This window comes from Pseudomonas sp. LBUM1648 (assembly GCF_059716145.1).
Genome location: NZ_CP166808.1, coordinates 5,708,067 through 5,764,965, shown reverse-complemented (window position 1 = coordinate 5,764,965; position 56,899 = coordinate 5,708,067). Strand labels below are relative to the sequence as shown.

Annotated in this window: 51 protein-coding genes (2 of these 51 only partly in view); 26 read left to right on the top strand and 25 right to left on the bottom strand. The window is 60.1% G+C overall.

Translation table 11 applies throughout. The features are described 5' to 3' along the window. A protein-coding gene (locus ACA043_RS26135) for a hypothetical protein (RefSeq protein WP_497615441.1) crosses the window boundary here: on the bottom strand, nt 1-152 show its beginning. 313 nt of this gene lie to the left of the window's left edge; the window shows 152 of its 465 coding nt (coding positions 1-152); the start codon lies at nt 150-152; its stop codon lies off the left edge, out of view. Between the two features lie 128 nt (nt 153-280). Between ACA043_RS26135 and nrdR the strand changes: the two genes are divergently transcribed. From nrdR to ACA043_RS26075, 12 genes are all read left to right on the top strand, one after another. Then, nucleotides 281-745 carry a transcriptional regulator NrdR gene (gene nrdR, locus ACA043_RS26130; RefSeq protein ID WP_007910946.1) on the top strand — a complete coding sequence of 155 codons (465 nt, stop codon included), beginning with the start codon at nt 281-283 and terminating at the stop codon, nt 743-745. Then, nucleotides 742-1,875, top strand: a complete 1,134-nt coding sequence (ribD, locus tag ACA043_RS26125; protein ID WP_497615440.1) for a bifunctional diaminohydroxyphosphoribosylaminopyrimidine deaminase/5-amino-6-(5-phosphoribosylamino)uracil reductase RibD — start codon at nt 742-744, stop codon at nt 1,873-1,875. Before nrdR ends, ribD begins: the two co-directional genes overlap by 4 nt. Nucleotides 1,876-1,922: 47 nt before the next feature. After that, nucleotides 1,923-2,585, top strand: coding sequence for a riboflavin synthase (locus ACA043_RS26120; protein WP_187678778.1), 663 nt, complete (start codon nt 1,923-1,925; stop codon nt 2,583-2,585). Between the two features lie 16 nt (nt 2,586-2,601). Continuing rightward, on the top strand, nt 2,602-3,693 hold the full coding sequence (ribBA, locus tag ACA043_RS26115) for a bifunctional 3,4-dihydroxy-2-butanone-4-phosphate synthase/GTP cyclohydrolase II (RefSeq protein ID WP_187678779.1): 1,092 nt from the start codon (nt 2,602-2,604) through the stop codon (nt 3,691-3,693). Between the two features lie 91 nt (nt 3,694-3,784). Continuing rightward, entirely contained in the window at nt 3,785-4,261 is a 477-nt protein-coding gene (ribH, locus tag ACA043_RS26110) for a 6,7-dimethyl-8-ribityllumazine synthase (RefSeq protein WP_003228649.1), read from the top strand. Further along, nucleotides 4,258-4,758 (top strand): transcription antitermination factor NusB, encoded by a 501-nt coding sequence (nusB, locus tag ACA043_RS26105; protein WP_039761889.1) that lies wholly within the window; start codon nt 4,258-4,260, stop codon nt 4,756-4,758. The genes ribH and nusB overlap by 4 nt, the downstream gene beginning before the upstream one ends. Before the next feature lie 27 nt (nt 4,759-4,785). After that, nucleotides 4,786-5,751, top strand: a complete 966-nt coding sequence (gene thiL / locus ACA043_RS26100; protein WP_497658178.1) for a thiamine-phosphate kinase — start codon at nt 4,786-4,788, stop codon at nt 5,749-5,751. Continuing rightward, nucleotides 5,748-6,251 carry a phosphatidylglycerophosphatase A family protein gene (locus ACA043_RS26095; RefSeq protein ID WP_007910933.1) on the top strand — a complete coding sequence of 168 codons (504 nt, stop codon included), beginning with the start codon at nt 5,748-5,750 and terminating at the stop codon, nt 6,249-6,251. The genes thiL and ACA043_RS26095 overlap by 4 nt, the downstream gene beginning before the upstream one ends. A gap of 37 nt (nt 6,252-6,288) precedes the next feature. Then, nucleotides 6,289-7,026 (top strand): substrate-binding periplasmic protein, encoded by a 738-nt coding sequence (locus ACA043_RS26090; protein ID WP_489879901.1) that lies wholly within the window; start codon nt 6,289-6,291, stop codon nt 7,024-7,026. A 239-nt stretch (nt 7,027-7,265) separates the two neighbouring features. Beyond that, nucleotides 7,266-7,883: a GTP cyclohydrolase II gene (ribA, locus tag ACA043_RS26085; protein WP_095188498.1), complete on the top strand. Its 618-nt coding sequence runs from the start codon at nt 7,266-7,268 to the stop codon at nt 7,881-7,883. Next, nucleotides 7,880-8,299 (top strand): MFS transporter, encoded by a 420-nt coding sequence (locus ACA043_RS26080; protein ID WP_401270285.1) that lies wholly within the window; start codon nt 7,880-7,882, stop codon nt 8,297-8,299. Before ribA ends, ACA043_RS26080 begins: the two co-directional genes overlap by 4 nt. After that, the gene (locus ACA043_RS26075) at nt 8,299-9,099 is read left to right on the top strand and encodes a cobalamin-binding protein (protein WP_401270288.1); all 801 of its coding nucleotides are present in this window, start codon (nt 8,299-8,301) and stop codon (nt 9,097-9,099) included. The genes ACA043_RS26080 and ACA043_RS26075 overlap by 1 nt, the downstream gene beginning before the upstream one ends. A 15-nt stretch (nt 9,100-9,114) precedes the next feature. Here the strand turns inward: ACA043_RS26075 and ACA043_RS26070 are convergent, their stop codons facing one another. The 5 genes from ACA043_RS26070 to ACA043_RS26050 all read right to left on the bottom strand — a co-directional run bounded on the left by ACA043_RS26070 (nt 9,115) and on the right by ACA043_RS26050 (nt 15,492). Next, entirely contained in the window at nt 9,115-11,001 is a 1,887-nt protein-coding gene (locus ACA043_RS26070; protein WP_497658177.1) for a TonB-dependent receptor domain-containing protein, read from the bottom strand. A gap of 139 nt (nt 11,002-11,140) precedes the next feature. Next, nucleotides 11,141-13,039: a 1-deoxy-D-xylulose-5-phosphate synthase gene (dxs, locus tag ACA043_RS26065; RefSeq protein ID WP_497658176.1), complete on the bottom strand. Its 1,899-nt coding sequence runs from the start codon at nt 13,037-13,039 to the stop codon at nt 11,141-11,143. 91 nt (nt 13,040-13,130) lie between these two features. Next, nucleotides 13,131-14,018 (bottom strand): (2E,6E)-farnesyl diphosphate synthase, encoded by an 888-nt coding sequence (gene ispA / locus ACA043_RS26060; RefSeq protein ID WP_187678788.1) that lies wholly within the window; start codon nt 14,016-14,018, stop codon nt 13,131-13,133. Further along, on the bottom strand, nt 14,015-14,257 hold the full coding sequence (locus ACA043_RS26055; RefSeq protein ID WP_003228627.1) for an exodeoxyribonuclease VII small subunit: 243 nt from the start codon (nt 14,255-14,257) through the stop codon (nt 14,015-14,017). The genes ispA and ACA043_RS26055 overlap by 4 nt, the downstream gene beginning before the upstream one ends. A gap of 89 nt (nt 14,258-14,346) precedes the next feature. Then, a complete protein-coding gene (locus tag ACA043_RS26050; protein ID WP_497658175.1) occupies nt 14,347-15,492 on the bottom strand; it encodes a Fic family protein in 1,146 nt (381 codons plus the stop codon). A gap of 277 nt (nt 15,493-15,769) precedes the next feature. Here ACA043_RS26050 and ACA043_RS26045 point away from each other — a divergent pair, with 277 nt between their 5' ends. Genes ACA043_RS26045 through ACA043_RS26020 form a run of 6 tightly spaced genes read left to right on the top strand, consistent with a single transcriptional unit; the run spans nt 15,770 to nt 25,955 of the window. Beyond that, a complete protein-coding gene (locus ACA043_RS26045; protein WP_497658174.1) occupies nt 15,770-16,561 on the top strand; it encodes a YfaP family protein in 792 nt (263 codons plus the stop codon). A 38-nt stretch (nt 16,562-16,599) separates the two neighbouring features. Then, nucleotides 16,600-18,312: a DUF2138 domain-containing protein gene (locus ACA043_RS26040; RefSeq protein ID WP_497658173.1), complete on the top strand. Its 1,713-nt coding sequence runs from the start codon at nt 16,600-16,602 to the stop codon at nt 18,310-18,312. Then, nucleotides 18,297-18,947 carry a DUF1175 domain-containing protein gene (locus tag ACA043_RS26035; RefSeq protein ID WP_489879978.1) on the top strand — a complete coding sequence of 217 codons (651 nt, stop codon included), beginning with the start codon at nt 18,297-18,299 and terminating at the stop codon, nt 18,945-18,947. The genes ACA043_RS26040 and ACA043_RS26035 overlap by 16 nt, the downstream gene beginning before the upstream one ends. Then, entirely contained in the window at nt 18,944-23,518 is a 4,575-nt protein-coding gene (locus ACA043_RS26030) for an alpha-2-macroglobulin family protein (protein WP_497658172.1), read from the top strand. Before ACA043_RS26035 ends, ACA043_RS26030 begins: the two co-directional genes overlap by 4 nt. 1 nt (nt 23,519) lies before the next feature. Beyond that, entirely contained in the window at nt 23,520-25,139 is a 1,620-nt protein-coding gene (locus ACA043_RS26025) for a DUF2300 domain-containing protein (protein WP_497658171.1), read from the top strand. A gap of 3 nt (nt 25,140-25,142) precedes the next feature. Next, nucleotides 25,143-25,955, top strand: a complete 813-nt coding sequence (locus ACA043_RS26020) for a YfaP family protein (RefSeq protein WP_497658170.1) — start codon at nt 25,143-25,145, stop codon at nt 25,953-25,955. 79 nt (nt 25,956-26,034) lie between these two features. Here ACA043_RS26020 and ACA043_RS26015 read toward each other — a convergent pair whose 3' ends face one another. From ACA043_RS26015 to exaC, 11 genes are all read right to left on the bottom strand, one after another. After that, a complete protein-coding gene (locus ACA043_RS26015; protein ID WP_489879914.1) occupies nt 26,035-26,331 on the bottom strand; it encodes a type II toxin-antitoxin system RelE family toxin in 297 nt (98 codons plus the stop codon). Continuing rightward, nucleotides 26,321-26,560: a type II toxin-antitoxin system RelB/DinJ family antitoxin gene (locus ACA043_RS26010; RefSeq protein WP_122608099.1), complete on the bottom strand. Its 240-nt coding sequence runs from the start codon at nt 26,558-26,560 to the stop codon at nt 26,321-26,323. The genes ACA043_RS26015 and ACA043_RS26010 overlap by 11 nt, the downstream gene beginning before the upstream one ends. Before the next feature lie 429 nt (nt 26,561-26,989). Continuing rightward, nucleotides 26,990-27,736, bottom strand: coding sequence for a S24 family peptidase (locus ACA043_RS26005; protein WP_489879915.1), 747 nt, complete (start codon nt 27,734-27,736; stop codon nt 26,990-26,992). Nucleotides 27,737-27,958: 222 nt separating this feature from the next. Then, on the bottom strand, nt 27,959-28,486 hold the full coding sequence (ppa, locus tag ACA043_RS26000; protein WP_003205933.1) for an inorganic diphosphatase: 528 nt from the start codon (nt 28,484-28,486) through the stop codon (nt 27,959-27,961). Between the two features lie 112 nt (nt 28,487-28,598). Continuing rightward, nucleotides 28,599-29,411 carry a M90 family metallopeptidase gene (locus ACA043_RS25995; RefSeq protein ID WP_497658169.1) on the bottom strand — a complete coding sequence of 271 codons (813 nt, stop codon included), beginning with the start codon at nt 29,409-29,411 and terminating at the stop codon, nt 28,599-28,601. 4 nt (nt 29,412-29,415) lie between these two features. Further along, entirely contained in the window at nt 29,416-30,066 is a 651-nt protein-coding gene (locus ACA043_RS25990) for a DedA family protein (RefSeq protein ID WP_489879916.1), read from the bottom strand. A gap of 230 nt (nt 30,067-30,296) precedes the next feature. Then, on the bottom strand, nt 30,297-30,758 hold the full coding sequence (locus tag ACA043_RS25985) for a GNAT family N-acetyltransferase (protein ID WP_007910890.1): 462 nt from the start codon (nt 30,756-30,758) through the stop codon (nt 30,297-30,299). A 115-nt stretch (nt 30,759-30,873) separates the two neighbouring features. Then, on the bottom strand, nt 30,874-31,707 hold the full coding sequence (gene eutC, locus ACA043_RS25980) for an ethanolamine ammonia-lyase subunit EutC (RefSeq protein ID WP_401269057.1): 834 nt from the start codon (nt 31,705-31,707) through the stop codon (nt 30,874-30,876). Beyond that, the gene (locus ACA043_RS25975; RefSeq protein WP_497658168.1) at nt 31,704-33,098 is read right to left on the bottom strand and encodes an ethanolamine ammonia-lyase subunit EutB; all 1,395 of its coding nucleotides are present in this window, start codon (nt 33,096-33,098) and stop codon (nt 31,704-31,706) included. The genes eutC and ACA043_RS25975 overlap by 4 nt, the downstream gene beginning before the upstream one ends. A gap of 52 nt (nt 33,099-33,150) precedes the next feature. After that, complete coding sequence (eat, locus tag ACA043_RS25970; RefSeq protein ID WP_497658167.1) at nt 33,151-34,602, bottom strand: ethanolamine permease; 1,452 nt, start codon at nt 34,600-34,602, stop codon at nt 33,151-33,153. 211 nt (nt 34,603-34,813) lie between these two features. After that, on the bottom strand, nt 34,814-36,334 hold the full coding sequence (exaC, locus tag ACA043_RS25965; protein WP_497658166.1) for an acetaldehyde dehydrogenase ExaC: 1,521 nt from the start codon (nt 36,332-36,334) through the stop codon (nt 34,814-34,816). Between the two features lie 299 nt (nt 36,335-36,633). On the opposite strand from exaC, the gene ACA043_RS25960 reads away from it, so the two are divergent. The 4 genes from ACA043_RS25960 to ACA043_RS25945 all read left to right on the top strand — a co-directional run bounded on the left by ACA043_RS25960 (nt 36,634) and on the right by ACA043_RS25945 (nt 41,073). Next, nucleotides 36,634-38,547, top strand: a complete 1,914-nt coding sequence (locus ACA043_RS25960; RefSeq protein WP_497658165.1) for a sigma-54-dependent Fis family transcriptional regulator — start codon at nt 36,634-36,636, stop codon at nt 38,545-38,547. Between the two features lie 255 nt (nt 38,548-38,802). Continuing rightward, entirely contained in the window at nt 38,803-40,152 is a 1,350-nt protein-coding gene (gene mpl / locus ACA043_RS25955) for a UDP-N-acetylmuramate:L-alanyl-gamma-D-glutamyl-meso-diaminopimelate ligase (protein WP_187678806.1), read from the top strand. Then, nucleotides 40,149-40,796, top strand: a complete 648-nt coding sequence (ubiX, locus tag ACA043_RS25950) for a flavin prenyltransferase UbiX (RefSeq protein WP_187678807.1) — start codon at nt 40,149-40,151, stop codon at nt 40,794-40,796. Before mpl ends, ubiX begins: the two co-directional genes overlap by 4 nt. Next, entirely contained in the window at nt 40,789-41,073 is a 285-nt protein-coding gene (locus ACA043_RS25945) for a YceK/YidQ family lipoprotein (RefSeq protein WP_187678808.1), read from the top strand. Before ubiX ends, ACA043_RS25945 begins: the two co-directional genes overlap by 8 nt. Before the next feature lie 61 nt (nt 41,074-41,134). On the opposite strand, the gene ACA043_RS25940 is transcribed toward ACA043_RS25945, so the two are convergent. From ACA043_RS25940 to ACA043_RS25930, 3 genes are all read right to left on the bottom strand, one after another. Continuing rightward, entirely contained in the window at nt 41,135-41,776 is a 642-nt protein-coding gene (locus ACA043_RS25940; RefSeq protein ID WP_187678809.1) for an oxidoreductase, read from the bottom strand. 27 nt (nt 41,777-41,803) lie between these two features. Further along, a complete protein-coding gene (locus ACA043_RS25935; RefSeq protein ID WP_497658164.1) occupies nt 41,804-43,531 on the bottom strand; it encodes a C13 family peptidase in 1,728 nt (575 codons plus the stop codon). A 111-nt stretch (nt 43,532-43,642) separates the two neighbouring features. Next, nucleotides 43,643-44,098: a MaoC family dehydratase gene (locus ACA043_RS25930; RefSeq protein ID WP_007909575.1), complete on the bottom strand. Its 456-nt coding sequence runs from the start codon at nt 44,096-44,098 to the stop codon at nt 43,643-43,645. A gap of 193 nt (nt 44,099-44,291) precedes the next feature. Between ACA043_RS25930 and ACA043_RS25925 the strand changes: the two genes are divergently transcribed. The 3 genes from ACA043_RS25925 to ACA043_RS25915 are packed head-to-tail and all read left to right on the top strand — an operon-like array spanning nt 44,292 to nt 45,971. Next, a complete protein-coding gene (locus tag ACA043_RS25925) occupies nt 44,292-44,654 on the top strand; it encodes a CidA/LrgA family protein (protein ID WP_401269043.1) in 363 nt (120 codons plus the stop codon). Next, nucleotides 44,654-45,370 (top strand): LrgB family protein, encoded by a 717-nt coding sequence (locus tag ACA043_RS25920; RefSeq protein ID WP_187678812.1) that lies wholly within the window; start codon nt 44,654-44,656, stop codon nt 45,368-45,370. The genes ACA043_RS25925 and ACA043_RS25920 overlap by 1 nt, the downstream gene beginning before the upstream one ends. Before the next feature lie 10 nt (nt 45,371-45,380). Then, a complete protein-coding gene (locus tag ACA043_RS25915) occupies nt 45,381-45,971 on the top strand; it encodes an LON peptidase substrate-binding domain-containing protein (protein ID WP_401269039.1) in 591 nt (196 codons plus the stop codon). A gap of 250 nt (nt 45,972-46,221) precedes the next feature. Here the strand turns inward: ACA043_RS25915 and ACA043_RS25910 are convergent, their stop codons facing one another. The 5 genes from ACA043_RS25910 to ACA043_RS25890 form a co-directional block, all read right to left on the bottom strand. Then, a complete protein-coding gene (locus tag ACA043_RS25910) occupies nt 46,222-48,198 on the bottom strand; it encodes a hypothetical protein (protein WP_497658163.1) in 1,977 nt (658 codons plus the stop codon). A gap of 113 nt (nt 48,199-48,311) precedes the next feature. After that, nucleotides 48,312-51,812 (bottom strand): calcium-binding protein, encoded by a 3,501-nt coding sequence (locus tag ACA043_RS25905; protein WP_497658162.1) that lies wholly within the window; start codon nt 51,810-51,812, stop codon nt 48,312-48,314. Nucleotides 51,813-51,930: 118 nt separating this feature from the next. After that, on the bottom strand, nt 51,931-53,985 hold the full coding sequence (locus ACA043_RS25900) for a hypothetical protein (RefSeq protein WP_497658161.1): 2,055 nt from the start codon (nt 53,983-53,985) through the stop codon (nt 51,931-51,933). A 352-nt stretch (nt 53,986-54,337) separates the two neighbouring features. Further along, complete coding sequence (locus ACA043_RS25895) at nt 54,338-55,654, bottom strand: bifunctional DedA family/phosphatase PAP2 family protein (protein WP_401269029.1); 1,317 nt, start codon at nt 55,652-55,654, stop codon at nt 54,338-54,340. A gap of 41 nt (nt 55,655-55,695) precedes the next feature. Further along, nucleotides 55,696-56,391: a DNA-3-methyladenine glycosylase gene (locus tag ACA043_RS25890; RefSeq protein WP_497658160.1), complete on the bottom strand. Its 696-nt coding sequence runs from the start codon at nt 56,389-56,391 to the stop codon at nt 55,696-55,698. Between the two features lie 178 nt (nt 56,392-56,569). Here ACA043_RS25890 and ACA043_RS25885 point away from each other — a divergent pair, with 178 nt between their 5' ends. Then, on the top strand, nt 56,570-56,899 hold the beginning of the coding sequence (locus ACA043_RS25885; RefSeq protein ID WP_401269028.1) for a glutamate-5-semialdehyde dehydrogenase. 942 nt of this gene lie beyond the right edge of the window; the window shows 330 of its 1,272 coding nt (coding positions 1-330); the start codon lies at nt 56,570-56,572; its stop codon lies beyond the right edge, outside the window.

Below are 56,899 nucleotides of genomic sequence, written 5' to 3'. Positions count from 1 at the left end.
GGCAACGGGCCGAGGTTGGCGGCTTCCTTGGCTTTTTTCTGCGCCTGCTGTGGCGCCGGGCCTGGAGTGGGCGGCTGAGGCTTGGGCGCATCGCTGCTGCAGGCCACCAGCAGGCTTAAAAAACTGAGCAAAACGAGCGGACGTAACGACATTGGCAGCTCCGGCAAAATGAAACCCATGGATCAAACGATCATGCCAGTCTGTATACCGCAAACCCTATGGCTTGTCTTGCCACCGGGATGCGCTACCATGGCCCTCCCTTTTTTTGTTGCCAGCCACCATGCACTGTCCCTTCTGCGGTGCCAACGACACCAAGGTCATCGACTCGCGTCTGGTCGCCGAGGGCGAACAGGTGCGCCGCCGGCGTGAATGCCTGGCCTGCGGCGAACGTTTCACGACATTCGAGACGGCCGAACTGGTGTTGCCGCGCCTGATCAAAACCGATGGCAGCCGCCAGCCGTTCGACGAAGAAAAACTCCGCGCGGGCATGCAACGCGCCCTGGAGAAGCGTCCGGTGAGCGTCGAGCGCCTCGAATCCTCTTTGGTTCACATCAAGCACAAGCTGCGCGCCACCGGCGAGCGCGAGGTCAAATCCCTCGTGGTCGGCGAACTGGTGATGGCCGAGCTGCAAAAGCTTGATGAAGTCGCCTACATCCGTTTCGCTTCGGTCTACAAGCGCTTCCAGGACCTCAACGAGTTCCGCGAAGAGATCGACCGCCTCGCCCGCGAACCGGTGAAAGAATGACCAGCGCCGCCGAGCAGGCCATCCTCGACGCCCACTTCATGGCCCGCGCGCTGGAACTGGCGCGCAAAGGTCACTACACCACGCATCCTAATCCCCGGGTTGGCTGCGTGGTGGTGCGGGACGGGAAGATCGTCGGCGAAGGCTGGCACGAACGCGCCGGCGAGCCTCACGCTGAAGTCCACGCCTTGCGCGCTGCCGGTGAGCTGGCCCGGGGTGCGACCGCTTACGTCACCCTCGAGCCGTGCAGCCACCATGGCCGCACCCCGCCGTGCGCCGATGCGTTGGTCAATGCCGGCGTGGCTCGGGTGGTGGCGGCGATGCGCGATCCGAACCCTCAAGTCGCCGGTCGTGGTTTGCAACGTCTGGCCGATGCCGGCATTGCGACTGAAGGCGGCGTACTGGAAGCTGAGGCGCGCAAGCTCAATCAGGGTTTTCTGAAACGCATGGAACACGGCTTGCCGTTCGTGCGGGTCAAACTGGCCATGAGTCTCGACGGCCGCACGGCGATGGAAAGCGGCGAGAGTCAATGGATCACCGGCCCGGCCGCACGTTCGGCGGTGCAGCGTTTGCGCGCGCAAGCGGCGGTGGTGCTGACCGGCGCCGACACGGTGCTGGCTGACGGCGCACGCTTGACCGTGCGCGCTGATGAGCTGGGTCTGGATGCCGGGCAAACCGCACTGGCCATGAGCCGTCCGCCGCTGCGCGTGCTGATCGACGGACGCCTGCGGGTGCCGCTGGACGCGCCGTTCTTCAAGGCTGGCCCGGCGTTGGTCGCCACCTGCATGGCGGTCGAAGAGCAATACGCCAATGGCCCGGAATGTTTGATCGTGCCGGGTGATGACGGTCAGGTCGATTTGCATCAATTACTGATCGAACTGGCCAACCGTGGCGTCAACGAAGTGCTGGTCGAGGCCGGCCCTCGTCTGGCCGGTGCTTTTGCCCAGCTTGGTCTGGTCGATGAGTTCGTGATCTTCATCGCGGGCAAGTTCCTCGGCTCCACGGCGCGTCCGCTTTTGGATTGGCCGTTGAGCTATATGAAGGACGCTCCCGAGCTGAAAATCACTGAAATCCGCGCGGTTGGCGATGACTGGCGAGTCACTGCCATCCCTGTCCTTTCGGCGAGCGTATAATTCCCGGCCATCGCGTTAGCGCTGGCTTCGTTCTCAAGGAGAACCCCATGTTTACCGGCATCATCGAATCCATCGGCAGTATCCGTGCATTGACCCCAAAGGGCGGCGATGTGCGGGTGCATGTTGAAACCGGCAAGCTCGATCTGAGCGACGTCAAACTCGGCGACAGCATCGCGGTCAACGGCGTCTGCCTGACGGCCGTTGAGCTGCCGGGCGACGGCTTCGCTGCCGACGTCAGCCGCGAAACCCTCGATTGCACCGCCATGAACGACCTGAAAAGCGGCAGCCCGGTCAATCTGGAAAAAGCACTGACCCCGACCACCCGTCTCGGCGGGCACTTGGTCAGCGGTCACGTCGACGGTGTCGGTGAAATCGTCTCCCGCGCTGATAATGCCCGCGCCGTGGAATTTCGCATCCGCGCACCGAAAGAGCTGGCCAAGTACATCGCCCATAAAGGCTCGATCACCGTCGACGGCACGAGCCTGACCGTGAACGCGGTCGATGGCGCCGAGTTCATGCTGACAATCATCCCGCACACCCTGAGCGAAACCATCATGGCTTCCTACAAGCCAGGTCGCCGAGTGAACCTGGAAGTCGACTTGCTGGCGCGTTATCTGGAGCGTCTGCTCCTCGGCGACAAGGCCGCAGAGCCAAGCGCTGGTGGCATTACTGAAAGCTTTCTGGCCGCCAACGGCTATCTCAAATCCTGACCCAAGGGGGTGCCTTGTGGCGCTCAATAGCATCGAAGAACTGGTTGAAGACATCCGCCAAGGCAAGATGGTCATCCTCATGGATGACGAAGACCGCGAGAACGAAGGCGACCTGATCATGGCCGCCGAATGCTGCAAGGCCGAGCACATCAACTTCATGGCCAAGCACGCCCGTGGCCTGATCTGCATGCCGATGAGCCGTGAGCGCTGCGAACTGCTGAAGCTGCCGCTGATGGCGCCACGCAACGGTTCCGGTTTTGGTACCAAGTTCACCGTCTCGATCGAAGCCGCCGAAGGCGTGACCACCGGCATTTCCGCTGCCGACCGTGCGCGCACCGTGCAAGCGGCTGCCGCCAAAGACGCCAAGGCTGAAGACATCGTCAGCCCCGGCCATATCTTCCCGCTGATGGCGCAGGCCGGTGGCACCCTGGCGCGTGCCGGCCACACCGAAGCCGCTTGCGACCTGGCGCGCATGGCCGGTTTCGAGCCGAGCGGCGTGATCTGCGAAGTGATGAACGACGACGGCACCATGTCCCGTCGCACCGAACTGGAAGCCTTCGCCGCCGAACACAACATCAAGATCGGCACCATTGCCGACCTGATTCACTACCGGATGATCCACGAACGTACCGTTCAGCGGATTGCCGAGCAGCCACTGGACAGCGAACTGGGCCATTTCAACCTGGTGACCTATCGTGATTCCGTGGAAGGCGATGTACACATGGCCCTGACGCTGGGCACCGTTTGCGCCGAAGAGCCAACACTGGTTCGCGTACACAACATGGACCCGCTGCGCGACCTGTTGATGGTCAAACAACCGGGCCGCTGGAGTCTGCGCGCCGCCATGACGGCGGTTGCCGAGGCTGGCAGCGGTGTGGTGCTGTTGCTCGGTCACCCGCTCGATGGCGACGTGTTGCTGGCGCACATCCGCGAAACCGCCGATCAGGCTGTGGTGAAAAAACCGACTACTTACAGCATCGTTGGTGCCGGTTCGCAGATCCTGCGCGACCTTGGCGTACGCAAAATGCGCCTGATGTCGGCGCCAATGAAATTTAATGCGATATCCGGTTTCGATCTGGAAGTTGTAGAATACGTGCCCTCCGAATAATGACCGGTTGTTTCCGGCCCTGATTTCGCGGCAAATAAATCACTGAGGGATGCGTAGCAAACGCGTCCCGGCTCTTTAAGAGATCTGACGAATGACCCTGAAGACCATCGAAGGTACCTTCATCGCCCCTAAAGGCCGCTACGCTTTGGTAGTGGGCCGTTTCAACAGCTTCGTCGTTGAAAGCCTGGTCAGCGGTGCAGTTGATGCCCTGGTTCGCCACGGCGTGAGCGAAAGCGACATCACCATCATCCGCGCACCTGGCGCCTTCGAAATTCCGCTGGTTGCGCAGAAAGTCGCCCAGAAAGGCGAGTTCGCAGCCATCATCGCTCTCGGCGCGGTCATTCGTGGCGGTACTCCGCACTTCGAATACGTGGCGGGCGAATGCACCAAGGGCCTGGCCCAGGTGTCCATGGAGTTCGGCGTGCCGGTCGCTTTCGGCGTCCTGACTGTTGATTCCATCGAGCAAGCCATCGAGCGTTCCGGCACCAAGGCCGGTAACAAAGGTGCTGAAGCTGCCCTGTCCGCTCTGGAAATGGTCAGCCTGCTGGCGCAGTTGGAGGCCAAGTGATTAGCGACGAAAGCGATCGTTTCAACCCGCGCGATCCGAAACCAGCGGATGCCGGCAAGCCATCCAAAAGCGTCAAGCGTCGCGAAGCCCGTCAGCTTGCGACTCAAGCGCTGTACCAGTGGCACATGGCCAAGCAATCGCTGAACGAGATCGAAGCGCAATTCCGGGTCGATAACGATTTCACCGATGTTGACGGCGCTTACTTCCGCGAGATCCTCCACGGGGTTCCGCAGTTCAAGACCGAAATCGACACCGCGCTCACGCCTTGCCTGGATTTGGCCATCGAAGAGCTGGACCCGGTTGAACTGGCGGTTCTGCGCCTGTCCACCTGGGAACTGCTCAAGCGCGTCGACGTGCCATACCGCGTTGTGATCAACGAAGGTATCGAACTGGCCAAGGTCTTCGGTTCGACCGACGGCCACAAGTTCGTCAACGGCGTACTCGACAAACTGGCCCCGCGCCTGCGTGAAGCTGAAGTGAAGGCGTTCAAGCGCTGATCGGCGCTTGAATACTTTTTCTCAGTCATGGGCGAGTTTGAGCTGATCCGCAATTACTTCGCCGCCGCGCCCTGTGCGCAGGGCGGCGAAGGCGTTGCACTGGGGATCGGCGACGACTGCGCCTTGCTGGCGGTTCCTTCCGGGGAACAGCTGGCGATTTCCACCGATACGCTGGTGGCCGGTGTGCATTTCGCCGACCCCTGCGATCCGTTTCTGCTCGGTCAGCGCTCGCTGGCCGTCGCGGTCAGCGATCTGGCCGCCATGGGCGCCACTCCCGTTGCCTTTACCCTTGCCCTGACTGTGCCGACGGTGACCGCCGATTGGCTGCAAGCCTATGCCCGTGGTTTGAACCGCATGGCGCAGAGCTGCGGCGTGGCATTGGTCGGTGGTGATACCACGCGCGGGCCGTTGAGCTTGACCGTCACCGTGTTCGGCCGCGTCCCGGCCGGTCAGGCCTTGACCCGTAACGGCGCGCAGCCGGGTGACTTGCTGTGTGTCGGCGGTGAACTGGGCAATGCCGCCGGTGCGTTACCGCTGGTATTGGGTCAGCGCGACGCCGCGCTGGACATCGCCCAGCCGCTGCTCGATCACTATTGGTCGCCGCAACCGCAACTGGCCCTCGGTCAGGCGCTGCGCGGTAAAGCCACGTCAGCGCTGGATATCTCCGATGGCCTGCTCGCTGACTGCGGGCACATCGCCCTGGCGTCGAAGGTGCGGCTTGAGATTGAACGCGAGCGCGTACCGTTGTCGGATGCTTTAGTGGCGTTTCTCGGCCAGCGCGGCGCCGAACGCGCGGCGCTCAGTGGTGGCGATGATTACGTGCTGGCCTTCACGTTACCGTCTGTCGAGTTGCCGGCGCTGCTGGCTGCCGGTTGGCCGATCCATGTGATCGGTCGCGTGGCAGAGGGGCAGGGCGTGGTGCTGCTGGATCGAGACGGCCACGACATCACCCCGCAAATCCGGGGTTATCAACATTTTCAGGAGACACCGTGACAGATCACCCGAAACAGGTTCCGGCCGAATTCGTTCCGCCGTCTGTCTGGCGCAATCCCTGGCATTTCCTCGCGTTCGGCTTCGGTTCGGGCACCTTGCCCAAGGCGCCGGGCACGTGGGGCTCGTTAGTTGCGCTACCCTTTATCCCGTTGTGGCAGATGCTGCCCGACTGGGGTTACTGGCTGATGCTCGGGATCACCATGCTGTTCGGCTTCTGGCTGTGCGGCAAGGTCGCCGATGATCTGCGGGTGCACGACCACGAAGGCATCGTCTGGGACGAAATGGTGGGGATGTGGATCACCCTGTGGCTGGTGCCGGAAGGCTGGTACTGGTTGCTCGCGGGTTTTCTGGTATTCCGCTTCTTCGATATTCTCAAGCCGTGGCCGATTCGCTGGATCGACCGGCATGTCCATGGCGGCGTCGGCATCATGCTCGACGACGTGCTGGCCGGGGTGTTTGCCTGGCTGGCGATGCAGGGACTGGTGTGGATTTTCGCCTGACCTTGCGGGGCCCAGGCGTCAAGTGAGGTAACTAGGGATGGCTGGACGCTGGTTGGTGCTATTGGTTTTTGCCCTGCTGGGCACAGTGGCCAGTGCGCAGGAATCAGTGCCAGCGCCCTCGGTCATCCACCTGGCCAGCGAAGACTGGGAAGACTACACCGCCGCCGACGGCCATGGGCTGGGCTGGGATATCTTGCGCAAGGTGTTCGAGCCGGCCGGGGTGAAACTGGATATTCGCACCGAGCCGTACACCCGTTCAGTGGGGCTGGCCCAGCGCGGCGAGGTCGATGCCTGTGTCGGCTCTTATCATCAAGAATTCAGCGAACTGCTTTATCCGCGCTGGAATTTCGACACCGACCACGTTTACGCGCTGGGCCTTGCCAGCAACCCGGCGCCGACGCCGGAAACCTTGGGCAGTTACCGACTGGCTTGGGTACGTGGCTACGACTATCAGAATTATTTGCCCAACGTGCGCGGCTATAACGAAGTCGTCCGGCGTACCGGGATTCTGTCGATGCTGACCCACAACCGCGCCGACTATTACATCGACGCGCTGACGGAGATCGACTATGTGCTCAGCCGGGCCAGGGATCCTTCGCAGTTCCGCACCACTCATATCGCTGAATTGCCGCTGTACCTGTGTTTCGCCAATACGCCACAAGCGCGGACGTTGATGGCGCTGTTTGACCAGCGCATGGAGCAACTGGTGAAAAGCGGTGAGCTGAAGCCGGTATTTGAGCGCTGGAAGCAGCCTTATCCGTTTAGTTCGCCCTGACGCGAAACCCCTGTAGGAGCTGCGGCACGCTGCGATCTTTTGATCTTGATCTTAAAAATCAGGATCAAAAGATCGCAGCCTCGTTTCACTCGACAGCTCCTACAGCGGTCCATGTTGTCCGGGAGTCATCAAACTTTTTGATCGTTATGCCCGATAATTCAGCCTAAGCGTCTGTAGGAACCTGCTGTTACAATGCCGCCCAGCGAATCTTCAGACTTTTTTAGATCAGGAGCACACCGGTGCCTGTCGTTTTTGTCGCCGCTTCCAAGCTGCCAACGCCTTTTGCGCAATTCACCATGCACGGTTTTCTCGATGAAGCCACCGGCCGCGAGCACGTCGTGCTGAGCCTGGGTGATTTTGCCGACGGAGCCCCGGTACTCGGCCGATTGCACTCCGAATGTCTGACGGGTGATGCCTTGTTCAGCCAGCGTTGCGACTGCGGTTCGCAACTCGAGGGCGCGCTCAAAGCCATCGCTCGCGAAGGTCGTGGCGTCCTGCTGTACCTGCGCCAGGAAGGTCGCGGCATCGGTCTGTTGAACAAGATCCGTGCCTACGAATTGCAGGACGGCGGCGCCGACACCGTTGAAGCCAACGAGCGTCTTGGCTTCGCCGCCGACCAGCGCGACTACGCCATGTGCCTGCCGATGCTCGAGCATCTGGGTGTGAAATCCCTGCGTCTGATGACCAACAACCCGCGCAAGGTCAAAGCCTTGACCGACATGGGCATCGTCGTCGCCGAGCGCGTGCCGTTGCACACCGGCCACAACCCGCACAACAAACTGTACCTGGCGACGAAGGCCAGCAAACTCGACCACATGATGGGCAATGAGCATCAGGGCGAGGTAGACCGGGCGTGACTCGCGGTCAGGTGCGCCGTCGCCTCAGCGTCGACTGGTGGAAATACCTGACGCTGGCGCTGGTGCCGTTGTTCGTGCTCAACGCCGTGTTCGGTCAAAGCGAGGCGATCCTGCCGGTACTGGCGATGCCGTTCTTTATCGCTGGTGTTGCCTCAATGTTTGTCAGCCTGAAATTTTTCGGCCGCTACAAACATGCGCTGATCGCCACGCAAAAAGCCCTCGATACCCCGGATGAGCCGACTGCATGGATCGCGCTCGCGGCGCGGCGCCGAACTGCCTTTCTCGCCGCGGCGTTGCCGGCGTGGATCGGCGCATTGGCGGTATTCGTCGGCCTTGAAGCCGTACCGCTGATGTTGCTGGCATTGTCCACGGCGGTGCTGTTCTACCTCTACCGTATCCCGCGTCAACTCGGCTGATGCGCCGTCTCTGGCTGGCGGTTCTGCTGCTGGCCGTCAGCGGGTCGACGCTGGCCGCTCTGCGCGTGGTCAGTCTCGCGCCGTCTCTTTCTGAAATCGTCGTTGATCTGGATTCGGCCGATCTGTTGGTTGGCGTGCTGGATGCGGGCGATCGGCCTGCTGCGATTGCGAATGTTCCCTCAGTCGGTCGCTATGGCCAACTCGATATGGAGCGTTTGCTCAGCCTCAAACCCGATCTGCTGTTGCTCTGGCCCGGCAGTGTCGGCCCGGCGCAGCGTGACCAGCTCAAGCGGTTGAACATCCCGACTTACGTCGCCGAGCCGCATACGTTCGAACAACTCACCACGCAGATCGAAGACATCGCCGGGCAACTGGGGCGCCCGGAACGTGGGGTGCAACGTGCGGCGGATCTTCGTAGAAAACTCGACGGCCTGCGCCAGCGCTATCGCCGGGATACGCCGCTGAAAGTGTTTTATCAAGTCTGGGACAAGCCGCTCTATACCATCGGCGGTGGGCAGATCATCAGCGATGCGCTTGAGGTGTGTGGTGCGCGCAATGTCTTTGGCGACCTGAGCCTGCCGGCACCGCAAGTGAGTGTCGAAGCGGTGTTGCAGCGTGATCCCGAGGTCATTCTCGCAGGTGATCAGGCGCAGCTTGAGGCGTGGAGGGCTTGGCCGCAGGTGGCAGCGGTGAGGCAGGGGAAACTGCTGTTGGTCACCGATAAAGGCCTCGAACGGCCGAGCGGCCAAATGATCGCCGCCACCGCCAAGCTCTGCCAAGTGATCGCGCCAGACAAATAATCCCTACAGGGAATTTCAGTGCAGTTCAGGCGTCCAGGTCACCCCAAACACCCACGCCCGACCTTCCTCACGATAGCCATACTGACTGCCGTCGTAACTGTAGTTCGCCCGGCTGTAACCCTTGTCCAGCAAGTTATCGACCTTCAGATCCAGCTTGATCTCGCGGTTCAGCGCCCAGCTGCTACGCAACCCGAACGTGCCGTAGCCACCCAGTGGCTGAGTGTTGTTCAAGTCGTCGTAACTGGCGCTGACTAATTGCCAACTCGCGCCGAGGCTCAATCGATCGAACTGACGGTCCATATCCCAACTCAATGTACGCCGCGCCCGCCGCGCCAGCGTGTGACCTGTATCACGATCACGCGGATCGATAATCGCCACGCCGAGATTGCTCTGCCAGCCAAACAGCTCCTGCTTCAGCGCTGCTTCAAAGCCATTGATTCGTGCCGAGGCCACATTCTCCGGCCGCGAGTTGCTGCCGAAGATAATCGCGTCTTCCAGATCGGTGCGGTAAAGCGAAGCTTCCAGTCGAGCGCTGTCACTCAACTGGCTGCGCCATTGCAGTTCGTAGCTCTTGGAGGTTTCCGGTTTCAGGTTCGGGTTGCTGAAGTCCGGGTAGTACAGGTCATTGAAGGTCGGCGCTCGGAAGCCCTCGCTGTAGCTCAGCAGCAAATCGTTGTCCGGGTTCAGCGGCAAGGTGAAGGTGCCACTCCAAGTGTTTTGGCTGCCGAACTGCTGGTTGTCGTCGTGGCGCAGGCCCAGCTCCGTGGAAAAGTTGTCGGCCTGATAGCGATGCTGGATAAACGCCGCGCGGTTCCAGCGGCTGTCCTCGTCGAAGGCGGTGCTGCTGTTGACTCGGTCTTCGTACCAGTCGCCACCGAGGATCAGGCTGTTGCGCGCATTCAGGGTCAAGTCGTTCTGCCAGTTCACTGAGTCGCGGTAGGTGTTGAACACCGTGCGCTCGTCGCTGAGCTTGTCGAGGGTCTTCTCGCGGTTTTCGCTGTGGCCGAATTCGACGCGGGTTTTCCAGAGGTCGTTGACCCGAGCATCGACGTAACTGCTGATACTGCTGACGTTGAAATCGCTGTACGGCTGCTGCTGCACCGACGCGAAGGTGGTCATGTCGAAGCGCCCGAACGGGTTGTCGAACTCGCTCTTGCCGCTGTTATCCAGCAGGTTGGCGCCGACTTCGATGTCATCGGTCAGCGCATGGCTGAGGCTCAGGCTGACGGACTTGTTGCGGTAGGCGTCATGATCGCCGTCGCTCGGATACGACGCGTGGGTGCGGTCGAGGCCGGCGGTTTCATCGAGGCTGGCGCCGAGGTTGAAGCGGGTTTTTTCATCGCCACCGGACAAGCCGAGACTACGTTCCCAAGTCTGGTTGCTGCCGAAGCCGGCGTGCAGGCGTGGCTGCAAACCTTGTTCACTGCCGCGCCGGGTGAAGATCTGAATCACCCCGCCAATCGCATCGCTGCCGTAAATCACCGAGCGCGAGCCGCGCAGCACTTCCACGCGCTCGATCTGTTCGATGTTCAGGTGCTGCAGATTGCTGTCGCCGGAAGTGGAGCTGCCGATGCGTTGGCCATCGACCAGCACCAGGCTCTGTGCCGACTGTGTGCCGCGAATGTAGATCGCCGGCAGACTGCCGCGCCCACCGGCCTGCGCCACTTGTACGCCCGGGACTCGACGCAGCAGATCCGGCACATCGCTCGGTTGCAGGCGGTCGATGTCTTCGCGGGTGAACACAGTGTTGGCGGCGCTGCTGTCGTTGCGTGCTTCGACCTGGCGGTTGGCGCTGATCAGGGTGTCTGGCAGTTTCAGGGCCTGATCGCGTTCGAAGGTGTCGGCGAAGGTGCTGGCGGTTGGCAGCAGAAGGAAGGGCAGGGCGAGGCGTGAGAGGTTCATCGGTGGTCCGTGGGTGTTTCAGGTGTACACAAATCAAATGTGGGAGCGAGCCTGCTCGCGAAGGCGGTAAATCAGTCAACAGTGGTTGATTGAAAGTCCGCATTCGCGAGCAGGCTCGCTCCCACATGGGTATTGCGTGTTACTTGCTGAGCAGTTCCAGACGCTCGCGAATCGACGCCTCGATCCCTGCCTCATCCAGACCACACTCGGCCAGCATTTGTGCAGGTTTGGCGTGCTCGACGTAGATATCCGGCAAGCCCAGGTGCAGCATCGACTTGAGGATGTTCTCGCGTGCGAGAAATTCGCTGACCGCGCCACCGGCGCCGCCCATGATCGCGTTCTCTTCGATGGTGACCAGCAACTCGTGGCTGCCGGCAATCTCGCGTACCAGCTCTTCATCGAGCGGTTTGACGAAGCGCATGTCGACCACGGTAGCATCCAGCTTCTCGGCGACTTTCAGCGCTTCGGCCAGTTGCACACCGAACACCAGCAGGGCGACTTTGCTGCCCTGGCGACGGACGATGCCTTTGCCGATTTCAATCGGCTCGAGGTCTTTCTCGATGGTTGCATTCGGGCCACTGCCACGCGGATAGCGCACCGCCGCCGGGCCGTTGTACAGGTGGCCGGTGGTGAGCATTTTGCGCAGTTCGTTTTCATCGCTCGGGGTCATGATGACCATGCCCGGGATGCAGCGCAGGTACGACAGATCGAAGCTGCCGGCGTGGGTCGGGCCGTCTTCGCCCACTAAACCTGCGCGGTCGATGGCGAACAGCACGTCGAGGTTCTGTACCGCTACGTCATGAACGAGCTGGTCGTAACCGCGCTGGAGGAACGTCGAGTAGATCGCCACCACCGGTTTGGCGCCTTCGCAGGCCATGCCGGCAGCGAACGTCACTGCGTGTTGCTCGGCAATTGCCACATCGAAGTAGCGCAGCGGGAAACGTTCGCTGAACTCCACCAGATCCGAGCCTTCCTTCATTGCCGGGGTGATCCCGACCAGGCGCGGATCAGATGCAGCCATGTCGCACAGCCATTCGCCAAACACCGCCGAATACTTCGGCCCGCCAGCTTTTTTCGGTGCAGCGGCCGGAGCGTCGACAGGTTCGAGCTTGGTAATCGCGTGGTAACCGATAGGGTCGACTTCCGCCGGGGCGAAGCCTTTGCCTTTTTTGGTGACGATGTGCAGGAACTGCGGGCCTTTCAGATCGCGCATGTTGCGCAGTGTGGCGATCAGGGTCGGCAGGTCGTGGCCGTCGATCGGGCCGATGTAGTTCCAGCCCAATTCTTCGAACAGCGTGCCGGGAACCAGCATGCCTTTGGCATATTCTTCGGTGCGGCGGGCGATTTCCCAAGCGCCGGGCAGGCGCGACAGCACTTTTTTGCTGCCTTCACGCATGCTCGCGTAAGTGCGGCTGGAAAGGATCTTCGCCAGATAATTCGACAGACCGCCGACGTTGCGCGAGATCGACATGTCGTTGTCGTTGAGGATCACCAGCATGTTGGCGTTGACTTCCGGCGCGTGGTTCAGCGCCTCGAAGGCCATGCCTGCGGTCAACGCGCCATCGCCGATCACGGCAATCGCCTTGCGATCACTGTTTTGCAGGCGGGCGGCAATCGCCATGCCCAGCGCTGCGCTGATCGACGTGCTGGAGTGGCCGACGCCAAAGGTGTCGTACTCGCTCTCGGCACGACGCGGGAAGGCGGCGATGCCGTCCTTCTGGCGCAGGGATTCCATGCGCTCGCGGCGTCCGGTGAGGATCTTGTGCGGATACGCCTGATGACCGACGTCCCACACCAGCCGGTCGTCCGGGGTGTCGAAGACGTAATGCAACGCGATGGTCAGCTCGATGACGCCCAGGCCGGCACCGAAATGCCCGCCGGTCTGGCCGACCGTGTAGAGCAATTCCAGGCGCAACTCATCAGCCAGGGTTTCCAGCTCGGCTTCGCCTAACCGGCGCAGGCCGTCCGGCGTGTTCGCGCGGTCGAGCAGGGGCGTGGTCGGGCGCTTGCGGGGAATCTCATGAAACGTCGTGGGCATCAGGCGAATCGTTATAGGTATAAAAGATGCGGCAGTTTACCTGATGCATCGCCCCCTGCCCACGCGTTGGTCTTTTTTGGCTGAATCGCCGTCAGTTGCGCCGATCGACGATATACCGGGCCAGCTCGCGCAAAGGCTCGGCCGCCGCGTCAAACGGTCGCAGGGCGTGCAGCGCCTGATCGCGCAATTCCAGGGCATAGGCCTTGGCGGCGTCCAGACCCAGCAGGGCCGGGTAGGTTGGCTTGTCGCGGGCGATGTCGGCACCCTGGCGTTTGCCGAGGGTTGCGGTATCGCTTTCGACGTCGAGAATGTCGTCTTGCACCTGAAAGGCCAGGCCAATGGCCTGTGCATAAGTTTGCAGGGCTTTGAGTTCATCCTTTTCGGCACGGCCGCTGGCCAGGGCGCCGAGTTTGACGCTGACTTCGATCAGCGCGCCGGTCTTGTGCCGGTGCATCTGTTCGAGGGCTTTCTGATCGAGTTTGAGGCCGACCGAACCGAGATCGATGGCCTGACCACCGACCATACCCGCCGGGCCTGCGGCTTGAGCCAGAGCCGTGACCATTTGCAAACGGATGTCGGCGTCGAGATTACTCAGATGCGGATCGAGCAAGGCGCTGAACGCCAGGCTCTGCAAGCCGTCACCAGCGAGGATTGCGCAGGCTTCATCGAATTTTTTGTGGGTAGTCGGCTGGCCGCGACGCAGATCATCGTCGTCCATCGCCGGCAAATCGTCGTGAACCAGCGAATACGCGTGGATCAGTTCAACCGCGCACGCTGCGCCGTTGGCCTGCTCAGCCTTGCCACCGAGCGCTTCGCACGCGGCGTAGGCCAGCAGCGGACGCACGCGTTTACCGCCGTTCATCACGCTATAGCGCATGGCCTCGTAGAGACGCGCCAGCTCCGGCAGCGGGGCGTTGAACAGGCTTTCCAGCGCCGCGTTAACCCGGGCCTGGCTGGTCGCCGAATACGCTGCAATCATTCTGGCTGTTCCGCGTCGAAGGGTTCCTCGGCGAGTTCGCCATCGCGCTCCAGCAGCACTTGCACCTTCTGCTCGGCCTGGGCCAGCGCTGCCTGGCAATCACGGGTCAGCCCGATGCCCTGCTCGAAAGCGGTCAGCGAGTCTTCCAGCGACAATTCACCGTTCTCCAGACGCTCGACCAATGTTTGCAGGTCGGCGAGGGACTGTTCGAAATCCAGTGCAGCTTTTTTGCGGGCCATGGCGGCAGTTTCCGGTTGACGTTAAACCGGCGCGACACTAGCAGATAGGGGGTTTATGGGCAAATGAGAGGGGGGTGACCGCAGATGGATCAATGGGTGGATTCGCCTGGATAGCGGATCTGATAGCGAGTGCTCCTCCCGCCGCCCGGAAGTCGTTGCAGGCAGCCTTTGTCCAGCAACTCCGCTAGATGCCGGGTAGCCGTTGCCTTGGAGACTTTCGCCACACTTTGATATTGCGCCGCACTGATGCCGTGTTCGAAACCGCGCTCCCCGCCGTCGAGCAAGCGATTGAGCACTTTAATCTGCTCCATCGACAGTTCGGATTCACGGTGCGCCTGCCAGAAACGCGACTTGCCCAGCACCCCCTCGATCCGCGCGATGGCTTGTTGCAGGCTGCGCAGCAAGGTTTGCAAGAACCATGTCAGCCATTCAGTGATGTCCAGCGTAGCTTTCTGGCTGGATTCCAACGCTCGGTAATAGCCGCCGCGATCATCGAGGATGCTGGCCGACATGGCATAAAAACGGATCGCCCGTGCTTCACCCTGAGCCAGCGCCAGATCGGTGATGGTACGGGTAAGGCGCCCGTTGCCATCGTCGAACGGGTGCAGCGTGACAAACCAGAAGTGCGCGATGCCCGCTCGCAGCAAAGGGTCGAGACCAACCTGATGCTGGCTGGCCTCAAACCACTTTAGAAAATTGTCGAGTTGCCGCTCAAGGCCTTGTCTGGGCGGGGCTTCGAAGTGCACGGTCGGACGATCAATCCGCCCGGAAACCACTTGCATTGGCTCCTCGCCACGTAGCGCACCGACATTGATTGCGCGCGAAGAAAAGCCTGTTTCCGGTTCCGGAAACAGCCACTCATGCCATTCCAGCAACCGATCCAGCGTCAACGGATCATTGAAACGCCGGGTTGCATCGAGCATCAATTGCGCCAGACCTTCACTGCGCTGACTGACTTTATCGCCATCGACTACTTCCAGGCCCAGGCGCCGCGCCAATGACGAACGAACTGAACCGACATTCAACTGCTCACCCTCGATGGCTGAGGACGTCACGATGTTTTGCAGCAACGCATCCAGTTCAGTCTGAGCGCTCAAAGAGTTACCCACTGATCCGGCCATGCCCATCAATTGACCTTGTGCCTGCACGCACTCACGCAGCAACGGCGTCAGACGCTCAGCCTGCCAGTTGAAATCGGGCCAATCGGGTTGTTGCCAGATCCAGTTCGTAGCCATTGGATGTCATTCCTGAGTGCGTGAGCCGAATAGAAGCGCTATTCGGCTCATTTTGTGAGCCGAATATGACGCCTATTCGGCTCATCGTCCACCCGGCGCCGTGATTCCTACCGCAAAAGCAGATGTATCCGATTGTTAAAAAACTGCCGAATGGCTAATCTTCGCGCCTTCTACGACCCGACAGTCACGGGTCTTTCAGACGAAACGCAGTTTCCACCGCTGTGAAGTACCGAGGATCGGGTGCAAGGTTTCGTTCAGGCATGGCAGGAGGCAATACATGCGTTCATTTCTTTTGCTGCTGATCGGCCTGGCCTGCGCGCCTGCGCTGCTGGCCGCGCCGACAGCAGAGATGTCGGAGCCGGTGGGCGGCTGGCGCTACCACGGCTTGCTCGATCGCACGGAAAACCCGCAAGTCGCCTATCCCACGCCGCCGATCGATCGCGGCATCCAGCGCAATCGCACGATGATCCAGGGCCAGCTCAAGGCCATCGGGCATATGCGCCCGCCGCACAGTCTCGCGGTCAACGGCAATCCACTGAATCTGTACACCGACGACCAAGGCCGTTTCGCCCGGCCCTATGCGTTCGGCGCCGGTTCCAACAGTGTCGAAGTGATCAGCGCCGAGGGGCAGTCGCTCAAGCGCGTGCAATTTTATGAAGCAAATAACCTGCGCACGCCGGCGAAAATTCGTCTTGTCTTGGGATGGGACGATCCGAAAGCCGAGCTCGATCTGCACATTGTCACGCCCGATGGCCAGCATGCCTTTTGGGCGCGGCCGGCGCTGAGCAATGGCGGCGGGCTCGACCCGGATGGCGTCGATGGTCCCGGCCCGGAAATGTTCACCATGACCGCGCCGCTGCATGGCACCTATCTGGTTTACGTCAACTATTGGGGCAACTTTGGCAGCGGCGGCTATAACTTCGAGGAGACCAGCAACCAGAACGAGGTGATCACCTCGCAAATCACGCTGGTGCTCAACGAAAACACCGTCGACGAAAAACGCGAAACATTCATCGTGCCCCTGCGGGCGATCGGTGATCTGCTGCTGGTCAAGACTTTCAACTATTAAGCATCCCGCTCCACGGATGAACTTCGGGTTTTGTGAACATGAGTGATAACGCTGCTTCTCCGGCCGTCCCGACACCTGCCGGCAAACCTTCCCGGCGCTGGCCGGCACTGCTGATCGGATTGGTCCTGGTGGCCGGCGTGGCGGGAGGTTTTGGCTGGCTGCTGCTCAAGCCCAAGGCGCCGCCGGCAGAGCTTGCCAGTGACAAACTCGGTCTGAGCCGCCCCGACGCCTTGCTGGAAACGCACTCCCTGAGTCAGTTGCCCAAGGACTTGCTGACGGTGCCGTTCCTCAAGGCCACGCTCACCGAAGATTTCGTCTTCTATTACGAAACCCACGCCGATCGCCTGGGCTTGATCGGCAGTCTGCGCCGGATCATCTACGAGCATGACCTTAAGTTGCAGGACAGCCTGATCGAGCAGCTTTTCGATCAACCGGCAGACGTCGCGATGTGGCGGGGGGCTGATGGCCGGCTCAAGGATTTCCTGTTGGTGATGGATCGCGGCGGTCTGGCCAAGCTGCTGGAACCGTTGGCGAAGGTCGCGCTGGATGATTCGCAGCTAAGCGTGTTGGGCAACCTCAAAATCGGTAGCGACGAGGTGCCGCTGTACCAGCTCAGCTACAACGCCAGCAAATCGCTGCTGTTGGCTTCGCGCGGCGACAAACTGGTGGTGCTCTCCAATCCGAACAAGTACTACGACTCTGACAGCGGCACCCAAGAGGAGCCGGGCCACGTCTCTTCGCAAGCGCTGGCAGCACTGCTCAACGGCGAAAAACTGTTCCCCGAAGCCTTCGGCCTGCCTGCCAAAACCCCTGAAATCAAACAACGCCTGTCGGTTAATTCCAGCGTCCTCGCCATGGGCTACCAACGCTTCATCCCGAACTTCGCCGGCCTGCGTTTCGACATGGACGATAAGGGCTGGCACAGCTACCTCGCCATGGATGAGCTGGAAAACCAGCCGGACTTCGATTTCAAACCGGTCTGGCAAGCCATGCCGCTGGGCGCGAGTGCCTGTGTGACCTTGCCAGTAGCAGCCGAACCGCAAAAACCGTTGCTGGTGAAACTCGGTGCCGAAGACGCCGTGGCGCAAAAACTCACCGAACACGTGGCCGGTGCGGCGGGCCTGTGCTGGTACGCCGATTCGCGGCTGTACACGCCGTTGCTGGTCGCCAGTCTGAAGGACGAGGACAGCAGCAAACTCGATGGCGATCTCGGCAAACTGTTCGGTTCGATGGTCGGCGCTTTCGAGTCCAACGTCGAAGAAAACGTCTTTCCGGTGGTCGAGAAGCAGGAAGGCCAGAGCCACCTCTGGCAGCGCCAGGTCAGCTCCAATTTCGGCCCGTACGCGGCGAAGACCGCAGAGAACCCTGACGCCATCAGCGGCAAGGCTTTCATGAAGGTCAGCCTCGCGCGCCATGGCTCGACGCTGCTGTTCTCTCTCGACGACAAACTGGTCGACAAAGCCCTCGGCACCCTCGACAAGCGCTTCCCGCCGATGGCCGACGTACTGCCCAAAGATGTGCTGATGCCGATCTACTTCGGCCCGGATTCGATGGCGCAACTGATGCAGCAGGAAACCCTCGACAGCCTGCCGCAGGACATGGAACCGGTGTTTTACAACGCCGCGCAAACCTACCTGATCCCGAAACTGCGCACCCTCGGCGGCTATGGCAAATATGCCCTGACCCTGCCTGAGGGCAGCGAGCCGGACGGCCATTGGCAATGGCTGCCGCTGGAATGGAAAGCGCTGTGACGGCACTGATTCGCAGCCTCGGCCTGCTCGCGCTGTTGCTTGGCGCGGGTGCTCGCGCCATGGAAGCCCCGGCGCTCGATCCGGCGCAGTCCCAGGTGTTCCGCGCCTGGTTCGTACGCATCGCCCAGGAGCAACTGAGCCAAGGCCCGAGCCCGCGCTGGTACCAGCAGGATTGCGCCGGGCTGGTGCGTTTCGCCGCCAATGAAGCGCTGAAAGTCCATGACGACAAATGGCTGCGCAGCAATGGCCTGTCCAATCGCTATCTGCCGCCGGAGCTGTCGCTGAGCGAAGATCAGCGCAAGCTCGCCCAGCAATGGCAGCAGGGCGGCGGCAAGGTCGGGCCGTACGTCAACGCGATCAAACTGATTCAGTTCAACAGTCATCTGGTCAGCCGCGACGTGTCGCAGGCGCGGCCCGGTGACCTGATGTTTTTCGATCAGGGTGATGACCAGCACCTGATGATCTGGATGGGCCGCTACATCGCCTATCACACCGGCACCACCACCCCCACTGACAACGGCATGCGTTCGGCAAGCCTGCAGCAACTCATGACATGGAAGGACACCCGATGGATACCCGACGCAGCCAATCCCAACTTCATCGGCGTCTATCGACTGAACTTTCTCTCCCAATGACCGGTGCCCGCATGTTGCGACTCTGCGCAAAAATTCCTCTGTTGCTGGCACTGCTGCTGCCGCTGGCGACTGTTAACGCCGAAGATTCGGTGGAGCCGAGCGGCTACACGCCAGTGTCCGGTGAAAGCTTTTTTCTGCTGGCGGACAGCAGCTTTGCGGCCGACGAACAGGCGATGGTGCGCCTTGAAGCACCTGGCCGCGACTATCGCCGTTTCCGCATGGAGCCTTACGGCGGCGCCGATATTCGCGTGTACCGCATCGACAAGCCATTGGACTTCCTCAAGCGCCAGAAGAACCTGCATCGCGTGGTCAGCGACGGTCAGTTCAAGGGCGAAGGTCTGTCCAACACCCTCGCGTATCTGTGGGACAACTGGTACCGCAAATCCCGTCGGGTGATGCAGCGTGCGTTCTCCTATGAATCGCGCAAACAAGTCACCGAAGAAGTGCCGGAACTGAAGATGGGCGACGCCATCGCCGCACCGACACCGTATGACGCACAGCCTCAATTCGCACTGATTCCGGGTCTGCCGGTGGTCAGCCAGTTCCGATATCCGCTGTGGCAGGCCAAACCGATTCAACCACCGGCCGGGGTCAATCTGGCCGGGTCTTCCAGTGACTTCGTCAGCGTCGCGCCGGGCAACGTCTACATTCCGTTGGGCAACCTGAAACCGGGTCTGTATCTGGTCGAAGCGCTGATCGGCAAGTACCGCGCCACCACCATGGTCTTCGTCTCCAACACCGTGGCGGTGAGCAAGATTGCCGGTGATGAATTGCTGGTCTGGGCCGCGCGCAAACACGAAGGCAGTTCGGTGCCGAAGGTCAATGTGCTGTGGACTGACGGCCTCGGCGTAATGAGCAGCGGTGCCACCGATGCGGACGGTTTGCTGCGTCTGAAACACGTCAGCCCCGAGCGTTCGTTCGTGATCGGCGAGGACGAGGAGGGCGGCGTATTCGTCTCCGAGAACTTCTATTACGACAGCGAAATCTACGACACCAAACTCTACGCTTTCACCGACCGGCCGCTGTATCGCCCGGGGGATTGGGTATCGCTGAAAATCGTCGGTCGCGAGTTCAAGAATGCGCGCGACTCGGTGCTGCCGGGCGCGGCGGATGTCAGCGTCAGCGTGCTCGATGCCACCGGCACCGAACTGCAACACCTCGATCTGAAACTTGATTCTAAGGCCGGTACTCAGGGCCGTTTCCAGTTGCCGGACAACGCCGTGGCGGGTGGGTACGAGATTCGCTTCAACTACAAGGATCAGGCCTACAGCAGCGCCTTCCGTGTGGCCGAATACATCAAGCCGCACTTCGAGATTTCGCTGAACCTGGCCAAGCAGGATTACCGCACCGGCGAGCCGGTCAAAGGCAGTCTGGTGCTGCTGTACCCGGACGGCAAACCGGTGGCCAACGCCAAACTGACCCTGAGCCTGCGTGCCCAGCAATTGTCGATGGTCGACAACGAACTGCAATACCTCGGGCAATTCCCGGTGGAATTGACCAGCACCGAACTGACCACTGACAGCAAAGGCAACGCGACCCTCGATCTGCCGGCCGCCGACAAACCGAGTCGCTACATGCTCACCGTGTTCGCCAGCGATGGTGCGGCGTATCGGGTCAAGACCACCAAGGAAATCCTCATCGACCGTGGCGCTGCGAGCTTCCGCTTGAGCGCGCCGCAACGCTTCAGTGCGGTCAACGACAAGGTCGCGTTCAGCTATGCCAACGAAGGTGGCACCGAGCAAAGCAAAGCGGTCACGCCGAGCAGCTACAGCTGGGTGCGTCTGGAAGATCAGAGCACTGGCGAAGGTAAACTCGCGGCGACGGATAAAGGCTTCAGCCTCGCGTTTGAACGTCCAGGCACCTACAACCTGACTCTGAAGGATCAACACGGCCGTGTCCTCGGTGCCACCGGTCATTCGGTCACTGGCGACGGCGTCAAAGCCGTGCCGGGCACCGTGGAAATCGTCCTCGACAAGCCTGAATACAAGGCCGGTGATGAAGCGCTGGCGCTGATCACGTTCCCTGAACCGGTGAGCGATGCCTTGTTGTCGCTGGAACGCGACAAGGTCGAAGCCACCGCGCTGCTGGCCAAGGGCGGCGACTGGTTGAAACTGGAAAAACTCAGCGACACCCAATACCGTGCGCGCATTCCGGTGAAGGACAACTTCGCGCCGAACCTGACCTTTTCCGTGCTCTACACCAAGGGCGGGCAGTACAGCTTCCAGAACGCCGGGATCAAGGTGGTCGCGCCGCAAATCGACGTGGCGATCAGCACTGACAAAGCGGTGTATCTGCCGGGCGATACCGTGACGGTAGACCTGACCACGCAGTTCGCCGGTAAAGCCGTACCGGCGCACCTGACCGTCAGTGTCGTCGACGAAATGGTCTACGCGCTGCAACCGGAAGTCGCGCCGACCATCGACCAGTTCTTCTACCACCCGCGCCGCAACAATGTGCGCACCAGCGCCAGTTTGTCGTTCATCAGTTACGACGTAGCGTTGCCGGGCAGCCCCGGTGCACCGGGCAAAGCCAATCGCAGCGAACGCGGGGTGAAAGTGTTGGAGCGTCCGCGTCGTGAAGATGTCGACACCGCCGCATGGCAGCCGGAATTGCTGACCGGTGCCGATGGCAAAACCCGTTTCACCTTCAAGATGCCGGACTCGCTGACCCGCTGGCGCATCACCGCGCGGGCGATTGCCGATGACGGTCAGGTCGGGCAGAAGAAGCAATTCGTCCGTTCGGAAAAACCGCTGTACCTGAAGTGGAGCGGGCCGAGCAAATTCCGCAAGGGCGATCAGCCGCAACTCGGCGTGTTCGCTTTCAGCCAGGCCGAGAAACCGGTCAAGGCTGAACTGGTCACTCACTACGCTGGCGCCGAACAACGCCTGCCGGTGACCCTGAACAACGGCATCAACTATCTGCCGCTGCCAGCATTTGCGCTAGCTTCGGGCGAGTGGACGGCGGAACTGGTGCAGGACGGCAAAACCGCTGATGCCTTGGCGGTGCGCTTGAGCGCGACCGGTGATGGCTGGCAAGTGACGCAGACTCAGAATCTCGATGTGGCCAGCGGCGATACGGCGCTGAGCCTGCCGGCAGACGCCACCAACATTCGTCTGCGTCTGGATGACAGCCCGCAAGCGCTGTTCCGTTCCGCTCTTGATGATCTGCTCAGCTATCCATATGGCGGCGTCGAACAGACGGCCAGCCGTTTGCTGCCGCTGAGCATTGCTTATCCGTCGCTGGCATCGAGCCCGCAGATCCGCGACCGCTTGCGCCTGATCATGCAGAACAGCCGTCTGCGTCTGGTGCAAATGGCCGGGCCGTCAGCGAGCTTCACCTGGTGGGGTTACGACGGTGAGCCGGATGCGTTCCTCACCGCTTACGCCTATTACGCCGACTGGAACGCCAGCCAGGTGCTGGAGCTGACTCTGCCGCCGGAGCACTGGCAGCGCGTGCTGGAGGTTTACGCCAAGCAGGCGCCGAACACGCCATTGCTACAACGTGCGCTGATTCTGTCGTTCGCCAAACAGATGCATTTGCCGGTCAACACATTGCTCAGCGGTCTGATGGACGATCTGGCCAAGGCCGGTGAAGGCAATGCTGAAACGATGATGGACGATGGCGCAGACAGCTTGGTGATGAGCGATCCGGATTCGACGCTCGGTCTGGCGGCAGCGCGGGTCTTGACCGCTTCGCTGGCCACTCAGGCAAAAGTCGCGTTGCCGGATGCCTTCAATCGTCAGGTCGGCGCTGCGCAACAGCGTCTGTCGGTCAGTTCGCAGCCGTTTGCCGAGGCTCTGAACCTGTCGCTGCAACCGTTTGATCAGGCCCGTGCGACGGCTTTGTTGCAACGTCTGCTACCACAGCAATCGACCCTCGAACGCGCGCTGGCGCTGACGTGGCTGCAACGCAGCATCGCCCAGGCTTCGCCGACCATCGCGCTGACACCGGGCGATGGCTGGAAGAAAAATTACGGCGCGACCGGTGAAATGTACTGGACGTGGCAGGGCGCGACCCCGGTGCCGAGCGTGTTGACAGTTTCCGGGACTCAGGAGCGTCCGCTGCGTGCGGCGTTGAGCTTCCAGACTCAGCAACCGGCAGTTGATCCGATGGCCGTGACCATCACCCGTCGCCTGTCGCGACTGGTGCCGGGGGATGAAGCATTCACCTTCAAACTGGAGCCGGTCGGCACTAAACCGCTGTCCAGCGACAGCCTGTATCTGGACGAAGTGATCCTCACCAGCAAAGCGCCGAAGCCGCTGCGCTACGGCATGCTCGAAGTGCCGCTGCCACCGGGCGCCGATGTCGAGCGCACCACGTGGGGCATCAAGTTGCAGGGCAAGGACGGCACCGAGCCGACCTCGCTGGAGAAGGCGCGTTTCGAGCCGGGGCAACTGGCTTACGCGGTGCCGGTGGATGCGCTGAGCGGCGAATTGCGCCTGCGCCATCTGGTGCGTTTCTCGCAGAAAGGCCAGTTCAATCTGCCGCCAGTGCGTTTCACTCAGGTTTACGCGCCGCAGCATCAGGCCCAGGAAGCGAAAGCCGCTCTCGGTCAGGTCACGGTCAACTGACATGACCCGGCCGCTGCTGTGGCTGCTGATGTGTGTGATTCCTGCGTTGGCGACGGCGCAGGATGAGCCGTTGCGCGTGGCTTACAAGGGTGAGTTGTTGTCGTTGAGTCAGACGCAGATGATCGCTCGCGAACCGTTGCCGTCGTCGCTGGATACGCCACTTGGCAGCCTGTGGAAGCTGTTTGTCTACGCGTGGCTGGTGGATACCGGCGCGCGGGAACCGGCTTATGAATGTCGCGGGCAGTCGAAAGAGGAAGTCTATTGCTGCTCGGCGGGCGGCAAGATCGAGCGTGATCAGGCGCTGGTGAAGTCGTGCGGGTTGTATTTCGAGCCTGCGCGACTGGGGATTTCTGCCAGCGATTGGCGCACTTACTGGCAGGCGCGAAAGGCGCCGTCGTGGTTGCTGGATTTGCCGTCGGTGCAACCGGCCACGCGGGTTTCTGTGGCTGACTTGCTAACGGTTTTGTCTGCGCTTCCCGCTCAAGATCAGATGCGCCGTGTGCTGCTCGACGTGGTGTTGAACGCCGCCGACGGTAATGTCGTCGGTGAGCTCGGCGGTCGCCTGCGGGTGAAAACCTGGAGCTGGCTCGGCGATCAGGACCCGCAATCGCGGCAGGGCGGGTTTGCCGGTTGGACGGCGGACGGTTCGCCTGTGTGGGCGGGTGGGCGTGGCACCAGTCAGATGGTCTTGCGTCATTACGGTGCTGCACTGGCGACGGTGTTACCTGCTGCGTGGCCGGCAGATACGGGGCGTTGCGTTGAGGTCGGCCTGTTCTCGCGCTATCCGGTCGTGCGGGTTTTGGCTGGTGACCGTGCGGTGACTTCCGGCCCGCTGCAGGGCGACTACCGCGTCGAATTCGCCAACGGCAATGCGCTGGATATCCACAGCGACGGCGAACTGTTTCTGCTCAACGACAAACTCGTCGCAAGGCTTGATCGCGAAGAATACGTCGCCCGTGTCCTTGAGCGCGAAGCCAAACCCGAACCTGCTGAAGCCGCGAAGGCCCTCGCCGTGGCGATCCGCACCTACCTGCTGCAAAACGCCACACGCAACGGCGACTGCCTGAGCATCGACGACAGCAGCAATCGCCAGCGGGTCGCACCGCGTCCGGCGTCCAGCGAATCGCGCAGCATCGCCGCATGGACTGCGGATCTGGTCCTGGCCGGCAGTACCGTCACCTATCACTCCGATCAACCCGGCCCGGACAAACTGGCGTGGCAACAAGCTGTCGAACAAGCCAACGCCGGCCAACGCTACGACGCAATCCTGCTGCACGCCTATCCACGCGCCAGCCTCAGCCGCTGGGACAACCCGGTCGCCTCCTGCGAAGCGCTGCCCGCCGCGCAAGACTGGCTGCAGAAGCAGCGTCGCGGCTGGCGCCCGAAGCTCGAAAGCGAAACCGGCTACAACGAAGTCAGCACGTTCGCGGTGTGCAAACTCGCTTTTGGCCGACCCTTCGTCGACCGCGAACGCCAGCGCATTTACGTGCGCGGCGTGCTGACCCTGCAGGATCGCCTCGACCTGACTCACGAATATTTGCACCTGGCCTTTGAAGCACATCCCAACGGCCAGGATGAAACCTACATCGAAGGGCTCGCCCGTCACCTCTTGCTGGAATAGACCATGACACTCCGTTATCCACAGGTCTTGCTGTTGCTCTGCACGTTGACCGCGCTATCGCCGGCAATGGCCGCCGACAGCGTCAAAATCGACACCCCGGTCAGCGGCTGGCGCAGCGGCTCGCCGGGCGGCGAGGGCGAAAGCTTCCGCCAGACCGTCAACTACCCGGCCTCATCGGTAAACACCCCGATCGGCCAGGCCAACACCGCACGCATCAGCGGCCAGATCAACACCACGCCGAAGAACAATGAGCCCGGCCGACTGATCGTCAACGGCGTCAGCATGCCGCTGAAAATCGACCCCGCTGGCCACTTCGACCGCCCGTTCTCTTTCCCCAATGGCAGTAACAGCGTCGAAGTCCGCAGCCCCGACGGCAAGCAACGCCACCGCACCCAATTCCTAAACACCAGCGGCGGCGCCACCCCGCCCAAACTGCGCGTGCTGCTGGCCTGGGACAGCGACGGCACCGACCTCGACCTGCACCTCATCACCCCCGACGGCGGCCACATCTGGTACGGCAACCGCGTCGCGGACAACGGCGCCGGCCTGGACGTCGACGTAACCACCGGCTACGGCCCGGAAATCTTCGCCATGCCGGCACCGATCAAGGGGCAATATCTGGTGTATGTGAATTACTTTGGCGGCGGGTATCGCGGGGGCGATGAGGGCGGGGATGAGGCGGTGCAGGCGCTGACGACGGCGCAGGTGACGGTGATTACCGAGGAAGGGACGCCGAGCGAGAAGATGGAGACGTTTTTGATCCCGATGCGGGCGGTGGGGGAGTTGACGTTGGTGAAGTCGTTTAGTTATCCGTGAGGGGGCGAGGCGTTCTGAACAAATGAATAGGTCAGCAGGCTGCTGACCAATTTCAGAGCATCTCAATCATTGAGTTGACTCAAATCTGGGGTGACAGTCGGTCTTGCGCAACCTCGTAAGCAGCCTCTCGCTCTCTCTTCCCGATAGCGACTACGAACACCACGATCTCCTGATCAAGCACCTGATAGATCAATCGATAGCCAGCGCTTTTCAGCTTCACTTTGTAGCAGTCCGGCAGCTCGCGAAGTCGATTGGCTTCTATTCGAGGATTCTTCATTATCTCAGCCAGCTTCTTCTTGAACTGTTGGCGAACCGTATCGCCCAGTTTGTTCCACTCCTTTAACGCACGACGATCAAATTCAAGGTTATAGGTCATCCAGACTTACCTTGACTCGCTGAGGAGCGGCGAGACGTTCGGTGACTACGGCGATGAGAGCTTCATCTTCCTCGCTGATTAATGCCGCTTTGAACGGCAGCTTGCCCCGCTCGGCGACGTATTGAAGTGTCTGGCGCAGAAGCTCTGACGGAGTTACGCCGAGCTTTTCCAGCTCGGCGAAGGAGCGCTGTTTCAGCTCATCGTCGATGCGAATATTGATGGAGGCCATGATGAAATACCTGTAATGACGTTTGTCGTTACGGTAGCAAGGTGCTTCCCTATTCGACAAGCGCGAATTCACGTTTCAGACGGCAGGACAGGTTTATTTCAGACATTAAAAAGCCGGCTTGTGGCCGGCTTCTCGGGGACTGGCTTGGTTCATTTTTGGTAAACCGCGCCAGCCTTCAAAATGTACACCCGGATCTGCGTCCGGCTGTGGGACTTGGCAGACGTTGGTCTGCCGCGTCGGGCGTCATCTGAGCCGCGGGAGCGGGTCGATGCGCGAATGTGGGGCGCAGGATACTGAGTTTTGCTCGGGATTCCCAGTGGGAAGTGCGGGTTAGAGCGATCTGACTGGCCAAAATCCGAGATTTGTACTGTCTATCCGGGCCTCATCGCGAGCAGGCTCACTCCTACGGGGGGTGAGCAAGCCTTCGGATTAGAGAAACGGTACCACCGGCCGTCTCTTGCTCAGCGTCGACCACCAGAACACCCAACCCAATATATGAATCCTTTGCTCTTCGATCTGCGCCGGGCGGAAGACTTCGTCCGGGTATTCGGCGCTGTTGTGGCTGCGCAGGCGCAGGCCGTTGCCGGGCATGCGGTGCAGGTATTTGATGCGCAGCATGCCGTCGTGTTCGATGGCGTAGATTTCGCCGTCGACGACCTGGGTCAGGCCGCGGTCGATGGCGAGTATCGAGCCGTCTTCGATGCGCTCGGCCATGCTGTTGCCGATCATGTGGGCGCAGATGGCATCGCTGTGGCGCACTTCCAGTTGGTCCAGGTGGGCGCGGGGCAGGCGGATGGTTTGATCCGGATCGAGGATAACGTGGGTTTTGCCGGAGTCTTTGGTGAGCGGCGTTTCCTTGAAGAACGCCAGGTCGATGTCGTTGGGGTCGATGACGGTGTACGCGCCGCGGAGGGCGTGGGCGTCAAAGGTGTCGCCATTGCTGGCAGGCGGCGTCAGGCTCGGCGCCTCTTTGGTGCCTTCGCCGGTTTTCAGCCATTCGCTGTTGACGGACAGCAGGCGTGAGACTTCTTCCATGCGATACGCCGGGACGCCCCGGGTGTACCAGTTGTGGACATTTTGGGCTTCCGTGCCCCAGAACTTTGCGAAACCCGTGGTAGAGATGTTCGCTTTTTCCAGGAGTGCCTTGAATCTTGGACCGCTAGTGTTCTTTCTCATAAACACGGAGTCTACGGCCGTGCCAGAGCGGTTTGAATAAACCGGGCGTTCAAAAACGGGCTGAATTTTGCGACTGGATGTAAGACGTTCTTGTGGGAAATTAAACAAGTTAAAACCGCGTCGCGCGGATTTTAAACGTCCTGTTTAAGGAAGCTGATCTCGCGCATAAAAAACCCCGGATCAACCGGGGTTTTCTGCAAGCATCACGCAGGTCGCAAGCGCTTAGCCTTTGTAGGCAGCAACCGACTTGGTGATCGCTTCGCGGGCGGCGTCTGCACCTGCCCAGCCTTCGATCTTGACCCACTTGCCTTTTTCGAGATCTTTGTAGTTCGCGAAGAAGTGCTCGATCTGCTGGATCAGCAGAGGAGGCAGGTCAGTGTATTCCTTCACGTCGACGTACAGTTGGGACAGCTTGTCGTGTGGCACTGCGATGACTTTGGCATCGCCGCCGCCGTCGTCGGTCATGTTCAGGATGCCGACTGGACGCGCGCGGATCACCGAGCCTGGAGCAACCGGGTAAGGGGTCACAACCAGCACGTCGAGGGGATCACCGTCGTCAGCCAGGGTGTTCGGGATGTAACCGTAGTTGGCCGGGTAGAACATTGGGGTGGCCATGAAACGGTCAACGAACAGGCAATCGCTGTCTTTGTCGATTTCGTATTTGATCGGCGCGTGGTTGGCCGGGATCTCGATCGCGACGTAGATGTCGTTCGGCAGGTCTTTGCCAGCCGGAATCTTGCTGTAGCTCATTGGGCGTTGCCCCCGTAGTTGACCAAAAACACTTGGCCGGATTGACCAAAAAGTGGCGGCGATTATAGGCATATTCTGCAGCCTACGCCATGTACTGAGCGTCGTTCGGCGCTCAGTCTTGCGCCTGATAGGCCGGGTCTGTGGCCTGAAGTTGCTGCAACCTGCCCAACGGATCCTGCCGGTAGAAACGCTTGAGTTGCAAGTAGACCTGTGGATAAGCCTCGTACAGCAGATCCGGTGCGCTGAAGAAATACTCGCTGGTGACGGCGAAGAACTCGGCCGGGTTTTCCGCGGCGTAGGGATCAATGGCGGTTTCGGCGTCAGGGTTGTCATCGAGTTGCAGATTGAGGTCGTCGTAGGCCTTTTGCATCACCTCGGCCCAGTCGCTGACGCGCATGTCGGCGTGCAGCGGCGGCAGGCCGTTGGCATCGCCGTTGAGCATGTCGAGTTTGTGCGCCAGTTCGTGAATCACCAGGTTGTAGCCTTCCCAGCCACCACTGGCCATCACGCCAGGCCAGGCCAGAATGATCGGCCCCTGCTGCCAGGCTTCGCCGCTGTGTTCGCCATCCCATTCATGCTCGACGCCGCTGGCATCGCGATGGCGCTGCGGGCTGAGGAAGTCGTCGGGATAGAGGACGATCTCGTGAAAGCCCTGATACCAGTTCAAGTCGCCCAAGTGCAGAAGCGGCAATTGCGCTTGGGCGGCGAGCAGCAGGCGTTGCTCCTGATGCAGTTCGACGCCGGGCAGGGCGCTCAGGTGTTTGTCGTCGAGGAACAAGACGCAGGCCTCGCGCAGCCACTGGTCTTCGGCGGCCGTGATGCCGTCAAGAAAACTCAGGTGATGGCGCACCCGCTGCCACAGGTCGTCGGCAATCGGGTGCTTCGCCAGAATGCGCCGGCGCCGCCAGGCGCTGAGCGACCACACAGGCTTAGTGCGATTGGGCTTTGGTGCCGCCGAAACGGCTGCGAACCACGCCAATGATCATCGGCACCAGCGACAGCAGAATGATCGCGACCACCAGCAATGACAGGTTCTTCTTGATGAACGGTACATTGCCGAAGAAATACCCCAGCGTTACCAAGCCACCAACCCAGAGAATGGTGCCCAGGACGCTGAAACCGAAAAAGCGCGGGTAGGGCATCCTCGCAACGCCGGCGACGAATGGAGCAAAGGTGCGGATGATCGGCAGGAAGCGCGCGAGGGTTACGGTTTTACCGCCGTGCTTGTCATAGAAATCGTGAGTTTTCTGCAGATAGTCGCGGCGGAAGATTTTCGAGTTCGGGTTGCTGAACAATTTTTCCCCGGCCGTTCGTCCGATCACGTAGTTGGTGCTGTCGCCCATGATTGCCGCGAGCATCAGCAGACCGGCCAGCAGCACCGGGTCCATGCCACCGCCAGCCGCAACGGCGCCAGCGATGAACAGCAGCGAGTCGCCCGGCAGGAACGGCATCACCACCAGACCGGTTTCACAGAAAATCACCAGAAACAGGATGGCGTAGATCCATGGCCCATAGTTGTTCACCAGCAAATCGAGGTAGACGTCGAGATGCAGGATAAGGTCGAGCGGGTTGAAATCCATGGAGGCACCTGTGGTGATGGCCCAACTCTGCAGGCCCGTGCGGATGACTTCGTGTAAGCCTACAAGCAGGTGTAGTTTTTCTTACAAGCCGGAAAGCTCGGGATTATACGGTCTGAAGGATGAAACGCGCGTTGGTTTTGTAGCGAGGAATGTCGGGGTGTGAACAATTGTCAGGTAGGCATTCTTTGTGGCGAGGGAGCTTGCTCCCTCATCACAGGCTGGCAACGCCGTCAGAGCTCTTCGCTGATTGGCAACACGTAGTTCTTGAACTCGGTGTCTTCCTTGAATCCGATGGACTCATAGGTTTTCTGCGCGACTTCATTGTTACTGCTGGTGGAAACGCGCATGCGCACGGCCTGGGTTTCCTTGGCCATTTTCTTCGCGGTGCGGATCAGGTTGTCGGCGACCAATTGGCGTCGGGCATCTTCGGCGACATAGATGTCGTTGAGGATCCACACGCGCTTGAGTGACAGCGAGGAGAAGCTTGGATACAGCTGACAGAAACCCATGAGTTTCTTGTCGTCATCATCGGCCAGGGCCAGATAGATCACCGACTCTTTGCGGCGCAGGCGTTTTTCGAGGAACGCGCGGGAGGAATCCGGGTAAGGCAGGGAACCGTAGAACTCGCGATATTTGACGAACAACGGGGTCAACAAATCCAGATGTTCGAGGGTCGCTTGAATAATCCGCATGATAGGTCTCGTCTTCAAGTGGCTGTCTTCAACTGCTCTGACGGCGATGGGAAACCCTGGCGGCCGTGCATCGATCCTGCCTGAAACCTTCGCAGAAACGCAATGCGGAAACGGTTCAGGTTGGGGGCGGACCGAGTAGGAAGTTTCCTTTCATGTCCGCCCCTGCGTCCGACTCCAACGTCTGAACCTGTGCTTCGTCCTTCAGGTTGACTCCCGACAGCTGCCGCCGACAGGCTTCGCGCATCAGATACAGCAAGCGATGCGCCGCCATGCCGTAGCTCAAGCCCTCAAGCCGTACGTTGGAAATGCAATTGCGGTAGGCATCGGTCAGTCCGATTTTTGGATTGTAGGTGAAATATAAACCGAGGCTGTCTGGCGAACTCAGGCCAGGGCGCTCACCAATCAGCATCACGACCATTTTTGCGCCGAGCAGTTGACCGATTTCATCACCGACGGCGACCCGTCCCTGTTCCACCAGAACGACGGGCGCAATGGACCATCCGTCAGCACTCATCTGATCTTCCATGCGAGTGAGAAACGGCAACGTATGCCGATGCACCGCCAGTGCTGACAAACCGTCGGCCACGACAATCGCCAGATCGACGCCGCCCGGATGCGCGGCTGCGTAATCGTGCAAGGTCTGCGCTGACTCGTCACTGAGCTTGCGCCCCAGATCCGGACGTTGCAGGTAACTGTTGCGATCCACCGCTGCGCTGTGCAAAAGCAGGCTTTCACGCCCGCGCTCACTGAGTTGCGCGCTGAGTTCTGCATGATCGAACGGCAGATGCACCGCATCCCGCGCCTGTGCGTGGGCAAACTGAAAATCAAGCTGGGCACTGGTCGGCAAACTGGTGCCGGTGCGGCCAAGAGCGATCCGTGCCGGGGTCAGGCGGCGCAGTTCCAGCCATGGGTTTTGCGGGTCGACGGGCGGTTTTTCCATAAGGCTCATCCCAGTTGCGCCAGGGCCTGGCGGAAGGCCGGCGGCAGGTTGTTGCCGAAGCGGACCTTGCCGTCAGCCTGAGTGAAGATGCCCATGTTGGCCAGCCATTGTTCGAACTCAGGTGCCGGTTTCAAGCCCAGAGTCTGGCGTGCGTAGAGGGCGTCGTGGAACGAGGTGGTCTGGTAGTTGAGCATGATGTCGTCGGAACCAGGGATGCCCATGATGAAGTTGATCCCGGCCACACCTAATAGGGTCAGCAGGGTATCCATGTCGTCCTGATCGGCTTCGGCGTGGTTGGTGTAGCAGATGTCGCAGCCCATCGGCACGCCGAGCAACTTGCCGCAGAAGTGGTCTTCGAGGCCGGCGCGAATGATCTGTTTGCCGTTGTAGAGGTATTCCGGGCCGATAAATCCTACGACGGTGTTCACCAGGAACGGCTTGAAATGTCGCGCCACGGCGTAAGCCCGCGTCTCGCAGGTCTGCTGATCGACGCCGTGGTGAGCGTTGGCCGACAGCGCGCTGCCCTGGCCGGTTTCGAAATACATCAGGTTCTGCCCGAGGGTGCCGCGATTCAGGCTCAACCCGGCGTCATAGCCTTCCTGCAAAATATTCAGGTTGATGCCGAAACTGGCGTTGGCCGCTTCGGTGCCAGCAATCGACTGGAACACCAGGTCCAGCGGCACGCCGCGGTTGATCGCTTCGATGGAAGTGGTGACGTGGGTCAGCACGCAGGCCTGGGTCGGGATGTCGTAGCGCTGAATGATCGCGTCGAGCATTTCCAGCATCGCGCAGATCGAGGCGATGCTGTCGGTGGCCGGGTTGATGCCGATCATTGCGTCGCCGTTGCCGTACAGCAGGCCATCGAGAATGCTCGCGGCGATGCCGGACGGCTCGTCGGTCGGGTGGTTCGGTTGCAGTCGGGTCGACAGGCGTCCACGCAGCCCAAGGGTGCCGCGAAATTTTGTGACGACGCGGATTTTCTGCGCGACCAGCACCAGATCCTGCACGCGCATGATCTTCGATACAGCAGCGACCATTTCCGGGGTCAGGCCGGGGGCGAGGGCGCGCAGGCTGGTTTCATCGGCGGCGTCGCTGAGCAGCCAGTCGCGGAAACCGCCGACGGTGAGGTGGCTCACTACGGCGAAGGCTTGTTTGTCGTGGGTGTCGATGATCAGGCGGGTGACTTCATCGGACTCATAAGGGATCAGCGCTTCTTGCAGGAAATGCGTGAGCGGGATGTCGGCCAGCGCCATTTGCGCGGCCACGCGCTCGCCGTCATTGAGCGCGGCAACCCCGGCGAGAAAATCCCCCGAACGTGCTGGGCTGGCCTTGGCCATGACGTCCTTGAGGCTGTCGAAGCGGTAGGTCTGGGCGCCGACCGTGTGAGCGAAACTCGCCATACAGAATTCTCCGTGACGGCGCAGGCGAGGCCTGCGCCGTGGTTTTCGACCGTCAGTGCAGGGCTTTTTCAGCGTTCTGAATCGCCGCGAATTCTTCCTCCGGCGTACCTGCTACCAAGTGATGTCGACTGTAGAAAGCAAAGTAAGCAATTAACACTCCATAGATGATAGCGGCGCCGATCACGACCCGCGGATCGACCAGGAAACCCGCAATCACGGCGATGCAGGCCAGCACCAGCGCAACACCCGAGGTGAAGATGCCGCCGGGCGTACGGTACGGACGATCCATTTTGGGGCGGCGGATGCGCAGGGTGATGTGCGCGGCCATCATCAGCACATAGGAAATGGTCGCGCCGAACACCGCCACCAGAATCAGCAAGTCGCCCTGGCCGGTCAGCGACAACCCGAAACCGATGATCCCCGGAATCACCAGCGCCAGCACCGGTGCCTTGCTTTTGTTGGTTTCGGACAATTTGCGCGGCAGGTAGCCTGCGCGGGACAAGGCGAAAATCTGCCGCGAATAGGCGTAGATGATCGAGAAGAAACTGGCGATCAGCCCGGCCAGGCCCACGAGATTGACGAAACCGCCCATCCAGGTCGAGCCGCCGTAGGCTTTGCTCAACGCTTCAACCAGCGGGTTGCCCGACGTCAGCAGCGAGTTGGCACCTGCGCCGCCCGGCCCGACGATCAAAATCAGCAGGGCAAACGCCAGCAGCACCAGCATCGCGCCGATGAGCCCGCGTGGCAGGTCGCGCTTGGGGTTTTTGGTTTCTTCTGCGGCCAGCGGCACACCTTCCACCGCGAGGAAAAACCAGATCGCGTAAGGAATCGCCGCCCACACGCCGACATAGCCGAACGGCAGGAAACTGCTGGCGCCGGTAGCGTTAGTCACTGGGATGTCGAGCAAATTGGCGACGTCAAAGTGCGGCACCATGGCCACCAGAAATACGCCGAGTGCCAGAGCAGCAATGGCCGTGATGACGAACATCAGCTTCAACGCTTCGCCCACCCCGAAAATGTGGATGGCGATAAAAATGATGTAGAACGCCAGATAAATCATCCAGCCGCCGATGCCAAACAACGATTCGCAATAAGCGCCGATGAACACGGCAATCGCAGCAGGGGCGATGGCGTATTCGATAAGGATCGCGGTTCCAGTCAGGAAGCCGCCCCAAGGGCCGAACGCGCTGCGGGCAAATCCGTAACCGCCACCGGCAGTAGGAATCATCGAGGACAGTTCGGCCAGGGAAAAGCACATGCACAAGTACATGGTGGCCATCAGCAGTGTCGCGAGGAACATGCCGCCCCACCCGCCCTGAGCCAGGCCGAAGTTCCAGCCGGCATAATCGCCGGAGATCACATAAGCGACCCCAAGCCCCACCAGCAGCACCCAGCCGGCGGCGCCTTTTTTCAGTTCGCGTTGTTGGAAGTAGTCCGAACCGACTTTTTCGAAGTCGACGGAGGAGCCAGTCGCCGGAGCGCCAGCAGGGGATTCGCTAGGCATAGGGTTCACCATTCTTATTGTTTTATTGGCCCAGTTGCGGGGCCGGGGACCATTGGGTTGAATCGCACATCGCTTTCGCGAGCAGGCTCGCTCCCACATTGGATGTGTGTCGAGTCGAGCATTGCGGGGGCACGCAGTCCCTGTGGGAGCGAGCCTGCTCGCGAAAGCGGTCGAAAGGGCGAGGCAGAAATATCTGCCTCGCCCCTATGCTTTAGAAGAAGCCCAACGGATTGATGTCGTAGCTCACCAGCAGGTTTTTGGTCTGCTGATAGTGGTCGAGCATCATCTTGTGGGTTTCACGGCCGACGCCGGACTTCTTGTACCCCCCGAACGCGGCATGCGCCGGGTACAGGTGGTAGCAGTTGGTCCACACGCGACCGGCCTTGATCGCGCGGCCCATGCGGTAGGCGCGGTTGATGTCGCGGGTCCACAGGCCGGCGCCAAGGCCGAACTCGGTGTCGTTGGCGATGGCCAGGGCTTCGGCTTCGTCCTTGAACGTGGTGATGCTCACCACCGGGCCAAAGATTTCTTCCTGGAACACGCGCATCTTGTTGGTGCCCTTGAGCAGGGTCGGCTGGATGTAATAGCCGGTCGACAGGTTGCCCTCGAGTTTTTCCACCTTGCCGCCGGTCAGCAGTTCTGCGCCTTCGCCCTTGGCGATTTCCAGGTAGGACAGGATCTTGTCGAATTGCTGCTCGGACGCCTGAGCGCCAACCATGGTGTCGGTGTCCAGCGGATCGCCACGTTTGATTTGCAGGACTTTCTTCATGACCACGGCCATGAACTCGTCGTAGATCGATTCCTGAACCAGTGCGCGGGAAGGGCAGGTGCAGACTTCGCCCTGGTTGAAGAACGCCAGCACCAGACCTTCGGCGGCTTTCTCGATGAAAGTCGGCTCGGCCTGCATGATGTCTTCGAAGAAGATGTTCGGCGATTTGCCGCCCAGTTCCACGGTGGACGGGATGATGTTTTCGGCAGCGCATTTCATGATGTGCGAGCCGACCGGGGTTGACCCGGTGAAGGCAATCTTGGCGATGCGTTTGCTGGTCGCCAGCGCTTCGCCGGCTTCTTTGCCGTAGCCTTGAACAACGTTCAGCACGCCCGGCGGCAGCAGGTCGCCGATCAGTTCGACCAGCACGGAGATACCCAGCGGAGTTTGCTCGGCAGGTTTGAGCACCACGCAGTTACCGGCGGCCAGGGCTGGCGCAAGTTTCCACGCGGCCATCAGGATCGGGAAGTTCCACGGGATGATCTGGCCGACCACGCCCAGCGGTTCATGAATGTGATAAGCCACGGTGTTGCCGTCGATTTCGGCAGCGCTGCCTTCTTGGGCGCGGATGCAACCGGCGTAGTAGCGGAAGTGGTCGGCGGCGAGCGGGATGTCGGCGTTGAGGGTTTCGCGGACGGCTTTGCCGTTGTCCCAGGTTTCGGTGATCGCCAGCAGTTCGAGGTTGGCTTCGATGCGGTCGGCGATTTTCAACAGGATCAGCGAGCGCGCCTGCACGGAGGTCGCGCCCCACGCATCGGCGGCAGCGTGGGCGGCGTCCAGTGCCTTGTCGATGTCTTCGGCAGTGGAGCGGGGGAATTCGGCAATTGGCTGGCCGTTGACCGGCGAAGTATTGGTGAAGTACTGACCTTTGACAGGCACGACGAACTCGCCGCCGATGTAGTTACCGTACTTGCTCTTGAACGAGACTTTGGCGCCTTCAGTACCGGGGTGAGCGTAACGCATGATGTTCTCCTTGGCTTTGTACTTATTAGAGAAACGCGCAAGTGCGCTTGCTATAAGCGTAGAGCAAAGGTCGGGCCACTGCCGTGCAGGTCAGGTAAATCAAGGCCTTGCGCGGTTTCTGTCGGACGGGTGGATGAAGGCTGTGACGGTTTCGGTACAGATGCGGTGACAGTTTGTACCGCTTTTGGCACAGCCAGTGGCCGGGCAGTCTTGCCAGCATTGCAATGCGCCGGTGGCTGGAGGATGCTGGGCGTCACCTCAAGCATTGGGCCGCCGAGCCTCGGGGAGAACAATAAGAAATGCACGACAACCATTTGAGTCGCCATGCCCAACAGGTTCTCACCGCCACCCAGGGCAAACCTCACCTGCATGGGCCCGGAGCTGATCCGTCAATTGCCCGCTCATGGCTGCGCTGTCTTGAGGATTATCATCTCGACCCCGCGCTGAGCATGGCGCCCACCGTGCTCGAACACGGGCGCGTCCTCGAAAGTCGAGAACGTCTGCAGCAGGTCTTGCAGATTGCCGGCAATGAAATGAGCAGCCTGCATCAACAACTCTCCGGCGCCGGCCACGCGGTGCTGCTGACCGACGCGCGCGGGGTGATCCTCAATTGCGTCACCGCGCCGGCCGAACGCAAGATTTTCGAACGCGCCGGCCTCTGGCTCGGTGCCGACTGGAGCGAAGCCTGTGAAGGCACCAACGGCATCGGCACCTGTCTGGTCGAGCGTCAGGCACTGACCATTCACCAGGACGAACACTTTCGAGGGCGCCATACGGGCCTGACTTGTTCGGCGAGTCCTGTGTTCGATCCGCACGGCGAGTTGCTGGCCGTGCTCGATGTGTCCTCGGCGCGCCACGACGTCTCGCGCCAGAGCCAGTTCCACACCATGGCGCTGGTCAATCTGTCGGCGAAGATGATCGAGAGCTGCTACTTCCTGCGTTGCTTCGATAACCAATGGCTGCTGCGTTTCCACCTCCAGGCCGAATCCGTAGGGCTGTTCAGCGAAGGGTTGTTGGCGTTTGACGGGGAAGGGCGGATCAGTGCGGTCAACCAGAGTGCGCTGAACCTGCTCGGACATATCCGCGGTGGCTTGCTCGGCAAACCGGTGGAGGCGTTTTTCGACTGTTCACTGGACGAGCTGCTTGCTCGCGCCAGTGCCCATGCCAGCGCCAGTTGGCCGTTGCGCACCCGCGATGGCCGGCAGCTGTTTGCCGTGTTGCGTGGCGAATCGCGCAAGCCGCCGCCGATCATGCGTTCGCCAGTTGTCACCGAGGCACCACGCTTGTCGGGCATCTGCCTCGGTGATGCGACGCTGCAAGCGAACTTCCGCAAAGCCCTGCGCGTTTTCGAGCGTGATGTGCCGCTGTTGATCAATGGCGAAACGGGCTCCGGCAAAGAAGCCTTCGCCAAAGCGGTGCATCAAGCCAGTCAGCGGTCGAGCAAGGCGTTCGTCGCACTCAACTGTGCAGCAATCCCCGAGAGCCTGATCGAAAGCGAGCTGTTCGGCTATCGCGGCGGTAGCTTCACTGGTGCTCGCAAGGACGGCATGCGCGGCAAGTTGCAACAGGCCGATGGCGGCACGCTGTTCCTCGATGAAATCGGCGACATGCCGCTGGCCTTGCAGACCCGCTTGCTGCGGGTGCTGGAAGATCGGCAAGTGGTGCCGATTGGCGGGGAACCGGAAGCGGTCAATGTGCGGATCATCAGTGCGACCCACCGCAATCTGCTGGAGCGGGTTGCGGACGGCAGCTTCCGTGAAGATCTGTATTACCGGCTCAATGGGCTGGAAGTGGCGTTGCCGGCGTTGCGTGAGCGCAGTGATAAATCGCAACTGTTGGACTTCCTGCTGGCCGAGGAGGCTGGCGGCGAAACGATATTGATTGAACAACCTGCGCGTGAGGCGCTGCTGGCGTTCAACTGGCCGGGCAATGTGCGGCAGTTGCGCAATGTGCTGCGCACGTTGGCGGCGTTGTGTGATGAAGGGCGGATCGGGGTGGAGGATTTGCCGGCGATGATTCGGCAGGCGCGGGTGGCGGTTTTGCAACCTGATGTATCTGAGCATCCATTGGAAGATGCTGAGCGGGTTGCGCTGCTTAAAACGCTGGAACAGACGCGGTGGCATATGACGCATACGGCTGAGCAGTTGGGGGTTAGTCGTAATACGCTTTACAGGAAGCTGCGTAAACATGGCATTGAGCGGCGGGTCAGTTAGAGCCCTCACCCTAGCCCTCTCCCAGAGGGAGAGGGGACTGACCGAGGTGTTCTGGCGATTTACGCCGACCTGAATCATCGACGTGAACTCAGCATTTGAAAGCAACCGAGATCGGCTCCCTCTCCCTCGGGAGAGGGCTGGGGTGAGGGGCGACAATCCACAGCCGAACACAAATGCCATTCCCGCCCCATCACCTAAAGAGTGCGAATTCCCCCTCCCTACGCTAACCTGCGGCCATGTTTTACGAGGTCGACTATGCACATTCATATTCTGGGTATCTGCGGGACTTTCATGGGCTCGATGGCGGTTCTGGCCAAAGAGCTGGGCCACCACGTGACCGGTTCCGACGCCAACGTCTATCCGCCGATGAGCACGCAGCTTGAAGCCCAGGGCATTCAGCTGACGCAGGGTTACGACCCGGCTCAGCTCGATCCGGCGCCGGATCTGGTGGTGATCGGCAACGCCATGTCCCGCGGCAATCCGGCGGTGGAATATGTGCTGAACAAAGGCCTGCCGTACGTTTCCGGCCCGCAGTGGCTGGCCGATCATGTGCTGCAAGGTCGCTGGGTGCTGGCCGTTGCCGGTACCCACGGCAAAACCACCACCAGCAGCATGCTCGCCTGGGTGCTGGAACACGCCGGCATGAGCCCGGGCTTCCTGATTGGCGGCGTGCCGCAGAATTTCTCGGTGTCGGCGCGTCTGGGCGGCACGCCGTTCTTTGTGATCGAAGCTGACGAGTACGACAGCGCGTTTTTCGACAAACGCTCGAAATTCGTTCACTACCGCCCACGCACCGCGATCCTCAACAATCTTGAGTTCGATCACGCGGACATCTTCCCGGACCTGCCGGCGATCGAGCGACAATTCCACCATTTGGTGCGCACGATTCCGAGCGAAGGCCTGGTGATCCACCCGACAACCGAGCCTGCGTTGCAGCGAGTGATCGAAATGGGCTGCTGGACTCCGGTGCAGACCACCGGGGCCGGCGGTCAGTGGCAGGTCAAATTGCTTAGCGAAGACGGTTCGGCATTTGAAGTGATGTTCGAAGGCGTGTCCCAAGGCACGGTCGAGTGGGAGCTGACCGGTCAGCACAACGTCGCCAACGCCTTGGCCGCGCTGGCGGCAGCGCGTCATGTCGGCGTGGTGCCGTCGATGGGCATTGCCGGGTTGAGTGCGTTCAAGAACGTCAAACGTCGCATGGAGAAAGTCGCTGAGGTTCGCGGTATCACCATTTACGACGACTTCGCCCATCACCCGACGGCGATTGCTACCACCCTCGACGGTCTACGCAAACGCATCGGCGATGCACCGCTGATTGCGATCATCGAACCGCGTTCCAACTCGATGAAGCTCGGCGCGCACCGCGACGGTTTGCCAGCCAGCGTGGTCGATGCCGATCAGGTGATCTGGTACGCCCCGGCCAACCTCGGCTGGGATCTGGGCGCGACCGCTGCGCTGTGCACCGTGCCGTCGATTGTCAGCGATTCGCTGGAAGGCATCATCGAACGCGTGAAGAGCCAGGCTCAGCCCGGCACTCACGTGGTCATCATGAGCAACGGCGGCTTCGGCGGCCTGCACGGAAAACTCGCCGAGGCGCTGCAATGAACACTCGTTTGGAGAGCAATGGCCCCGAACGCATCACGCTGGCGATGACCGGCGCTTCAGGCGCGCAGTACGGTTTGCGCCTGCTCGATTGTCTGGTGCGTGAAGATCGCGAGGTGCACTTCCTGATCTCCAAGGCTGCGCAACTGGTGATGGCCACCGAGACCGATGTCACGCTGCCGCCCAAGCCGCAGATGATGCAGGCGTTCCTGACCGAATACACCGGAGCTGCCGCCGGGCAGATCCGCGTGTACGGCAAGGAAGACTGGATGTCGCCAGTGGCTTCCGGCTCCGGCGCACCAGCGGCGATGGTCGTGGTGCCGTGCTCCACTGGCACGCTGTCGGCGATTGCCACCGGCGCCTGCAACAACCTGATCGAACGTGCCGCCGACGTGACGTTGAAGGAGCGTCGCCAGTTGATTCTGGTGCCACGCGAGGCGCCGTATTCGAGCATTCATCTGGAGCACATGCTCAAGCTGTCGAACATGGGCGTGACCATCCTTCCTGCGTCGCCGGGTTTCTATCACCAGCCGCAGACCATCGATGATCTGATCGATTTCGTCGTGGCGCGGATTCTCAATCTGCTGGGCATTCCTCAGGACATGCTGCCGCGTTGGGGCGAGCATCATCTGAGCAGCGATGAATAAGCTGCTGGTGGTTTTACTCGCGCTGCAACTGACGGGGTGTGCCACTGCGCGCACGCTCGATGCGGCGAAGCCTGGGGCGCCAGTGGTGTATTCGGGGACGCGGCTGGATTTGTATGCGCTGAATGGCGGGTGTTGTGCGATGGATCGGTTTGGCGCTGAAGCGCCGAGCTATCCGGGCGTGGATCTGCCGGCGAGTGCGTTGTTGGATACGCTGTTGTTGCCGCTGTCTTTGCTGACGGTGATTGGCGTGGGGTTTCAGGCGACTGGCGGATTGTAGTCGGGTGTTCTGATCGTTCCCACGCGGAGCGTGGGAACGATCAATTCCAGACACCGCTGGATTATTTACCGAGTTTCCTCAAATCATCCGACTCGATCACCCGGACCCCATCCTGTTCTTCCAGCGCCAGCCGCCACATCGCCCGGGCCAATTGGCAGGCCTCGATGCCGCGATACTTACCGGGAATCAATTTTGAAAACGGTGCGGCTAGCTGCTCGCCCAGACGCGGCTCGGTACGTTCCCCAAGCAACAGCGACGGCCGGCAAATGGTCAGTTGCGGCCAGTCCTGCGCGCGCAATGCCTGTTCCATTTCCCCTTTGACCCGGTTGTAAAAAACCGAAGATTTCGGATCGGCCCCGATTGCACTGATCACGATCAGATGTCGCGCGCCCATTTCCCGCGCACGTTTGGCGAACGCCACGACCATGTCCAGATCCACCGCGCGAAACGCAGCTTCGGAGCCGGCCTGTTTGATCGTCGTGCCGAGGCAGCAATAGGCGATGTCGACGCGACCGCTGAGTTGCGGCAGAAACGCCTGTGGATCACCGACCGGGTTTTCCAGATGTGGATGCTCGGCCAATGGCCGGCGGGAAGGGGCAAGCACGCGGGTAATCGTAGGCTCGTTGAGCAAACGGTCGAGTAGATGTTCACCGGTCAAACCGGTGGCTCCGGCAAGCAATACGTGCTGAGGCGTCAAGTACATAGTGTCTCTCCCTTGATACTGTTCAGCTTAGTTGCTCTTTATCGCTCCGTCGTTCAACGCAGCACTTTGCAAAGCTTTTCTCGCTTGCTGTTTACGCAGCAGTTGCCAGTGCGACAGCACGGTTTTCGGCGCCCAGATCTGCGGCTCCGAGGCTTCGAAATTGTCCGCCAGTTCGCGCTCGGCAACGGTGGCCTTGGCCAGTTTGAAAGCTTGTTCGAGATCGTCGGTCTGGTTCAGCGCCTGGGCGAACAGTGCGTCACCGAAGTAGGTGAAGTTGGCCTCTTCCGAGCAGCCGAAGGACACCCGGTCGGCGCGCGACGCGGTCATGATCAGCGTGCGTTCGTCTTTGAGCGCCGGGATGAAACCGCCGGAGTAGCACGACGAAATCACGATGATCTTGTCGCGATTTTTCAACGGCGCCAGCACCGCGGCGAGTTCGTCGGCGGGCAGGTCGGCCAGCTCCATGCGCGGCTGGTCGAGCACCAGTTCGTGTTCGGCGGTGCCGTGGCTGGTCAGGTAGATGAACAACAAGTCTTCCGGGCCGCTGCGTTCAGCCAGGGTTTGCGCGGCGCGGCGCAGGTTCTCGCGGGTGGCCATCGGCCGGTCGCCGAGGTGGTCGCGGTGGTTGACCAGACGGATCTGGCCATAGGCGCCGAAGCGCGTGTTGAGCATGTTGGCGACGTAGTCCGACTCGCGCAGGAACACGCTCTGCTTGCCGTCGCCGCCGAGGGTCAGGGTGTACAGCTCAACGGCCGGGGTCGAAGCCGGGATCGCGGCCAGTGCGTCGTCGAGTAGACGACCCTGAGCGAGCAAACCGAGTTCCAGAGTGTCGGGCAGCAACTTGCCGTCGGCATCGCGCACACGCTGGCCGTTGATCCAGGTGCCGCTCATCACGCTGCCATCGGTGAGCACCAGTGTGCCGCGTCCCGAATAACTGTCGCTGTCGAATCCACCGACATAGAAGCTGCCATCGGACAAATTCAAACGGCCCTGACCGCTGAAGCGCCAGTCGCTGAAGGTGCCGACGTAGTGGCTGCCGTCGGCGCCGATCAGTTCGCCCTTGCCGGTCAGCGCGCCTTCCTTGAACTGGCCGAGCCAGACGTCGCCGTCAGCGTTTTCGTAGCGGCCCTTGCCGTGCAACTGATTGTTCTTGAAACCGCCGACATAGATGTCGCCGTCCGCGCTGTTGAAGGTGCCGTTGCCTTCCAGTTGGCCGTTGACGAAGTGGCCGGTGAACGAGTTGCCGCTGGAGTCGCCGCGCTGGCCTTCGCCATTCGGTTTGCCGTGGGCGAACTGGCCTTGATAGGAACTGCCGTCATCCATTTCCAGACGGCCGAGCCCGGAATACTGATCAGCCTTGAATTCGCCACGGTAAGTCATGGCGTTTTCTTTCAGGGTGCCTTCGCCATCGCGTCGGCCCTGCTTGAAGCGGCCGGTGTAACTGCTGGCATTGGTAGTCAGGCTGCCCTGACCCTCGAACAGCCCTTGCTGGAACTGGCCGCGATAGATCTCGCCATTACTGCCATGCCATTCGCCCTGGCCGTGCCACTGCCCCTTGTCGAACTGCCCGGCATACCAACTGCCATTGGGATAGTCGACCCGTCCCTGACCTTGCAGCAAGCCATCGACCAGTTCGCCGCGATAGCGTCCGCCATCCGGCAGTCGCGCATCGGGAGGCAGCAGCGATTCGCCGTCGCCGCAAGCGGCAAGCATCAGGGTCAAGGCAAGGGGTGCAAGACAGGCGAGTGAGCGCATAGCGGGATCCGGGCAATTAGGCGACCGAGTATGCCGCAGCTATGTGACCTTATACAGCCGCTGGAACGGGAGTGGATGCGAAACAGCGTGCGCTGCTTCGCATCCCGGCGCTTAAACGAAGCAGAGCGACAGTGGCTCGGCGATATAGGCCGGTTTATCCGAGCCTTCTATCTCAAGTGTTGCGGTGGCTTTGAGCAGCCATTGGCCCGGTTTTTTCTCGGTCACTTCGCCCAGATCGACCTTCAGGCGAACTTTGGAATTGACCTTCACCGGCTGGATGAAACGCACGCTGTCTAGGCCATAGTTGACCACCATCTTCACGCCTTGCGGCAGGATCAGGATGTCTTCCATCAATTTGGGGATCAGCGACAACGACAGGAAACCGTGGGCAATGGTGCTGCCAAATGGCGTTTGCGCGGCTTTGACCGGGTCGACATGAATGAACTGATAATCACCGGTGGCTTCGGCGAACAGGTTGATGCGTTCCTGATCGATGGTGAGCCATTCGGAACGTCCGAGTTCCTTGCCGACATAATCTTTGAGCTCTGCAACTGGAACATAGGGCATTGAGACTCTCCTTGGGTTCATCGGTTTTATAGTTTTTCAGGTGGGGGATATGACCGCCCTGCGAACCACTGTAGATCATCATGGCGAATTGCTCCGGTCAACCGACCATGCTTTTGGCGAATGCCGATCCATAGCGCAGGCGTGCTTATAATGCCGTCCACTTGCAGGGTGAAAAGTAAGACGGAGATGTCGGATGTTGCTACGTGGCCTGACCATGCTGGTGCTGTTTCAATTGCTCGGCACTGCGCTCAATCATTTGCTATTGCCAGTGCTGCCGGGGCCGATCATCGGCCTGCTGTTGTTGCTGGTGTTCCTGATCATTCGCGGTGAAGTCGGCGAGCCGTTGAACCAGGCGGCCAGTAGCTTGCTGCGCTATCTGCCGTTGCTGCTGGTGCCACCGGCGGTGGGCGTGATGGTTTATGCCACGGCTATTGCCGCCGATTTCTGGGCGATTGTCGGCGCCCTCGTGGTGTCGCTGATTCTGTCGATGGCCTTCGCCGGCGTGCTGATGCAGCGCCTGGTCAAGCGTCACGCGCCACCGTCGGAGGAATCCTGATGCTCTTCGATTGGCACGGCGCCTGGACGTCGGTGATTCACCATCCGCTGTTCGGCATCGGCATCACCCTCGGCGCTTATCAGTTGGTGCTGGCCGCGTTCGAGAAAACCCGCTGGATCTTTCTGCAACCGGTGCTGGTCTCCATGCTGTTGGTGATTGGTGTGCTGGTCGGCTGCGGCCTGACATACACCGAGTACCGCAAGAGCACCGAGATCCTCAGCATCCTGCTCGGCCCGGCGACCGTCGCCCTGGCGGTGCCGCTATATTTGAACTTGCGGCGTATTCGCCAATTGTTTTGGCCGATTTTTACTACGCTGGTGATAGGCGGAGTGGTCGCCACAGGCATGGGCGTGGCGCTGGGCTGGTGGTTCGGTGCCGATCACATGATCTTGATGACCATGGCGCCGAAGTCGGTGACTTCGCCGATCGCGATGCTGGTGGCCGAACAGATCGGTGGCGTTGCGGCGCTGGCGGCGGTTTTCGTGCTGATCACCGGGGTGATCGGCGCGATCTTCGGCCCGACGCTGTTGACCCGTCTCGGCGTGCACAGTCCCGAAGCGCGCGGCATGGCGCTGGGCATGACCGCGCACGCGGTCGGCACGGCGGTGGCGATGCAGGAAAGTGAGGAGTGCGGCGCCTTCGCGGCGCTGGCGATGAGTCTGATGGGCGTAGCCACGGCGGTGTTCCTGCCGTTGGCGGTGTCGATGGTGGTGTAAGGAAATGACTATGAGTCTGCCGCTTTTCCCGCTGAACACGGTGCTGTTTCCCGGCTGCAACCTCGACTTGCAGATCTTCGAGGCGCGGTATCTGGACATGATCGGCCGCTGTATGAAACAGGGCGGCGGCTTTGGCGTGGTGTGCATCCTCGACGGCCATGAAGTCGGCGTCGCCCCTGAGGGTTTTGCCCTGGTCGGCTGCGAAGCGCGTATCACCGATTTCCAGCAACAGGACAACGGACTGCTCGGTATTCGCGTGCAGGGCGGCCGGCGCTTCAATGTGCTGCGCACGGAAGTGCAGCGCGACCAGTTGATGCTCGCCGACGTCGACTGGCTGGACGATGAGCCCGAGCAGCCGTTGCAGGACGAAGACGCCGACCTGGTGGCGCTGCTCAAGGCGCTCGCCGAGCATCCGATGGTCGAGGCGCTGAACATGGGCACTGATGCGCTCGGCCAGCAATCGTTGGCGAATCAGTTGGCTTATCTGCTGCCATTCGCTGAAGAAGACAAGATCGACCTTTTGCAGCTCGATGACCCGCAGCAGCGTCTCGATGCCATTCAGGCATTGCTCGACGAATTGCAGGGCGAACTGTTCGCCTAGTTTTACTTTGAATTAACTCGGGGCGCTTGCCAGCCTTGTTTTGATTTTTTTCTTTGGCATAACTTCAAGTTGTCCGCAGGACGCGGGTAACTTGAATAATGATAAGGAAAATCATGACTGTTTATGAAGATGAATGGGCGTTTTTGGATGATGGAGGGGACGAAATTATCGCTCAGATGAGCTTGATGTCAGACGCCATTCATTTGTGAAATGAATGGCGTGATTCAAGTGTTAAAGGGATTGTGGCGGGTCACGGTCTGTAATGTTCGGGGACGGGCCACACAATGTCATTGGCAAATGTATGTTCGCCTTTTTGTAAATCCAGTATCACTCCCCCGGTATCGGCAACTCGATTGATCAACTCGTCGTAAGGGGTGTAGCCGTAGCGCCACATAGCGCTGGCGTCAGTGCCTGCCCAGGTTGCTTTTTCGATTCCATCGGCGTCTTCGTCGGCTTCACGAAAGATATCTTCAACCCGGGCAGCCCGTTTTAAGTCCGATTGCACCAGCCAGATCCTCTCGGCGCTGATACCTCGCGTAGGCATTGATATCCGGCCTTCCAGTGTGTCCCCGAGAAAATGCATGTTGTTCAGATAAATGTTTTCCGCTTGAGGGACCACCTCGATGCCGCGGGTGTCGATGACATAAAGGAAGCCAAGTTTCTGTTCGCGCCGCAGTAATGGATAGTCTCGCGAGTCGTCCATCTCAAACGACGTATCAGATTCCCCATCCGTGCTATGTCGACGTCCGCTAGACGAATCGCTGTCACTCAAATGCCCTGGATACCGGTTGGCCTGGCTGTTGTAATGCCGTGGATTGGAATAGTAGTTAAATCCCATGTAGTTCAAGCCATCGGCCAGACTAAATGTCGCACTGAACGCCCGTTTGGTCGTGGAGTCGGACGGGTTGCCTCGTAATTTCACCAGGCGTTCGTCCCGAGCCAGTTCAAAAGGCGTGCGCAGATCGGCCCGGAACATGGCAGGGATGTCGGTTCGGTATATGAAGCCGTGTACATTGCGTTTGTAACCTGCATGTTCCAGATAGCGGTTAAGAAACTCGCTTTCATATCGCTCTTCAACGTCGGGTAATGAGTCGCGCAGACGCTCGCCCTCATTTCTCAGTCTGAGAATGTACGGCTCCAGTTCTTCAGCGATTTGCTTGAATCGCTGATCGTCATTGCTCTGGGTCAATCGCTTGTGCTGTTCGGCCCATTCGGGGAATACGCCGTCTTCCATATCCGCTCGCAAGCGATTCTGTTGAGCGATGCTTAAATTGTAGGTTCGCAAGATATCTGCGCGTTCGGTCAGGGATTTTTGCGGATGAGACCATCGCAAAGAGTCGGTCAGGTACTTGTGGATGTTCGGCTCATCGAAACGTCTGGCCCAGTCAGGTGCCCGACCATGAGCGTCTGCCTCGCTACGGAAGACCAATGCCTCTGTCTCCCGCAGGCGGTACACGTTCCAGATATCGCCATCAGTCCAATGCGCAAGTTTCAACGGCACGGAGGTATCTCCGCGAGCCATAAGTGGGTCGACCCGGATCAACCTGTCACGTTCATCCTTGACGGCGAAACCGACATCTCTGTTCTCGTAACTATGAGGTGGTAAACCGGCGATCTCATTGGGCCATGTAACTTTTTCGTGAACGGCATAGTAGCCTCGGGTATCCGGAGCATAAGACGAGGTGTACCGAGGGTAGTCGTAGTACTCGATCGGCTTTTGCAAACGCCAGGTGTTGCTTTCGGCGATACGATAAAGCGGTGGCCCGGAAGGCTTGCGTTCTGCAGGCAGCTTTGCCCGATAGGCTTTCATCGCCTCATCGAACGCCACCATCACCGTTTGTATGCCGCTTTCTGGCTTCTCGTCTGCAACGTCCAAAAACTTTTTGTTCTTGTACAACCTCAGTCCGGCCGCATCGGGTGCGGATAATTCGCTCCCGGGATGTTGTACATAGCGTTCCAGTGGAGAGGTTGGTGTGGTGCGCTGCGTCGTGGCGATATCCGCTATCGGCGATACCGTGACGGCAGGCTCCGGGTGCAGTGTTCCTCCCGTTGTTGTTTCGACTCTCACGCCTGACGTGGTCTCGCTTGAGCCGTCCGGCCTGATTCGACCGGGCAGGTTGAAACTCAGATCGTCCGACCCGTTGTCCGGCGTGGTTGAGCGGGGCGTCGAGATGCCGGATGTATCGCCCGTGGTCGATTGTCGAGTGGCTTTGGGTTTGTTGCGCATTAAGGGTGACTCCATGTGGGTAAGTCAGCCGATCCGTCGGCTGATTGAGACTGGCACCGGTGTGACGATGAACATCACACCGGGCGCCTGACGTTAAGCGGGTTCAGTCAGGATCAAGAAATGCTGGCCGATGCGATAACCAGGTCTTCGGGTTTGATCCGGTACGTCGGTTGCTGGTCGATTCCCCAGTAGTTTTTTGTCGAGTTGTAATACACCGTGCCGTCCATTTTCGGTACCACGCCAATGTTCTGGACAATGACTCGAGCCGCCAGCTCATTGCGCTGCTTGTGCAGGCGCATGTCGGCCAGGAGGGCGTTGACGCTGGAGTAGCTCTGCGCATTGATCAGGTACAGCTGCAGCAACTCAAACAGGAATGCCACCTCATAGATGTTGCCGGAGCGGGTCACCACGCTGACAGACTCGACCGGTGCGTCATCTTCTATGCTCGGCAGCTCGATCAATGCGCTGCCAACATTCAAGCGTTGGCCTTCGAGTTGAATATCGTTGCGGGTGATCACTTCAGTCATTTGCCCGGTGTAGAGGCTCCAGGTTGAGGCATCGGCAATTTTTGCCGTGGCACCTGGGGTCGTCAGGTGAATGATTGTGTTGCTCGTAAGGTAGATATCGTAAGTCGAGCTTTCGCCCTTCAGTACATAGATACCGTTGTGCGACGTCGCCTCGATATCAACCCGGCTGGGCTTGGCGGGCAGCGCAATGTTGCGCGCGACTTTGGGGCTGGAAAACAGATAGTTTCCGTTACGAAACTTCAGGCAGCTTCGTGCGCTGCGGATCTTGTCGCCGGGTTCATTGGCGTCTGACAAATACGGCATGTCGGGCATTTGCAGTCGATACGAGATACCGTCCTGCATGATCAGAACAATGTCTTGGGCCAGGCGCGGAGTCGTGACCTTCAGGCTGTTTCGACCGCTGTAGCCGTTGGCTTGTGTGGCGACCTGGATGACGCCTTTGAACGTCACGATCTTCGAGGCAAGCAGCAACGAAATGTCGATGTTGCGGTAGATCAAGTGGGCGTTACCCGATACGCCATCGCGCTTTTCGACCTGGTAATTGACGATGACGTCGGCAATTTCAGCGTCCTTGAAGTCAAGGAAGATGACACGGGATGTTTCGGCCAGATCGCTGCGGGCAACAAACTCCACCCGACAGTTGGTCCGTGCCACAAAGTGCCGTTTCGATCCCTGCGCGGTGAGCGGAGCCGTGCCGCCGTTGATGATCTCGGGGCTGACGGACGGTTTGCCCATGACGCTGATCACGACTTCAACATCTGGATCGTCAGATCCATTTATCTGTGGGGGCAGGAGAAGCACCAGCTCGTAGCCGTCCTGGGTTTTGAACAGCAGTTGGTCATTTTTCAGGTGACGCTGACCCTCGACCCACTGGTAGACATTTTCGAGGGTCAGGACATGCTCGGGATCTTCACCGTCCTTGCCGCGCAAAGAGTTGACGATCAACGAGGTGCCGACGATTTGCCAGCGTTGAATCCTTTCGATGGGCCAACCGAATTCGATGGTGCTCGATTGTTGGCCATCTTCGATAAGCGTGACCAAAGCCGAGGTATCGGCGATGTAGTAGCGATCCTGGCCGGGGCCGCCATCGACACGGCAATCCGCGCCGCGGATGGCGATGGTGTCATCGCCCGCACCGGTCGCGATGTGATCGTTGCCATTGGCCGAAATTCGATTGGCATGATCGTCCCCGGTGACCCGGCTGACGCCGTTTGGCAATGTCGAGATATTTTCGATGGCCTGGATCTGCGCCAGCTCGACCTCTTCCGTAGCGGGTGTGTGGCTGCGCAACGCCAACTTTCCGCTGTGCAGATTGATGTCGTAACCGATGTGGCGGGTATCCGTGAAAGGGCGGCGGCCTTCGAAGGCCAGGGTGTCTGAACCTTCGCCGCCATCAAGCGTGCTGGCAAGCGCTGGGGCTGTCACCTGGTTGAGTACGTTCTCGGTGGTCTCAAAGTAAAACTCATCGGCCTTATCGCCGCCCGTCAGGTTTTTTGGCCCCTCCCGATAACTGAAGAGATTGGGCTTGTCCTTGACGCCAACGACTTGATCGTTACCGTCATCGAGTCGCCAAAGCACCCCTTTGTCATCGCCGGGCGCGCCTTTGACGCTGCCCTTGAGGCTTGGCGGTATGCCGTCGCGTGCATCAATGATGTCATCGCCGCCGACGATGACAGGTTCACTGTCGAGCTTGAACGCTGACTCCCCGGCATGCTCGTTCCACTCATGACGCCAGACTTTCAAAGGCTTGAGTTCAACGCTGAAACTGCCGTTCACCACATATTCCACAAAATTTTTGTACGCACCCTCCAGCAAGGTTTTTGCCGAACTCTCCAGTTGCTTGGTGTGATCGCTGAAGGCTTTGGAGATTTTGAAACGATCCAGCACTTCTTTATCCAGTTCCTTCCCGGTGAAGGCGAACCAGCCGGAGCGTATGCGTTCGTGAGTGCTCAGTTCGATGTAGTCGTCAATATCGTCCACGACGCGGGCGGCCTGGTAGATCATCGAGCCGAGGATAAGAATGGCCGCCGCAGCAAGTCCCAGTGGGCCGGCGACACTGCCGAAACCGGCCAGTGCCGCCACGCCCAGCGCCAGACTGATACCGGCGCCCGCTACGCTCAGGCCACCGCTGACATAGTGATCCTGAGCCTCCTTGCCGCTGGTCGCTGCGCCAGCATTGAAAGACTTGACGGCATCATTGATGTCGAACGGCAGGGTGATCGCACTGGCAAACAGGCCGGCGCCCCGACTCAGGAATTTGCCTGCCGACGTCAGCGGGAATCGGCCAAAGGCCTGCGAGCCGTTTCTGAGCATCGTTTCGCCGGTTTTGGTCAGGCCTCGCTCGATAATCAGCGAGCCGACTTCGGCGGCGATCGATCCGCCCTGATATGCCGCCTCCAGCGAGTCGCCTTGCTTTATCGCGTCCATCATCCCCCTGTAACCGCTGTAAATGCCGAACGCTTGCAGCCCTACGCCGGCACCGCTCATCAGGTAACTTTTGGATCTGCTTATCCAGCCCGGTGCGTCGTCGAGGGAGTCGACCCGATGAATATCCAGTTTTTGCGCGGCGTTGCTCAGTTGGTTGAGACGATCCATCCCGCTGCCGGGGGGCAACGGTTTGGCGCTGACGAACAAGGGGGGCGCATCGACCGAGCGCTTGCAGGCAATTTCAAAGAAGAGGGTGGCCACGACACCGCTGTCGGAGATGTCTGCGTGCTTCAGGCGGGTGTCGACGGTCGCCGAATCAAAGTTCAGCGCGTTCAGAAAGGCCTGATCCGGTGTTTTCATATTGGCGCTCGACGGGCTTAAGGCCTGACCGTTGACGGTGGCGCCCAACGCGTTGAGTTCCACGCGAGTGACCCAGATTTCGCCAATGCGCAAAGGCCCGAAATGTTTGTCGAGGGATTTGAGCGTGTGTCGGGAAGTGTCAACCGGGGGCGCGGTGTCCGCTGTTGAAGTGGATGTATCGGCTGCTACTTCGACTCTTCCTGGCTGCGGCGCGTGGATGTTGGCCGAAGTGCTGATCTGCGTTACCTGAATGATGTTGTCGGTTGAAACTGTAATAGCCGGTTCAATAAGTTTTGACACGATTCAATCCTTTGAAAATAAGCGTGATTGCGCCCCGGTGTCCGTACCGGTTTGCTGATTGCCGAGTTGTGTTGTCTGAACAATAAAACTGGGTGTAACCCAATGCACTTAAGAGCCTTTATTCAGGCCAGGTTATGTCATCCCCAAACTCGTTTTTATTACCGGAAAGTTTAAGTATGGGGTTGCCCGCTGCTTCCACGGCATCGATCAACCGATCGTATTCATATCGGTTGGAGCGCCCTGCGTGAGTCACCGCTTCAATACGGTCAGCGTCAGCACCGGCCTGGTCGTGGATGTCGTGCACTTTCGCTGCTTTTGTCAGCGTGGAATCCAGCAACCAGATCCGGTCAGCGTCCAGACCCTTTTGAGTCACGGAAATCAGGCCTTCATGGTCATCGGAGGGAAACCAGGTGTCTGGGTTGTCCCGGGCGGATGAATTGAACATATGGTTTTGTTCATGCGGGACCACTTCCAGTTGGCGGGTGTCCAGGACATACAGAAACATCTCCGTCTGGCGTTCTCGAATCCGTTCGTAGTTGCGTTCGCGATCCATCGCGACTGGGCTCCCAGGGTCGGACCATGCAGAGGAGGTGCTGCTGTCGCTATCGCTGCCGTCGCTGGCATCGCTGTTCGGGGGCGAATCGTCAGCAGCCCTGCCGGGATATTTGTTGGTTTGGCTGTTGAAGCGCAGATACTCGGGGTCTGGCGCGCTGGCGTACATTTGCCCCTCCTTGAGGCTGAACGTGGCGCTCATCGGTTTGTGCGTGGTGGCACCGCGTCTGTGGGCATAACGGGGCAGCATGGCGTCGTCTTTTGCCAGCTCGAACGGGGTGCGTTCATCGCCCCTGAACAGCGCCGGAATATCGGTTCGATAAAGGCAGTTTTGCGCGTTGCGCCGATAACCCATTTTGGCCAGCAGGGCTTCGCGCAATTCAACGGTCAGGCTGCTTTCCGGGTCGTACCAGTCATGCCGGGCCTCACGTTTGAGATTCAATTCCTGGATTGCATCCAGGCTGTATTGGTCGAGCCGGTGCGGGTTGTCGACCTCTTCCATCAGGCGCTTATGCACCGTTGCCCACTCCGGCATCGTCAGCGCTGTCTTCATGTGTTGTTGCAGTCGGGTCAGTTGGCTCGGTAACAGGTTGTAAGTTTGCAAGAACGTCTCGCGTTCCTTCGCGGTCATGGACGGATGCAGCCAGCGCAGGGAGTCACGCATCAATACATCGAGCGGATTTCCTGTTTCCCGGGGGGTGGCCCATTGCGGTGGTTTACCGGACGCTTGAGCCTGAAGACGAAAGCGCTCTATGTCCTGGCCTTGAATCGCGAAGGCCTCCCAAATCTCCTGATCGGTCCATTGCGTCAAATGTGTGGGATGCGAACCGAAGCCTGCGCTGGGCGGGTCGACCTGAATCCATCGAGCGTATTGATCCTTGAAGGCAAACAATGTGTCCGTTTCCTTCATCCCAAGCCTTGGCTTGAGTTCGTAATAACCCTGGGTGTCCGGAGAACGGTGCGAAGGACTGTAACGGTTGGGGTCGATGAACATCGGCTCTTCGGCCGGGCGAGGCTTTTTAACGGCGGGGGGGTGATCAGCTTGTTCGCCCACGGAGGTATTGGGCCGCTTGGGTGCGGCGTCGCTGACGTTCTGTGGTGCAGGGCTGACAGCGGGCCTTTGGCTTTCGTTGAGGGTCAGGCGCCAGGTTGGCCGGCCATCGTTTTTATAGATGATCGGGCCGAGCGCATGCCGGTCTTTCAGCGTCTTCAACCGATAGACGTTGAGGTTTGCATCGTAGTCGGCGTGAGCGGTACACAAGACACCCTCATATTCGACGTCGACAAATCTGCGCCCGACGATAAAACGCCAGCCGTCAGCGTCCGCTTCCTGCATGCCCCGCAGAAAACTGTCGGGGAACCAGTATTTATCGATAGAGGTTTCGCTCGCGCGGTCCACGGGAGTGCGCGTCGGCATTTCGGTGACCTGCACCGCAGGGTGCCGGGTGTGATCGGTTGCTGAGTGGGGAGCGGGTGGTTGATTCGGGGTGATCGTAAACGGGTTGTCGACAGCCCCGGGCATTCGTGTCGATGTGGCGTCGGTTTGTCGCGGCAAAGAAGTATTAGGTTCAGTTGTTTGTGTTGTCGGCGTGGGCGGTTTGCGCGTTATTTTTGGACTCATGGATTGCTCTGTGTCGATAGCATTTATGGGTGTTTGAATGTCGTGATTTTGTATTGGACATATTTATTCAATGACGCTGAATGTTGGCGTTTGTATTTAACTTGATGAATTGAATGTTGATGAGGGTGGTGCGGGTTGAATGTAAATGATTTTTCGAGCAGTGATAGGCGAGAGTTTGTGGTGGTGCAATTAAATATGTAACTTAAGTTAATTATTTGGGTGTTGTGTAAGTTGTTGGTGTTTTTAAGTTGGGAATAATTACCGCGAGGTAAAAAACAGACGTAGGGCGGGAGCGCCACTCTTGTCGGAATAGTCCTCAAAGAGTGGCGTGGGAAGGGAAGGGCAGCCGAATCTAGTAGGCGTAACGCAGCAGTGTGTGAGGCAGATGGCGAAAGACGAAGAAGCTGAACAGCACCACCAGCGCCGGCAGGATCAGCCACCAGACTTTGAAGGGCATGGCATTGAGCGGTGTCTGGCGCTGACTCAGCCACAGGGCCGCAGCACATACGCCCGATGCCAGCATCGCGCCGGCCAGCACATCGGTCGGCCAGTGCGCCCCCAGATAAACCCGCGACAGGGCAATGGACAGGGCCGGAATACAGCCGACCAGCAGCCACGTCAGGCGCATGCGTGGCGGTTGCCCGCGTCCGGCAAGTACAGCCAGAGTCAGAAACAGCGCGAACGACCCCGAGGCATGGCCGCTGGGCATGCTGTAGCTGGTGATCGGATCGGTCAGTACTTCCGGGCGGACCCGGGCGAAAAACAGTTTGGTCCCCGTGTTCGCCAGCGCGGTGACGAGGAGGGTGCCGCCGGCGAAAACCGCGTGACGCCACTGCCGGCACAGCAACAGCAGGCCGGTCAGGAGGATGCTGAACAGCAGCATGTTGCGGAACTCGCCGATCAGGGTCAGCGTGACCGCGATTTCATCCAGCACGGGTTGGCGATGTTCTTGCACCAGCGTCATCACGCCTTGGTCGAGTGCCGTCAGGTACGGGTATCCGATAAACAGACCAATCAGGATCAGCAAGCTCATGCTGCTGATCCAGATAGTCGCGCGGCGGTGGCGGCGCATGCTGCTGTTCACACTCAGGCCGACCATTACCGCGATGCTGCCAGCAACGATCCCCGCCTCCGGCCAGAAACCTTCCGGCAACGGCAGGCGGAAGGCGGCACCCGTGGCCCAGCCCGGCAACAGATAGGCCAGACTCCAACCAGCGGCGGCGAGCAGGCTGACGGCGGCAAAGCGCGGGAAGGGCATGTCGCACATGCCGGCAACCATCGGCAGCATCGGGCGTAGCGGGCCGATGAAGCGTCCGACCAACAGACTGGCAATGCCGTAGCGCTGGAAATAGCTTTCGGCGCCGGCCATCCATTCCGGATGATGGCGCAGGCCCGGCAGTCTTCGGATGTTCTGGTGAAAGTGGCGACCGAGGAAGTACGAGATCAAATCGCCGAGGATGCCGCCGAGAAAACCCAGCAACAGGGTTTCACTCAGCGACAGCGCGCCGCTGCCGGCCAGCACCGCCACGGCAAACAGCAACACGGTGCCGGGCACAATCAGTCCGGCAATCGCCAGGCATTCGACAAGGGCAACAATGAACACCGCCACGGCCAGCCACTGAGGGTTGGCCGCCAGCCAGCCGGTAACGCTATCGAGCCATGGGCCCATACAAACCACTCCATTTCATTGATCACCCCGTAAGGGTGTGTTCACAGCAGAAAATAATCGCGACCTTCGACCTGACCCCGGCGCAGCGGGTTCCGCGTACACCATTGCGCATAAGCGGCGTCGACGAAGCGGTACATCAGGTGTTCGTCCCGGCCGTGGGGGATGCCCAGGCGGGTGGTTTGAATGATGTGCGAGGGCGCAGGTCCGGCCTCTTCCACCAGCAAAAGGTCATGATCGAAGCGCTTGGCGTCCCACACCGGCACTTTCAGTCCCAGCGCTTTGCAGAGCAAGGTCTGGCCGGCACAGAGCTTCTGCGACGGGCGCGGGCGACCTTGAGCATCAGGATTGTTCAGCAGCATTTGCGCCAGACTGTCCGGGCCGCTGATCTCATCAACCCACGGATAGGCGGATTTGATCAACACTGCATTGCCCGGCCCTTGCGCGCTGAAGTTCAGCGAATCGCCGCCACGGGCGTAATACATATAGATGTGGCCGCCATCCAGAAACAAAGCCTTACGCTTTTCTGTGTAGCCAAGGGACGCGTGGCTGCCTTTTTCCGCGCAGTAATAGGCTTCGGTTTCGATGATTCGGGCGCTGAGCCACAAATCGCCGACCCGGTGGCGGATGACTTTGCCCAGCAGATCCTGCGCTAACACTTGGGCGTCACGGTCGAAAAAAGCGTCCAGAAGTCCCAGTGGCAGGCGCTCGTCACGGGTGTGAACGGTGAGGTTGGACATGGCAGGCAAGGTTTATCCAGGCTGAATGAGGTCGAGATGATAACAATTTGAGGCTTAATCCCGGCTGAACATCGGCAATTTGTAGTCCATTTCGACCATCCGCCCGTCACCGCTGTTAGTCCCGGGACGCGACAGCTATAATCTGCCGCTTTCCTCTTTGCCAAGACCCCAGCAGACCATGACTGAGTCCGTTCTTGACTACATGACCCGATTGGGTCGCGCCGCCCGCGAAGCTTCCCGGGTCATTGGCCGTGCCAGCACCGCGCAGAAAAACCGCGCCTTGCAGGCTGCTGCCAATGCCTTGGACGCCGCTCGAACGGAGCTGGCGGTAGCCAACGAACGGGATCTGGCTGTCGGTCGCGCCAATGGTCTGGAGCCTGCGTTGCTTGAACGTCTGGAACTGACTCCGGCGCGTATCGACGGCATGATCGTCGGCCTGCGCCAGGTCGCGGCGCTGCCGGATCCGGTCGGCTCCATCCGTGACATGAGCTTCCGCCCGTCGGGGATT

What these genes read in the sequence shown, in the direction of transcription:
- nrdR (WP_007910946.1), top strand. Translation starts at nt 281, where the DNA reads ATGCACTGTCCCTTCTGCGGTGCCAACGACACCAAGGTCATCGACTCG.
- ribD (WP_497615440.1), top strand. Translation starts at nt 742, where the DNA reads ATGACCAGCGCCGCCGAGCAGGCCATCCTCGACGCCCACTTCATGGCC.
- ACA043_RS26120 (WP_187678778.1), top strand. Translation starts at nt 1,923, where the DNA reads ATGTTTACCGGCATCATCGAATCCATCGGCAGTATCCGTGCATTGACC.
- ribH (WP_003228649.1), top strand. Translation starts at nt 3,785, where the DNA reads ATGACCCTGAAGACCATCGAAGGTACCTTCATCGCCCCTAAAGGCCGC.
- thiL (WP_497658178.1), top strand. Translation starts at nt 4,786, where the DNA reads ATGGGCGAGTTTGAGCTGATCCGCAATTACTTCGCCGCCGCGCCCTGT.
- ACA043_RS26090 (WP_489879901.1), top strand. Translation starts at nt 6,289, where the DNA reads ATGGCTGGACGCTGGTTGGTGCTATTGGTTTTTGCCCTGCTGGGCACA.
- ACA043_RS26075 (WP_401270288.1), top strand. Translation starts at nt 8,299, where the DNA reads ATGCGCCGTCTCTGGCTGGCGGTTCTGCTGCTGGCCGTCAGCGGGTCG.
- ACA043_RS26070 (WP_497658177.1), bottom strand. Translation starts at nt 11,001, where the DNA reads ATGAACCTCTCACGCCTCGCCCTGCCCTTCCTTCTGCTGCCAACCGCC.
- dxs (WP_497658176.1), bottom strand. Translation starts at nt 13,039, where the DNA reads ATGCCCACGACGTTTCATGAGATTCCCCGCAAGCGCCCGACCACGCCC.
- ispA (WP_187678788.1), bottom strand. Translation starts at nt 14,018, where the DNA reads ATGATTGCAGCGTATTCGGCGACCAGCCAGGCCCGGGTTAACGCGGCG.
- ACA043_RS26055 (WP_003228627.1), bottom strand. Translation starts at nt 14,257, where the DNA reads ATGGCCCGCAAAAAAGCTGCACTGGATTTCGAACAGTCCCTCGCCGAC.
- ACA043_RS26050 (WP_497658175.1), bottom strand. Translation starts at nt 15,492, where the DNA reads ATGGCTACGAACTGGATCTGGCAACAACCCGATTGGCCCGATTTCAAC.
- ACA043_RS26045 (WP_497658174.1), top strand. Translation starts at nt 15,770, where the DNA reads ATGCGTTCATTTCTTTTGCTGCTGATCGGCCTGGCCTGCGCGCCTGCG.
- ACA043_RS26040 (WP_497658173.1), top strand. Translation starts at nt 16,600, where the DNA reads ATGAGTGATAACGCTGCTTCTCCGGCCGTCCCGACACCTGCCGGCAAA.
- ACA043_RS26035 (WP_489879978.1), top strand. Translation starts at nt 18,297, where the DNA reads ATGGAAAGCGCTGTGACGGCACTGATTCGCAGCCTCGGCCTGCTCGCG.
- ACA043_RS26030 (WP_497658172.1), top strand. Translation starts at nt 18,944, where the DNA reads ATGACCGGTGCCCGCATGTTGCGACTCTGCGCAAAAATTCCTCTGTTG.
- ACA043_RS26025 (WP_497658171.1), top strand. Translation starts at nt 23,520, where the DNA reads ATGACCCGGCCGCTGCTGTGGCTGCTGATGTGTGTGATTCCTGCGTTG.
- ACA043_RS26020 (WP_497658170.1), top strand. Translation starts at nt 25,143, where the DNA reads ATGACACTCCGTTATCCACAGGTCTTGCTGTTGCTCTGCACGTTGACC.
- ACA043_RS26015 (WP_489879914.1), bottom strand. Translation starts at nt 26,331, where the DNA reads ATGACCTATAACCTTGAATTTGATCGTCGTGCGTTAAAGGAGTGGAAC.
- ACA043_RS26010 (WP_122608099.1), bottom strand. Translation starts at nt 26,560, where the DNA reads ATGGCCTCCATCAATATTCGCATCGACGATGAGCTGAAACAGCGCTCC.
- ACA043_RS26005 (WP_489879915.1), bottom strand. Translation starts at nt 27,736, where the DNA reads ATGAGAAAGAACACTAGCGGTCCAAGATTCAAGGCACTCCTGGAAAAA.
- ppa (WP_003205933.1), bottom strand. Translation starts at nt 28,486, where the DNA reads ATGAGCTACAGCAAGATTCCGGCTGGCAAAGACCTGCCGAACGACATC.
- ACA043_RS25990 (WP_489879916.1), bottom strand. Translation starts at nt 30,066, where the DNA reads ATGGATTTCAACCCGCTCGACCTTATCCTGCATCTCGACGTCTACCTC.
- ACA043_RS25985 (WP_007910890.1), bottom strand. Translation starts at nt 30,758, where the DNA reads ATGCGGATTATTCAAGCGACCCTCGAACATCTGGATTTGTTGACCCCG.
- eutC (WP_401269057.1), bottom strand. Translation starts at nt 31,707, where the DNA reads ATGAGCCTTATGGAAAAACCGCCCGTCGACCCGCAAAACCCATGGCTG.
- ACA043_RS25975 (WP_497658168.1), bottom strand. Translation starts at nt 33,098, where the DNA reads ATGGCGAGTTTCGCTCACACGGTCGGCGCCCAGACCTACCGCTTCGAC.
- eat (WP_497658167.1), bottom strand. Translation starts at nt 34,602, where the DNA reads ATGCCTAGCGAATCCCCTGCTGGCGCTCCGGCGACTGGCTCCTCCGTC.
- exaC (WP_497658166.1), bottom strand. Translation starts at nt 36,334, where the DNA reads ATGCGTTACGCTCACCCCGGTACTGAAGGCGCCAAAGTCTCGTTCAAG.
- ACA043_RS25960 (WP_497658165.1), top strand. Translation starts at nt 36,634, where the DNA reads ATGCACGACAACCATTTGAGTCGCCATGCCCAACAGGTTCTCACCGCC.
- mpl (WP_187678806.1), top strand. Translation starts at nt 38,803, where the DNA reads ATGCACATTCATATTCTGGGTATCTGCGGGACTTTCATGGGCTCGATG.
- ubiX (WP_187678807.1), top strand. Translation starts at nt 40,149, where the DNA reads ATGAACACTCGTTTGGAGAGCAATGGCCCCGAACGCATCACGCTGGCG.
- ACA043_RS25945 (WP_187678808.1), top strand. Translation starts at nt 40,789, where the DNA reads ATGAATAAGCTGCTGGTGGTTTTACTCGCGCTGCAACTGACGGGGTGT.
- ACA043_RS25940 (WP_187678809.1), bottom strand. Translation starts at nt 41,776, where the DNA reads ATGTACTTGACGCCTCAGCACGTATTGCTTGCCGGAGCCACCGGTTTG.
- ACA043_RS25935 (WP_497658164.1), bottom strand. Translation starts at nt 43,531, where the DNA reads ATGCGCTCACTCGCCTGTCTTGCACCCCTTGCCTTGACCCTGATGCTT.
- ACA043_RS25930 (WP_007909575.1), bottom strand. Translation starts at nt 44,098, where the DNA reads ATGCCCTATGTTCCAGTTGCAGAGCTCAAAGATTATGTCGGCAAGGAA.
- ACA043_RS25925 (WP_401269043.1), top strand. Translation starts at nt 44,292, where the DNA reads ATGTTGCTACGTGGCCTGACCATGCTGGTGCTGTTTCAATTGCTCGGC.
- ACA043_RS25920 (WP_187678812.1), top strand. Translation starts at nt 44,654, where the DNA reads ATGCTCTTCGATTGGCACGGCGCCTGGACGTCGGTGATTCACCATCCG.
- ACA043_RS25915 (WP_401269039.1), top strand. Translation starts at nt 45,381, where the DNA reads ATGAGTCTGCCGCTTTTCCCGCTGAACACGGTGCTGTTTCCCGGCTGC.
- ACA043_RS25910 (WP_497658163.1), bottom strand. Translation starts at nt 48,198, where the DNA reads ATGCGCAACAAACCCAAAGCCACTCGACAATCGACCACGGGCGATACA.
- ACA043_RS25900 (WP_497658161.1), bottom strand. Translation starts at nt 53,985, where the DNA reads ATGAGTCCAAAAATAACGCGCAAACCGCCCACGCCGACAACACAAACA.
- ACA043_RS25895 (WP_401269029.1), bottom strand. Translation starts at nt 55,654, where the DNA reads ATGGGCCCATGGCTCGATAGCGTTACCGGCTGGCTGGCGGCCAACCCT.
- ACA043_RS25890 (WP_497658160.1), bottom strand. Translation starts at nt 56,391, where the DNA reads ATGTCCAACCTCACCGTTCACACCCGTGACGAGCGCCTGCCACTGGGA.